Annotated in this window: 43 protein-coding genes and 2 pseudogenes; 26 read left to right on the top strand and 19 right to left on the bottom strand. The window is 59.3% G+C overall.

Going from position 1 to position 51,913, the window contains the following annotated elements:
- Nucleotides 1-77 precede the first annotated feature (77 nt).
- Entirely contained in the window at nt 78-221 is a 144-nt protein-coding gene (locus CWO91_RS43115; protein WP_165405600.1) for a hypothetical protein, read from the top strand.
- 459 nt (nt 222-680) lie between these two features.
- Here CWO91_RS43115 and CWO91_RS21255 read toward each other — a convergent pair whose 3' ends face one another.
- The 7 genes from CWO91_RS21255 to CWO91_RS21225 form a co-directional block, all read right to left on the bottom strand.
- Nucleotides 681-1,013, bottom strand: a complete 333-nt coding sequence (locus tag CWO91_RS21255) for a hypothetical protein (RefSeq protein ID WP_130215982.1) — start codon at nt 1,011-1,013, stop codon at nt 681-683.
- Between the two features lie 444 nt (nt 1,014-1,457).
- On the bottom strand, nt 1,458-1,832 hold the full coding sequence (locus CWO91_RS21250) for a phospholipid-binding protein (protein ID WP_165405599.1): 375 nt from the start codon (nt 1,830-1,832) through the stop codon (nt 1,458-1,460).
- A 104-nt stretch (nt 1,833-1,936) separates the two neighbouring features.
- Complete coding sequence (locus tag CWO91_RS21245) at nt 1,937-2,983, bottom strand: hypothetical protein (protein ID WP_130215978.1); 1,047 nt, start codon at nt 2,981-2,983, stop codon at nt 1,937-1,939.
- A 27-nt stretch (nt 2,984-3,010) separates the two neighbouring features.
- Nucleotides 3,011-3,388 carry a hypothetical protein gene (locus CWO91_RS21240; RefSeq protein WP_130215976.1) on the bottom strand — a complete coding sequence of 126 codons (378 nt, stop codon included), beginning with the start codon at nt 3,386-3,388 and terminating at the stop codon, nt 3,011-3,013.
- Between the two features lie 117 nt (nt 3,389-3,505).
- The gene (locus CWO91_RS21235) at nt 3,506-3,934 is read right to left on the bottom strand and encodes a GlcG/HbpS family heme-binding protein (RefSeq protein ID WP_130215973.1); all 429 of its coding nucleotides are present in this window, start codon (nt 3,932-3,934) and stop codon (nt 3,506-3,508) included.
- Nucleotides 3,927-6,902 (bottom strand): FAD-binding and (Fe-S)-binding domain-containing protein, encoded by a 2,976-nt coding sequence (locus CWO91_RS21230; RefSeq protein ID WP_130215971.1) that lies wholly within the window; start codon nt 6,900-6,902, stop codon nt 3,927-3,929. The genes CWO91_RS21235 and CWO91_RS21230 overlap by 8 nt, the downstream gene beginning before the upstream one ends.
- Nucleotides 6,903-7,008: 106 nt before the next feature.
- Nucleotides 7,009-7,746 (bottom strand): GntR family transcriptional regulator, encoded by a 738-nt coding sequence (locus tag CWO91_RS21225; RefSeq protein WP_165405598.1) that lies wholly within the window; start codon nt 7,744-7,746, stop codon nt 7,009-7,011.
- 134 nt (nt 7,747-7,880) lie between these two features.
- Here CWO91_RS21225 and CWO91_RS21220 point away from each other — a divergent pair, with 134 nt between their 5' ends.
- The 7 genes from CWO91_RS21220 to CWO91_RS21190 all read left to right on the top strand — a co-directional run bounded on the left by CWO91_RS21220 (nt 7,881) and on the right by CWO91_RS21190 (nt 15,665).
- Nucleotides 7,881-9,083, top strand: a complete 1,203-nt coding sequence (locus CWO91_RS21220; RefSeq protein ID WP_130215967.1) for a pyridoxal-phosphate-dependent aminotransferase family protein — start codon at nt 7,881-7,883, stop codon at nt 9,081-9,083.
- A 143-nt stretch (nt 9,084-9,226) separates the two neighbouring features.
- Nucleotides 9,227-10,426, top strand: coding sequence for a pyridoxal-phosphate-dependent aminotransferase family protein (locus CWO91_RS21215; protein ID WP_130215965.1), 1,200 nt, complete (start codon nt 9,227-9,229; stop codon nt 10,424-10,426).
- A gap of 28 nt (nt 10,427-10,454) precedes the next feature.
- The gene (locus CWO91_RS21210) at nt 10,455-11,249 is read left to right on the top strand and encodes an enoyl-CoA hydratase/isomerase family protein (protein ID WP_128945008.1); all 795 of its coding nucleotides are present in this window, start codon (nt 10,455-10,457) and stop codon (nt 11,247-11,249) included.
- Nucleotides 11,250-11,393: 144 nt separating this feature from the next.
- Nucleotides 11,394-12,380, top strand: a complete 987-nt coding sequence (locus CWO91_RS21205; RefSeq protein WP_433995568.1) for a Bug family tripartite tricarboxylate transporter substrate binding protein — start codon at nt 11,394-11,396, stop codon at nt 12,378-12,380.
- Nucleotides 12,381-12,561: 181 nt separating this feature from the next.
- The gene (locus CWO91_RS21200) at nt 12,562-13,104 is read left to right on the top strand and encodes a tripartite tricarboxylate transporter TctB family protein (protein WP_130215961.1); all 543 of its coding nucleotides are present in this window, start codon (nt 12,562-12,564) and stop codon (nt 13,102-13,104) included.
- An 11-nt stretch (nt 13,105-13,115) separates the two neighbouring features.
- Nucleotides 13,116-14,633 (top strand): tripartite tricarboxylate transporter permease, encoded by a 1,518-nt coding sequence (locus CWO91_RS21195; protein ID WP_130215959.1) that lies wholly within the window; start codon nt 13,116-13,118, stop codon nt 14,631-14,633.
- A gap of 159 nt (nt 14,634-14,792) precedes the next feature.
- Entirely contained in the window at nt 14,793-15,665 is an 873-nt protein-coding gene (locus tag CWO91_RS21190) for an outer membrane protein (RefSeq protein WP_130215957.1), read from the top strand.
- Between the two features lie 61 nt (nt 15,666-15,726).
- Here CWO91_RS21190 and CWO91_RS21185 read toward each other — a convergent pair.
- Nucleotides 15,727-16,391: pseudogene (locus CWO91_RS21185) on the bottom strand (CoA transferase).
- Between the two features lie 572 nt (nt 16,392-16,963).
- A pseudogene (locus tag CWO91_RS21180) lies at nt 16,964-17,475 on the bottom strand (NAD-dependent epimerase/dehydratase family protein); the annotation flags it as partial.
- A gap of 1,877 nt (nt 17,476-19,352) precedes the next feature.
- Between CWO91_RS21180 and CWO91_RS21170 the strand changes: the two are divergent.
- Nucleotides 19,353-20,366 carry an acyltransferase family protein gene (locus tag CWO91_RS21170; RefSeq protein ID WP_165405597.1) on the top strand — a complete coding sequence of 338 codons (1,014 nt, stop codon included), beginning with the start codon at nt 19,353-19,355 and terminating at the stop codon, nt 20,364-20,366.
- A 1,180-nt stretch (nt 20,367-21,546) separates the two neighbouring features.
- Here the strand turns inward: CWO91_RS21170 and CWO91_RS21165 are convergent.
- From CWO91_RS21165 to CWO91_RS21150, 4 genes are all read right to left on the bottom strand, one after another.
- Nucleotides 21,547-21,981: a hypothetical protein gene (locus tag CWO91_RS21165; RefSeq protein WP_130215953.1), complete on the bottom strand. Its 435-nt coding sequence runs from the start codon at nt 21,979-21,981 to the stop codon at nt 21,547-21,549.
- Between the two features lie 717 nt (nt 21,982-22,698).
- A complete protein-coding gene (locus CWO91_RS21160) occupies nt 22,699-22,986 on the bottom strand; it encodes a hypothetical protein (RefSeq protein WP_130215952.1) in 288 nt (95 codons plus the stop codon).
- A 1,531-nt stretch (nt 22,987-24,517) separates the two neighbouring features.
- The gene (locus tag CWO91_RS21155; RefSeq protein WP_130215950.1) at nt 24,518-25,711 is read right to left on the bottom strand and encodes a CaiB/BaiF CoA transferase family protein; all 1,194 of its coding nucleotides are present in this window, start codon (nt 25,709-25,711) and stop codon (nt 24,518-24,520) included.
- 129 nt (nt 25,712-25,840) lie between these two features.
- Nucleotides 25,841-26,053, bottom strand: coding sequence for a hypothetical protein (locus CWO91_RS21150; protein ID WP_433995567.1), 213 nt, complete (start codon nt 26,051-26,053; stop codon nt 25,841-25,843).
- Between the two features lie 293 nt (nt 26,054-26,346).
- Between CWO91_RS21150 and CWO91_RS21145 the strand changes: the two genes are divergently transcribed.
- On the top strand, nt 26,347-28,968 hold the full coding sequence (locus CWO91_RS21145; protein WP_130215948.1) for a M10 family metallopeptidase C-terminal domain-containing protein: 2,622 nt from the start codon (nt 26,347-26,349) through the stop codon (nt 28,966-28,968).
- Here CWO91_RS21145 and CWO91_RS21140 read toward each other — a convergent pair.
- Nucleotides 28,950-30,122 (bottom strand): acyltransferase family protein, encoded by a 1,173-nt coding sequence (locus CWO91_RS21140; protein WP_130215946.1) that lies wholly within the window; start codon nt 30,120-30,122, stop codon nt 28,950-28,952. The two genes, CWO91_RS21145 and CWO91_RS21140, sit on opposite strands and share 19 nt — an antisense overlap.
- Nucleotides 30,123-32,040: 1,918 nt before the next feature.
- On the opposite strand from CWO91_RS21140, the gene CWO91_RS43110 reads away from it, so the two are divergent.
- The 14 genes from CWO91_RS43110 to CWO91_RS21075 all read left to right on the top strand — a co-directional run bounded on the left by CWO91_RS43110 (nt 32,041) and on the right by CWO91_RS21075 (nt 45,394).
- A complete protein-coding gene (locus tag CWO91_RS43110; RefSeq protein WP_165405596.1) occupies nt 32,041-32,364 on the top strand; it encodes a hypothetical protein in 324 nt (107 codons plus the stop codon).
- Nucleotides 32,318-33,775, top strand: coding sequence for an oligosaccharide flippase family protein (locus CWO91_RS21135; protein ID WP_165405595.1), 1,458 nt, complete (start codon nt 32,318-32,320; stop codon nt 33,773-33,775). Before CWO91_RS43110 ends, CWO91_RS21135 begins: the two co-directional genes overlap by 47 nt.
- On the top strand, nt 33,772-34,389 hold the full coding sequence (hisH, locus tag CWO91_RS21130) for an imidazole glycerol phosphate synthase subunit HisH (RefSeq protein ID WP_130215942.1): 618 nt from the start codon (nt 33,772-33,774) through the stop codon (nt 34,387-34,389). Before CWO91_RS21135 ends, hisH begins: the two co-directional genes overlap by 4 nt.
- Entirely contained in the window at nt 34,386-35,156 is a 771-nt protein-coding gene (locus CWO91_RS21125) for a HisA/HisF-related TIM barrel protein (RefSeq protein WP_130215940.1), read from the top strand. The genes hisH and CWO91_RS21125 overlap by 4 nt, the downstream gene beginning before the upstream one ends.
- Nucleotides 35,156-36,286, top strand: coding sequence for an N-acetyl sugar amidotransferase (locus CWO91_RS21120; protein WP_130215938.1), 1,131 nt, complete (start codon nt 35,156-35,158; stop codon nt 36,284-36,286). The genes CWO91_RS21125 and CWO91_RS21120 overlap by 1 nt, the downstream gene beginning before the upstream one ends.
- Complete coding sequence (locus CWO91_RS21115) at nt 36,283-37,656, top strand: hypothetical protein (RefSeq protein ID WP_130215936.1); 1,374 nt, start codon at nt 36,283-36,285, stop codon at nt 37,654-37,656. The genes CWO91_RS21120 and CWO91_RS21115 overlap by 4 nt, the downstream gene beginning before the upstream one ends.
- The gene (locus CWO91_RS45045; RefSeq protein ID WP_130215934.1) at nt 37,656-38,249 is read left to right on the top strand and encodes an acyltransferase; all 594 of its coding nucleotides are present in this window, start codon (nt 37,656-37,658) and stop codon (nt 38,247-38,249) included. Before CWO91_RS21115 ends, CWO91_RS45045 begins: the two co-directional genes overlap by 1 nt.
- Nucleotides 38,246-39,313 carry a glycosyltransferase gene (locus CWO91_RS21105; protein ID WP_130215932.1) on the top strand — a complete coding sequence of 356 codons (1,068 nt, stop codon included), beginning with the start codon at nt 38,246-38,248 and terminating at the stop codon, nt 39,311-39,313. The genes CWO91_RS45045 and CWO91_RS21105 overlap by 4 nt, the downstream gene beginning before the upstream one ends.
- Nucleotides 39,314-39,338: 25 nt before the next feature.
- Nucleotides 39,339-40,181 (top strand): class I SAM-dependent methyltransferase, encoded by an 843-nt coding sequence (locus CWO91_RS21100; RefSeq protein WP_130215930.1) that lies wholly within the window; start codon nt 39,339-39,341, stop codon nt 40,179-40,181.
- Between the two features lie 429 nt (nt 40,182-40,610).
- The gene (locus CWO91_RS21095; RefSeq protein ID WP_130215928.1) at nt 40,611-41,672 is read left to right on the top strand and encodes a Gfo/Idh/MocA family protein; all 1,062 of its coding nucleotides are present in this window, start codon (nt 40,611-40,613) and stop codon (nt 41,670-41,672) included.
- Nucleotides 41,669-42,139, top strand: a complete 471-nt coding sequence (locus CWO91_RS21090) for an acyltransferase (protein WP_130215926.1) — start codon at nt 41,669-41,671, stop codon at nt 42,137-42,139. Before CWO91_RS21095 ends, CWO91_RS21090 begins: the two co-directional genes overlap by 4 nt.
- 12 nt (nt 42,140-42,151) lie before the next feature.
- Nucleotides 42,152-43,249 (top strand): DegT/DnrJ/EryC1/StrS family aminotransferase, encoded by a 1,098-nt coding sequence (locus CWO91_RS21085; RefSeq protein ID WP_130215924.1) that lies wholly within the window; start codon nt 42,152-42,154, stop codon nt 43,247-43,249.
- Between the two features lie 25 nt (nt 43,250-43,274).
- Entirely contained in the window at nt 43,275-44,204 is a 930-nt protein-coding gene (locus CWO91_RS21080) for an NAD-dependent epimerase/dehydratase family protein (RefSeq protein WP_130215922.1), read from the top strand.
- A gap of 170 nt (nt 44,205-44,374) precedes the next feature.
- Nucleotides 44,375-45,394, top strand: a complete 1,020-nt coding sequence (locus tag CWO91_RS21075) for a glycosyltransferase family 4 protein (protein ID WP_245471323.1) — start codon at nt 44,375-44,377, stop codon at nt 45,392-45,394.
- Nucleotides 45,395-45,498: 104 nt separating this feature from the next.
- Here CWO91_RS21075 and CWO91_RS21070 read toward each other — a convergent pair whose 3' ends face one another.
- Genes CWO91_RS21070 through gmd form a run of 3 tightly spaced genes read right to left on the bottom strand, consistent with a single transcriptional unit; the run spans nt 45,499 to nt 48,747 of the window.
- Nucleotides 45,499-46,692 carry a glycosyltransferase family 4 protein gene (locus tag CWO91_RS21070; RefSeq protein WP_130215919.1) on the bottom strand — a complete coding sequence of 398 codons (1,194 nt, stop codon included), beginning with the start codon at nt 46,690-46,692 and terminating at the stop codon, nt 45,499-45,501.
- Nucleotides 46,693-46,712: 20 nt separating this feature from the next.
- Nucleotides 46,713-47,681 (bottom strand): GDP-L-fucose synthase, encoded by a 969-nt coding sequence (gene fcl, locus CWO91_RS21065; protein WP_130215917.1) that lies wholly within the window; start codon nt 47,679-47,681, stop codon nt 46,713-46,715.
- Nucleotides 47,662-48,747 (bottom strand): GDP-mannose 4,6-dehydratase, encoded by a 1,086-nt coding sequence (gene gmd / locus CWO91_RS21060; RefSeq protein WP_130215915.1) that lies wholly within the window; start codon nt 48,745-48,747, stop codon nt 47,662-47,664. Before gmd ends, fcl begins: the two co-directional genes overlap by 20 nt.
- A gap of 469 nt (nt 48,748-49,216) precedes the next feature.
- On the opposite strand from gmd, the gene CWO91_RS43105 reads away from it, so the two are divergent.
- On the top strand, nt 49,217-49,369 hold the full coding sequence (locus CWO91_RS43105) for a hypothetical protein (RefSeq protein WP_165405594.1): 153 nt from the start codon (nt 49,217-49,219) through the stop codon (nt 49,367-49,369).
- A gap of 700 nt (nt 49,370-50,069) precedes the next feature.
- The gene (locus tag CWO91_RS21055; protein ID WP_130215913.1) at nt 50,070-51,167 is read left to right on the top strand and encodes an acyltransferase family protein; all 1,098 of its coding nucleotides are present in this window, start codon (nt 50,070-50,072) and stop codon (nt 51,165-51,167) included.
- Between the two features lie 360 nt (nt 51,168-51,527).
- On the opposite strand, the gene CWO91_RS21050 is transcribed toward CWO91_RS21055, so the two are convergent.
- Together CWO91_RS21050 and CWO91_RS21045 are read right to left on the bottom strand one after the other, a co-directional pair.
- Nucleotides 51,528-51,779, bottom strand: a complete 252-nt coding sequence (locus CWO91_RS21050; RefSeq protein ID WP_130215911.1) for a hypothetical protein — start codon at nt 51,777-51,779, stop codon at nt 51,528-51,530.
- On the bottom strand, nt 51,776-51,913 hold a 138-nt coding region (locus tag CWO91_RS21045), incomplete at its 5' end, for a transposase domain-containing protein (protein ID WP_130215909.1). The genes CWO91_RS21045 and CWO91_RS21050, both read right to left, overlap by 4 nt.

Raw genomic sequence — 51,913 nt, 5'->3', positions numbered from 1 at the left:
CGGCGACATGCGGAAGAAGCGCCGGCGCATGATGGACGAATGGGCGAGCTATTGCGCAGGCGGCGGTCGTCGACAACATGCACATCTTCGCCGGTGTCAACGCGGACTCCATTGGAGCGACCGGCCGGCTGTTGGAAAACACGCATTTCAGCGACACGGGACAGGCGACGTTGGCGACGCTCGTCTACAACGCCATGCACGCGAGCGGATCGCCGTTCTAGCGATTCGGGAGTGCCTCGGCAGTGTGCTGCGACGTTGCAGACCAGCGCCTGATACTAGCGTCCGCAAGCCATGACCGCTGCTGGCCGGGACATGCAGCGTTCATACATGTACCCGCCCCCGTAAGAACGGGCACATTCGTGCTGCCACATCTCGCAACTGTCGCCGCCGTATCGGTTATAGGAGCCGTAATAGCGGTCGCGGTCGTAGTAGTAGCCCCGATGCCGGTGTGGTCCGACGTAAACGCCGCCTGGACCGATATCAAAGTCGAGGGCGTTCGCAGTGGTTATCTCGCCCGCGCTCAGGGCCACCACAGCGGCGAACACCAAGAAACATCGCTTCACGGCCGTTCCTCCTGCAGCAATCACGCTAGAAAACGATCGTAGCGGTGAACTGGTTCCACCACGTCATGCCGCAACACGGGACAAGCAGGCTCGCACGGCCGATCTATGCGGGCCGTTCTAGCGATTCGGCGGTAGTGCCACGGCCTCGGTTCTATTTGCAAGTTTGCTGAGATACTCGCTTATTTTCTGTCTTATCTCGGCGTTTGCATCTGCCTGCTCCTGCCGCATTGCTCTTGCGGTAGAGGTCATGAGCGCAGTCTGTTCCTGCCGCATCGCTTCTGCCGCAGACATCGTGAATGCAGTTAGCCCACTAAGAAATTCGCGCTGCTGCTCGGTTTGTTTTTGAGCCTCAATGAGAGAGCCGCCGACCAAAACGACAGTCGCGATGTTCAGAGCGAAGGACGGCAAGATCAGAAAAGCTGCTACGCGGAACCAGTTCTTTACGGTCATTTTTGCGTTCCCCAGTTTGAGCTTTTGTGACGCAACCGGAGGGCGAGCGCAAGGGAAAGCGCTGCAACAAGCGGTGGATTGCCACCCTAGGGTCTTTGACCCGCCGCGACTCAGGCGCGCCCTTCGGCAGCGCAATTCTGCGCTTCGAGGAGGGTGCAATGGGCGCGTTGCTTGGAAAGGCCGCAAGGCGACAGAGCGGCGAGGTCTTGAGAAACCCAATCTTGTCATGAGGCATCTGCGCAGGGGCTTGCCGCTGAAGGATGCGCTGATGCCAGGCGCCTCTTACGAAGGATGCGTTCCATGCGGCCCGAATAATTAACCGGCTAGTGGTGCGTCGCTCGGGTGCTCGTCATCTTCCTGCACGGCCCCAAACCGATTTCGGGACATTCCGCGACCCGAGGGGGACGCAAGGAAGCAGCTGCAAACTCAGGCCTCGCGTTCAAGTCACTTCTTCTCTGGAAATTCGCGTGTGAAGCTCGCTGAGCCGAGATTCGAATTGGCGGCGCCAAATGCCGTGGCAGTAATTTGATAAGAATGGCTGCCGCTCGGCGGGCTTGGGGGCGAATAATTGTTCAATGCGCCACAAGCTATCGTAGACTGCCCTTTGTAAGGTACCGTTCCCCCACCGTGATTGTAGCTGGGGACCTGAAGATCAATCATGTGAAATTGCAGGGTTGTCGTCCCCTTTGGCACGCCGCTCAATGCAAACACTGGAGAACTGAGGCCGCACCATCGAAAACTCATCGAGAATGCCGATGCATTCGCAGTGCTTAAGATCAAGATGGCGGTCGCATAAACACTCAGCCGAACACGCATCATGCCTCCTCCAGAGTTCGCGTTCATCAAAGTAGATTCGGTTCGACGCTGCAACTGAGCTAAGCGGAGGGCGAGGGCAAAGTAGGCCCTCTGGTAAACCGTTTCGGTTAATGCAGCACTCTGGCGGCCTCGGCGAGCCGGACCTTCTCTCGCAGATCCTCGAGCTCTTGAATCATTTTCACGAGATCGTGCAGGGCGTATGCCCGCTTCAAAATTCGGGTCGTTTGTCCCATCACGTTCTGATCCCGCTTCACGAAGGCCGGCGATGATTTGAGACGAGCGCCCTGCTCGGCAGCAATTAGGCCGGGATCGCGCGAGAGCAATCCGGACGTCGGCATCGCAGATGCCTGAAGCGCCGATCCGCCCTCGCCTGGGACCGCGAGAGCCTCTGCGTTTTCGCGGATGTCTTGGGCCAAAGCTTGTGGAGAGCCTGTCGCAGTTGACTGAAACCTCGCCGCGGCTCGGTCTACGTCGGCGTTGCTGTATGGTGCCTTAGTGGTCGGATTGAGCGGGATCGGCGCCGGCGCGGATGCAAATGTCTTGGATGCGAGGTTACGGATCATGCCAGCGAGGCCTTCGACGCCGGCCTGCAATGTGTTGGCGCCGGAAGCACCGACCAGTGGAGCGATTAGATTCGCGGCGTCCTTTAGGCCATGTCCGACGTAGCGGCCGAAGACGCTTGCGTCGTCAGGAACGTAGTTGTCCGACGCATTGACTGCGACGCCGGCGCCCGCTCCACCGATCGTATCGCCAACGAGAGTACGGGCGGGGGCTTCGGTGTATGGCCGCGCCATGTGGTCCAAGACTCGCTCTGGGACCGTCTCAGACCGGCTTGCCGCGGCTGCGACGCTTGGCGCGCGCTGCGCCAGCATGGCGCCGGTGCCGATGGCGTGCGTGCCGAACCGGTTGACGTCGTAGGCGAGCTTCTCGCTGCGCGACATCGTGGCGGGGTCGATGACCGGGATGCCGGTGGCGTCGACCGCCTTCTCAACCAGCTTGGACGCCGGCGTGGCCATCGGGATGTTCGTGCCGAGCAGCTTGTTGATGCCGCCGACGGCGGCGTTCTGGGCGCCGGCCACAAGGTCGAACGGGCCGGTGACGATGTCAGTGAGCCCCTTGCCGACGCCTTGGGCACCGACCTGGAAGTCGCGCACCGCGCCGCCGACGCTGCTCGGCAGGACCTAAACAGGGCGCTCGATCGGTTTCGGCGCTTCAGGGGTGACGTAAAGACGCCCTTCCCGTGCGGCGTTCTGCGCGCCCAAGCCGGGGGTGGCCGGCGCGACGGGCGGTGCAAACGGGTCGTGATCCACCGGCACGAGCTTCGGCTGCGCCGGCGCGGCGGCTGCCTGCGGCAATTCTGGCGCGGCCACCGGGACGTCCAACTTGAAGGCCGTCGGTAGTCGCGGGACCGCAGCGGGCGGATCCAGTTTGTAGCCGGGCGGAAGCGGCGGCAATGGTGGTTGCGCAGGCACTCCGTAATGCTTTCGAAGCGCCGTTGTCATCTCCTCGTGCGAGGTGCCGGCCGGAAATTCGACGATCGCGCCATCGGGCCCTTGCACTTGAATTGGTCCGTCCACGCCTGATACGCGAGGCATTGACCTCAACGCGCGCTGGATTTCCGCTTGCGTGAAATCGTCCGGAAACTCATGGCGCTTCCCTCCGAACTCGGACGAATCCTACCCCGCATTGGCCTTTAATCCCGCAGCCTGGATGCCCCCGACCGCGCAGGCCTCGTCATTGTCGGAGGTGTCACCGGAGACGCCGACGGCGCCGAGCAGCGTCGTGCCATCCATGATCAGCACGCCGCCGGGGACCGGCACCAGCGCGCCCTTGGCGATGGTGTTCACGGCGTCGATGAAGAAGGCCTGCTCCTGCGCGCGCTGGAATAGAGCGCGCGAGCCCATGCCCATCGCGAGCGCGCCATAGGCCTTGCCGTGCGCGATCTCGGCGCGCATCAGGCTGGTGCCGTCCTGCGCGGCGGCGAGCTTGAGCACGCCGCGCGTGTCCAGGATGGTGACGACCAGCGGCTTCAGCTTGAGCTCGCCGGCCTTCGCGAAGGCGGCGTCGAGGATCTTGCGAGCGGTGTCGAGCGAGAGGTCAGCCATGGCTGGTTTCCTTTGCAGCTGGAGAAGCGGAATTTGTTTCGGCGCGATCGAGGCTCATCGCCAACACGCGCGCGACGTGAAGGGCCTCGCGTTGGGTACCGTCGTGGATCTGGTGCCGGCAGGAGGTGCCGTCGGCGACGACCAGCGTCGTCTGGTCTGCGCGCCGCACGGCCGGAAGCAGTGACAGCTCGGCCATTTCGATCGAGGCATCATAGGTGTCGGCGCCATAGCCGAAGGCGCCGGCCATGCCACAGCAGCTCGATTCGATGGTCTCGACCTCAAGGCCAGGGACGAGCCGCAGCACCTGCTCGACCGGCTTGAAGGCGCCGAAGGATTTTTGGTGGCAATGGCCGTGCACAATGGCTTTGTCGGCGACGGTACCGAGCGGCAATTGCAGCCGGCCGGCCTCGGCCTCGCGCACCAGGAATTCCTCGAAGGTCAGCGCGTGGGCGCCGACCGCCTTGGCATCGTTGTCCTTGCGCAGCGAGGCCAGCTCGTCGCGCAGCGTCAAGAGGCAGCTCGGCTCGAGACCTATGATCGGCACGCCGCGCGCGGCAAAGGGCGCGAAGGTGGCCACGAGACGATCGAGCTCGGCCTTGGCTTCGTCGACAAGGCCGGCTGATAGGAATGTGCGACCGCAGCAGAGCGGGCGGCTGCCGCTCGACGGCTTCGGCAGATGGACGCGGTAGCCGCCGGCCGCGAGCACGCGCAGCGCGGCCTCGAGATTTTCGCGCTCATAGATGCGATTGAAAGTGTCGGCGAACAGAACCACCTCGCGGCCGGCCTCGGGTCCCACGCTGTCAGCTGGCGGCACGAACACATCGTTGCGGAAGGCGGGCAGGGCACGACGCGCGCTGATGCCGGCAAAGCGCTCGAACAGCTTTCGCAAGAGCGGGCTGCTGTTGCGCAAATTCGCCAGCGGCGCGAAGCGCGAGGCAAGGCCGGCGTAGCGCGGGAGATAGCCGACCAGGCGGTCGCGCAACGTGAGGCCATGAGACTCTGCGCGCGCGGCCAGCACTTCGATCTTCATCTTGGCCATGTCGACGCCGGTCGGGCACTCGTGGCGGCAGGCCTTGCAAGAGACGCAGAGCTTCAGCGTTTCCATCATCTCGTCGGAGGAGAGCGCATCGGGGCCGAGCTGGCCGGAGATCGCGAGCCGCAGAGTGTTGGCACGGCCTCGCGTGACATCCTTCTCGTTGCGCGTCGCACGATAGGACGGGCACATCACGCCGCCCTCGAGCTTGCGGCAAGCACCGTTGTTGTTGCACATCTCGACCGCGCCCTGGAAGCCGCCGCCGGCGCCGGGATAAGCAGACCAGTCGAGCCTGGTCTTCAGCTCGGTGACGCGATAGTCGGGCCGGTAGCGGAACAGCGAGCGGTCGTCCATCCTGGGCGGATCGACGATCTTGCCGGGATTGAGCACGCCGTCGGGATCGAAGCGCTGCTTCACTTGCTTGAAGTCGGCGACGAGGCGTTCACCGAACATGGTTTCGTGGAATTCGGAGCGCACCAGGCCATCGCCATGCTCGCCGGAGTGCGAGCCCTTGTACTCGCGCACCAGGGCGAACGCCTCCTCGGCGATGGCGCGCATCGCCTTGACGTCCTTCTCCAGCTTGAGGTTCAGCACGGGCCGCACATGCAGGCAGCCTTCGGATGCATGCGCATACATGGTGCCGCTGGTGCCGTGCCTGGCAAACACCTCATTCAGCCGTGCGGTGTAGTCGGCGAGGTGCGGCAGCGGCACGGCGCAGTCCTCGACGAAGGAGACCGGCTTGCCTTCCTGCTTCATCGACATCATGACGTTGAGGCCGGCGGCGCGGAAATCGGCGATGCCGCTCTGGAGCGCCGGCTCAGTGATCTCGATCACGCCACCCCATTTGCGCTTGTCGTTGGTCCAGCCGAAGCCGAGATCGCCCATCAGCTCGCCGAGCTGCTTGAGCCGAGCCAGATTATCGGCCTGGTCTTCCTCGGCGAACTCGACCACCAGCACGGCGTCTGGATCGCCCTTGATCGCGGCAGAGATGATCGGCTTGAACATCGCGATGTCGCGGCCGAGCGCGATCATGGTGCGGTCGACCAGCTCGACGGCGATCGGCTTGAGCTTGACCAGATGCTGGGCCGCGTCCATCGCCTCGTAGAAGCTGCCGAAATGGCAGACGCCGAGTGCCTTGTTGCGGATGACAGGCCACAGCTTCAGCTCGACCTTGGTGGTGAAGGCCAGCGTTCCCTCGGAGCCGACCAGGAGATGCGCCATATTGTTCGGCGCATTGCGCGGCACCAGCGCATCCAGATTGTAGCCGCCGACGCGGCGCTGCACTTTTGGAAAGCGCGCGGCGATCTCGTCGGCCTCGCGCGAGCCAAGATCGAGCATGTCGCGGAAGAGGGCGCGGGTGCTGTCGCCGGCTTCGAGATCGGAGAGATCGCGGGAGACCTCGCCGAAGCGGCTCAGCGTGCCGTCGGCGAGCGCGGCCTCCATCGACAGCGTGTTGTCGCGCATGGTGCCGTAGCGCAAGCTACGGCCGCCGCAGGAATTGTTGCCGGCCATGCCGCCGATGGTGGCGCGCGAGGCCGTGGAGACGTCGACCGGAAACCACAGGCCGTGCTTGTTGAGCTGGCGGTTGAGGTCGTCCAGCACGATGCCAGGCTCGACCACGCAGGTCCGGCCCTCGACGTCGAGCGACAGGATCCGGTTCAGATGCTTGGAGAGATCGACCACGAGCCCGTCATTGACGGTCTGGCCGCATTGCGAGGTGCCGCCGCCGCGTGGGGTCACCTTGCGTCCCTCGTCGCGGGCAATCGCGAGCGACAGCAAGGCCTCGTCCATGGTCTTGGGCACGACCACGCCGGCCGGCATGATCTGATAGAACGAGGCGTCGGTGGCGTAGCGACCGCGGCTAAAACCGTCGAACAGGACGTCGCCGGTTATTTCCGCGCGCAGGCGCCGTTCGAGCGAGGAGGCGTTTGTCATCCCTGATCCCGGACCGATCCAGCGAGGTGGCCCAGCCTTGCTGAGTTATTCACTATGTTTCGCGTTCGATTATATTGTGAATTCAAAATGAGCAAGCCGGCCGCCCTCAGGACGAGGCTGGCGCGTCCTCTTGGGGCTCGGTCAAGTGCTCGATCGCGGCCGTCCGCTTGTTGCGCAGGTGCTGGAACAGGATGTCGCTGAGCTCGCTTGCGGCCCGGCGGCGCAGCGCATCGAGGATGGCCTCGTGCTCGCGCATGGCCTCAGCCCAGCGCTGCCGCTTGCGGGCGAAATTGGCGGAGTAGCGGACGCGGCGGATCCGGCCGGCGAAGTTGGCGTAAGCCGTCTTCAGCGTCTCGTTGCGCGCGGCCGCGACGATGCTTTCATGGATGCGCTGGTTGGCCTGGAAATAGCCGTGCATGTCGCGATGCAGGTAGTGGCCGTACATCTCATAATGCAGCTGCTCGATCGCGGTGATTTCCGCGTCGGTAATGGCTTCGCAGGCGAGGCGCCCGGCCAAACTCTCCAGTCCCGCCATCACGTCGAACAGCTCCTCGAGGTCGCGTTGGCTGAGCTGGCGCACCCGCGCGCCGCGGTTCGGCAAAAGTTCGATCAGCCCCTCGGCAGCGAGCACCTTCAAGGCTTCGCGCAGGGGCGTGCGCGAGATTCCGAGCATCTCGCAGAGCTGCCGCTCGGGAACGCGCCCGCCTTCCGGAATGTTGCCCTCGACCACGTAGTCGCGCAGCCGCAGCAGGATCTCGCCATGAAGCGAGGCCTCCTGGCGGTCGCCGCCATTTGCGGCGGGCGGGGTAATCGGAACCCCGGTGTCGGGAATCGTGGATTTCATTTGCAGCACAGTAATTTGCCCATTCGGTCGCGTCGACGTCCACAATCGAATACCAAATTTAGATTGAAAGGACAAAAAATGAATGCAAAATAGCCGAAAGAGCCGGCCAGAATCCCACCGGCAGGGAGGTTTTTATGCATCAGGGACGCCATTTCCTCCAGATTCCGGGCCCGAGCCCAGTCCCCGAGCGCGTCCTGCGCGCCATGGACATGCCGGTCATCGACCATCGGAGCGCGGAATTCGCCGAGCTTGGCCGGGCTGTGCTCGAGGGCAGCCAGAAGATTTTCCAGACCAAAGGTCCGGTCGTGATCTTCCCCTCGTCGGGGACCGGCGCCTGGGAGGCCGCGATCGTCAACACGCTGTCGCCGGGCGACAAGGTGCTGATGGTCGAGACCGGCCATTTCGCCACGCTGTGGCGGCAGATGGCCGGGCGCTTCGGCATCGAAGTCGATTTCGTTCCGGGCGACTGGCGCCGCGGCGCCGATCCGGCCGTGATCGAGGCCAGGCTCACCGATGACGTCTCGCACGCGATCAAGGCTGTCATGGTCGTGCACAACGAGACCTCGACCGGTGCGACCAGCCGCATCGCCGAGATCCGCGCCGCGATCGATCGTGCCTCGCATCCGGCCCTCTTGATGGTCGACACCATCTCCTCGCTCGGTTCGGTCGATTACCGCCATGACGAATGGAAGGTCGACGTCAGCGTCAGCTGCTCGCAGAAGGGGTTCATGCTGCCGCCCGGTCTCGGCTTCAACGCAATCTCGGACAAGGCCCGCGCCGCATCGAAAACCAACAGGATGCCGCGCTCCTATTTCGACTGGGAGGAGATGCTCAAGCCCAACGCAAAAGGCTTCTTCCCCTATACGCCGGCGACCAATCTGCTCTACGGCCTGCGCGAGGCGATCGCGATGCTGCTCGAAGAGGGCCTCGATAACGTGTTCGCTCGCCACCAGCGGCTCGCGGCCGCGACGCGCGCCGCCGTCAACCATTGGGGCCTCGAGATCCTCTGCCAGGAGCCGGCCGAGTTCTCGCCGGTGCTCACGGCGGTGCTGATGCCGCCGGGGCATGACGCCGACCAGTTCCGGAAAGTGGTGCTCGACAATTACAACATGTCGCTCGGCTCGGGCCTGTCGAAGGTCGCCGGAAAGGTCTTCCGCATCGGCCATCTCGGCGAATGCAACGCGCTGACGCTGCTCGGCGCGCTCACCGGCGTCGAGATGGGCCTGTCGGTTGCGGGCGTGCCGCATCGCGCCGGCGGCGTCGATGTCGCGATGAAGCTGTTGGAGCAGCGCCTGCCGGGCAATGCATCGCCGCATCTAAAGGTCGTCGGCACGTGAGGGCGGGCGCGATGGAGGGGGACGGCAGCCGAGGGCAGGCCGGCCCGTTATGCACGGACGGGCCCCCTTGGAGGAGGGGACAAGCCGGTCAAATGGTGCTATTCGGCGCCCACCAAACCAAGGCTAGACCGGGAAGGACGCCGATGACCGTGCATACTGGAAGGCATTTCTTACAGATTCCAGGACCGACCAATGTGCCCGACCGGGTGCTGCGGGCGATGGACATGCCGACGCTGGACCATCGCGGTCCGGAGTTCGCCGAGCTCGGTTTTGCCGTCCTTGCCTCGATGCAGCGGGTGTTCCGCACCAAGCAACCCGTGATCATCTTCCCCTCGTCCGGCACCGGCGCCTGGGAAGCGGCGATGGTCAACGTGTTCGCACCTGGCGACAAGGTCTTGATGTGCGAGACCGGCCAGTTCGCCGTGCTGTGGCGCGGCATCGCCGACAAGTTCAAGCTCGACGTCGACTTCATCCCGAGCGACTGGCGCCATGGCGCCGACCTTGCCGAGATCGAGAAGCGCCTTGCCGCCGACAAGCAGCACGCGATCAAGGCGGTCTGCGTCGTTCACAACGAGACCTCGACCGGCTGCGTGACGCCGCCCCTCGACGTACGCAAGCTGCTCGACCGCGTCAAGCATCCGGCGCTGCTGATGGTCGACACCATCTCCGGCCTCGGCTCGATGGAATACGAGCACGATGCCTGGGGCATCGACGTCTCGGTCGCGGGCTCGCAGAAGGGTCTGATGCTGCCGCCGGGGCTCGGCTTCAACGCCGTCTCGGAGAAGGCGCTCAGCGTTGCCAAGGCCAACCCCGGCATGCGCTCCTACTGGGACTGGCAGGAGGTCATCAGCTTCAACAAGCTCGGCACCTTCCCCTATACGCCTGCGACCAACCTACTCTACGGCCTGCGCGAAGCGGTCAAGATGCTGGAAGAGGAGGGGCTGGAGAACGTCTGGTCCCGCCACAAGCGCCACAGCGCGGCGACACGCGCTGCGGTCAAGGTCTGGGGCCTAGAGACGCAGTGCACCGACCCTGCCGCGCATTCGCCGGCGCTGACCGGCGTGCGCGTGCCTGATGGACACGAGGCCGACGCCTTCCGCAAGGTGGTGCTGGAAAACTTCGACATGTCGCTCGGCACCGGCTTGAACAAGGTCAAGGGCAAGGTGTTCCGCATCGGCCATATCGGCCATTTCAACGATCTGATGCTGATGGGCACGCTCGCCGGCGTCGAGATGGGCCTCGATCTTGCAAAGATTCCGCACCGGAGCGGCGGCGTGTTGGCGGCCATGGACGTCCTGAAGGGACGCGACATGATGCCGATGGCGAAGGCCCAGGTGGCTTGAACTAACTCTAAGAAGAAGTGAGCGCGCGATGAACGCACCGACCGCCAACGAAGACCTGCTCTACTCCGTCCAGGACGGCATCGCGCGGATCACCTTCAACCGCCCGCAGGCGCGCAATGCAATGACCTTCGCCATGTATGACCGCATGGCGGAGATCTGCCAGGAGATCAACGCCGATCGCTCGATCAAGGCGCTGATCCTGACCGGCGCCGGCGACAAGGCGTTCGCCTCCGGCACCGACATCTCGCAGTTCCGCGCCTTCAAGTCCGCGCAGGACGCGCTCGATTACGAGGCCCGCATCGACCGCGTGCTCGGCACGCTCGAGCAGTGCCGCGTGCCCGTGATCGCGGCCATCGCCGGCGCCTGCACCGGCGGCGGCGCCGGCATCGCGGCCTGCTGCGACCTCCGCATCGGCACCGAGACGACGCGGATGGGCTTTCCGATCGCGCGCACGCTCGGCAACTGCCTGTCGATGTCGAACATCAGCCGCGTCGTCGCGCTGGTTGGTCCCGCCCGCACCAAGGATTTGATCTTCAGAGCGCGCCTGGTCGAGGCGCCGGAAGCCCTCGCGCTCGGCCTCCTCAACGAGGTCGTGCCCGACGTCGAGACCTTGCAGCGCCGCGCCGACGAGACCGCAAAGCTCGTCGCCAGCCACGCCCCGCTGACGCTGGAAGCGACCAAGGAAGCGGTGCGCCGTATCCGCCGCACGCTGTCGCGCGAAGAGGGCGAGGACCTGATCCTGAAGGCCTATATGAGCGAGGATTTCCGCGAGGGCATGGACGCCTTCCTCAATAAGCGCACGCCGAACTGGAAGGGCAGGTAAAGCCTGGTGAGCTTTCGGCTTCGTCAGTCGAAAGTCATATGCGCTGAATTGCCCGTCTGCTTGAACTCGTCAGTATTAGTCCGCACAATGCAGGGATAGAATTTTCCGCACTACAACTCAAAAAAACATCAGGGGATGAAACTCGTGCGAATTCCAGTAAAAGTCGTCGGCGCTGCGACGGCGCTGTTGTTGAGCACGCCGGCCTTCGCCGGCTGGGAACCGGCAAAGCCCGTCGAGATCGTGGTGGCGGCGGGCGCGGGTGGCGCCTCCGACCAGATGGCGCGGATGATGCAGGCCGCGATCCAGAAGAACAATCTGATGAAGCAGCCGATGGTCGTCTCGCTCAAGGGCGGCGCTTCGGGCGCGGAAGCGCTGATGTACATGAAATCCAGCGAGGGCGATCCGAACAAGGTGCTGATCGCCTATTCGCTGATCTACATGCTGCCACTGTCGGCGAAGATCCCGTTCAACTGGCGCGAGCTGACCCCGGTCTCGGTGATCGCGCTCGACCAGTTTGTGCTGTGGGACAACAGCGCAGGGCCCAAGACGGTGAAGGAGTTCGTCGCAGCCGCGAAGGCGGCAAGCTCGCCGTTCAAGATGGGTGGCACCGGCTCCAAGCGTGAGGATCACGTGCTGACCGTCTTCCTGGAGCAGAAGACCGGCGCGAAATTCTCCTATCTGCCCTACAAGTCCGGCGGCGAGGCTGCGACCCAGCTGGTCGGCAACCACACCGAAGCCAACGTCAACAACCCATCCGAAAATCTCGAAGTCTGGCGCGCGGGCCAGGTGCGCCCGCTCTGCGTGTTCGACAAGGAGCGTATCGCCTACACCAGCAAGGTGACGGAGACGCAGTCCTGGGCCGACATCCCGACCTGCAAGGAGGAGGGCGTCGACGTCCAGTACCTGATGCTGCGCGCGATGTTCCTGCCCGGCAAGGTCACGCCGGAGCAGCAGGCGTTCTATGTCGATCTCTTCCACAAGGTCACGCAGACCGCCGAGTACAAGGACTACATGGAGAAGCAGGCGTTGAAGCCGATCTTCCTCACCGGCAAGGACATGGTGCAGTTCCTCGAGGAGGACGACGCCATCAACAAGTCGCTGATGACCGAAGCCGGATTCGTCGCGAAGTAGCTGCTCGTCACCTCGCCCCGCCCGCGGGGAGAGGTCGCATCGCATCGTCAGATGCGATGCGGGTGAGGGGGACACTCCGCGAGTCCAACTCTCACCGGCCCCGCGGAGACTCCCCCTCACCCGACCCTCTCCCCACAAGCGGGGAGAGGGGGAATTGAACGCACTCCGTCCCTGACAGCTGATGTCTCAAACCGATCTTGAAATTGTCGTCGACGATCCGACCGCGCCCGAGGACGACTCCCCCTCCGTCGTGTCCTCCGGCACGATCGAGATCGTCGTCTGCCTCCTGCTGCTGGCCCTTGCCGTCACGCTCGGCTACGACAATTGGCGCACCGGCGCGTCCTGGGATGCGACCGGGCCCGAGCCCGGCTATTTCCCGTTCTATCTCTGCGTCATCCTCGGCGGTGGCAGCCTCTACGGCCTGATCGTGGCGCTCCTCGCGCACCGCGCGGCGCGCGAGGTCTTCGTGACGCGGGCGCAAGCGCGCCGCGTGATGGCGGTGTTCGTGCCGACGCTGCTGTTCTGCGTGGTGACCCAGTTCCTCGGCCTCTATGTCGCGAGCTTCCTCCTGATCTCGGGCTTCATGCGCCTCGTCGGCAAGATCGCGCTGTGGAAGTCGCTGCTCACCGCCTTCGTGTTCACGGCGATCATGTTCGTCACCTTCGACATCGCCTTCGACGTCATCATGCCGAAAGGGCCGCTCGAAGCGGCCCTCGGGCGCTAGGACGGATCGCGATGGAAGCGTTTGGTCTCCTGATTCACGGCTTCGCGGTCCTGCTGACGTGGAAGACGCTCGTGCTGATGATGGTCGGGCTGGTGCTCGGCATCTTCGTCGGCGTGCTGCCGGGGCTCGGCGGCCCCAACGGCGTCGCGATCCTGTTGCCGCTCACCTTCACGATGGACCCGACCTCGGCGATCGTGATGCTGTCCTGCATCTATTGGGGCGCGCTGTTCGGCGGCGCGATCACCTCGATCCTGTTCAACATTCCCGGCGAGGCCTGGTCGGTCGCGACCACCTTCGACGGCTATCCGATGGCGCAGCAAGGCAGGGCGGCGGAGGCGCTGACCGCGGCGTTCACGTCCTCCTTCATCGGCTCGCTGGTCGCGGTGATGCTGATCACCTTCCTCGCGCCGATGATCTCGTCCTTCGCGCTGAAGTTCGGCCCGCCCGAGTTCTTCGCGGTGTATCTGCTCACCTTCTGCTCCTTCGTCGGATTGGGGCGCGAGGCCAAGCACAAGACCGTCATCTCGATGTCGCTGGGGCTGCTCCTAGCCGGCATCGGCATGGATACCGTCTCGGGCAATCTCCGCATGACCTTCGGGTCGCCGGAGCTGCTGCGCGGCATCAACTTCCTGGTCGCGGTGATCGGCCTGTTCGGCATCAGCGAGATATTGCTGACGATGGAGGAGCGACTGGCGCTGCGCGGACATGCGGCGAGCATTTCGCTGCGCGTCGTGCTCAGCGTCTGGAAGGACCTGCCGAAATATTGGGTGACGCTGCTGCGCTCGTCCTTCATCGGCTGCTGGCTCGGCATCACCCCGGGCGGCGCGATCGCGGCGTCCTTCATGGGCTACAATCTGGCCAAGCGCTTCGCCAAGGAGCCCGAGAGCTTCGGCAAGGGCCGCATCGAGGGCGTGTTCGCGCCCGAGACGGCGGCGCATGCGTCCGGCACCTCGGCATTGCTGCCGATGCTGGCGCTCGGCATTCCCGGCTCCGGCACCGCGGCGATCCTGCTCGGCGGCCTGATGGTGTGGGGGCTCAATCCGGGGCCGCTGCTGTTCGTCGAGCACAAGGATTTCGTCTGGGGCCTGATCGCCTCGATGTATCTCGGCAACGTCGTCGGTCTCGCGCTGGTGCTGACGACGGTGCCGATCTTCGCCTCGATCCTGCGCGTGCCGTTTGCGGCGGTGGCGCCGATGATCGTGGTGTCCTGCGCCATCGGTGCCTATGCGATCCAGAACGCGATGTTCGACATCTGGCTGATGCTCGGCTTCGGAATCGTCGGCTACGTCTTCAAGAAGATCGGCATTCCCCTGGCGCCGTTCACGCTCGCGCTCGTGCTCGGCAACCGCGCCGAGGATGCCTTCCGCCTGTCCATGATCGGCTCCGGCGGGACCTTGAAGGTGTTCTGGTCGAACGGGCTGGTCGGCTCGATCACGACGCTGGCGATCGTGCTGCTGTTTTGGCCCTTGATCGATGGTTTGCTCGGCCGTGTCGGTTGGAGGCAGCGGGGCAAAACGGAGACACCATGAGAAATGAATTAGATCAGTGCCTTAGTTCTATGATGTCGCGATAGTCCTACCCGGGCGCCTAGTCATTGTTTCCAAATGTTGCCGTTGCGCGACAGCCTCGGCAGGGCCTCGGCGCGTATGTTCCTCGTGGAACTATTTATTTTTCACGAGGGAATTGCAATGAAGCGGGTTGTGATGGGAATTGTGGCAGCGTCGCTGGTTGCGGGCAACGCACTGGCCGCTGATCTGGCGTCCAAGCCCTACGTGAAGGCGCCGGTCATCGTCGATCCGGTCTGGAGTTGGACAGGCTTTTATGCCGGATTGAACGCTGGGTACAGCTGGGGCCGGGCGAACACGACCGTGGCGCCGATCGCGCTGCCATTCCCGGTCGTACAATTCGGTTCGTTTGGTCAGAATGTCGATGGTTGGCTGGCCGGCGGTCAGCTGGGCTACAACTGGCAGGTCGATCCCAAATGGGTCGTTGGCCTCGAGGGCGACATTCAGGCGACCGGCGAGCGGTCGTCGCGGACGGTGACCACGACGAGCGCGCGTTACGGTTCGAATATCATCGGCCTCCCAATCGGCAATGACTTCAACTCCATTGCGACGCTCACTGCAAATCTGTCCTACGACCTGCAGTGGTTCGCGACGTTCCGCGGACGCGTCGGCGTCCTGTCGGATCCGCAGACTCTCTGGTATGCGACCGGTGGTCTGGCTGTTGGCGAGTTCAAGTATTCGTCCGCGACCGCTCTTGGAATCCAAGTCTTTGGGCCGGGTCTCGGCGGCACGACTCCACTCGGCGCGTTCAGCTTTCCGATCGGTGCGGGGGCGAGCAGCACCGATACCCGAGTCGGCTGGACGGTGGGCGCGGGCGTCGAACGCAAGTTCACCCGGAATTGGTCGGCGAAGCTCGAATACCTCTACATGGATTTCGGAAGTAAGACTTACTTCGTCGGAACCGCTAACCAGGCGGACGTTAGCTTCCACGATCATATTCTGCGTGCCGGCTTCAACTATGCGTTCACTTCCACGCCGGTCGTTGCAAAATACTGAACTGCGCGAACTCCCTTCGATGCCCGGCAATCTTGCCGGGCATCGTCGTTTCTGACCTGGCTCACACCACCTTGGCGTCCCTGAGCTTGGCAATCTCGTCGGCGCCGAAGCCGAACGCATTCAGCACCTCGTCGGTCTGCTCGCCGAATTCCGGCGGCCGCGCCACCATCTTGCTCGGCGTGCGCGACAGCGTTACGGGCTGGCCGACCAGGCGGATGTGGCGGTCCTCGTCGTTCGGCACGTCCTGCGCGATGCCGAGATGCTTGACCTGCGCGTCCTCGAACATCTGGTCGAGGGCATAGATCGGCCCGTAGGGCACGCCGGCCTCTAAGCTCACGGACCCAGGTCGCGTAGTCGGGATGGCCAAAGAGCTCGGGCGCGCCGATCGCCTGGGCGCATCGCTCCCAGATTCGCCCGTCCGTGGTGGCGATATTGATGTCGCCGTCCGAGATCTTGAACATGCCGGTCGGGATGCTGGTCGGGTGGTTGTTGCCGGCCTGCTTGGCGACCTCCCTCTCCATCAGCCTGCGAGCTTGGTCTTCAAGTCGGGGCGGAAATTCTCGACCACGACATCGGCCGTGGCCGCGAGGTGCTTGAACACTGCGAGCCGCGCTCGTCCTTCAGGTTCAGCGTCATGGCCCGCTTGCTGCGGTGCAAATTCTGAAAGTCGGACCCCCGCCGACGTCCGCCCGGCTGCTCGACGCCGACATCCTGGCGCAGGCGCATCTGGAAGTTACGAAGCCCCGAATGATCGGAACGTACCTATTCGTTCTATCCCGGCAAGAATCTCTCGGCACCATGGGCGGCCGCGCGCCGCCGTTGTTATCAAGGAAACGGCGCCTGCCCAATTGCGGTGCTCGCCAGTCGCGACCGGATTGTGAAGCACGAGCATCAGATCGAGGGAATCGACAGCCGGATTAAATGCAGGCTGCGATCCTGTCGGCCAAGTTACCACATCTGGCAGACTGGAGGGGGGCGCGAGACGTCGCGAATATCTATCAAGCCGCGCTAAATCACATAATGGCATGCAGGTGCCTCACCTAACGCCACGAGCGAAACCACGTCTATCACTCTATACGATAGGCATTCTAAGCGAGTCAGGGCGAGCGCGACCAACGCTGCGACCCTCGCCCACGCTTCGCTGTAGAGAAGGTAGGATAGTTGGCGACCTTGGATTAGCGACAATCAGGCGACCACACGGCGAAGGAGCACGAGCATTGCGCCTTGATTCAAGTCGCGATCGCAGATCGAGATGATGTTGGAAAGGGAAGCCATCATAAGGGGCGTCGTGCGTCCAATCAGGCGAGTTCGAGCGTACGCTTGAAATCGGTGATCGTCTCCTTCAGCCCATCCTCGAGCGCGACCTTCGGCTCCCACTTCAGTGCCGCCTTCGCCTTGGCGAGGTCGGGCTGGCGCTGCCGCGGGTCGTCTTGCTGCAGCGGCTTGAACACCAGCTTGGAACGCGAGCCCGTGAGCTTGATGACCCTTTCGGCGAGCTCGCGGATCGTGAACTCAGAGTTGTTTCCGAGGTTGATCGGGCCGTTGACGTCTTCCGGCGTCACCATCAGCAGCGTAATGGCCCCGACGAGGTCGTCGACATAACAGAAGGATCCGGTCTGCCAGCCGTCGCCGAACACCGTGATCGGCTCGCCCTTGAGGGCCTGAACGATGAAGGACACGCCACACGTCCATGGTTGGGCTGCAGGCGCGGGCCGTAGGTTGTTAAGATGCGCACGACTTTGATCGGAAGGCCGTGCTGGCGCCAATAATCGAAGAACAGCGTCTCGGCGCAGCGCTTGCCCTCTTCAAAACTCCGATTGGCCACCATCCGGGCCGACATGTTCATTTCCGGCTGTTGCAGCTGGCGACGCGGCGCTTGCGCGCCGAGGTGCGGGCTTCACTAGAATTCCCGCCGCTTGAGTCAGGCCCGCACCCCAATGGGCAAAACACCAGGCCGACCTGATTAGCGAGAGGTGTTCGACATTGCGGTCGATCTGCCAGACCAGTGGAAGGCTATGCGCCTGTGTGTCCAAGCTGCTTTGAGCAGGCCTCTGAACGGACTTTTGCGCGGGGACGCTGGTTCAACGCGACAAGCTCCATTGCGACGCCTGCGATACCGAAGTGCGCGGGTTCGGCGTGCGCTGTTGGCCGTCCGGCCAAAATGTTCATTTTGCTCTATCGGGCGAACGGCGGCGGGCGGAAGGCGCCTCAGGGGCGAATGACGCTTGGCGAGCTTTCGAGCGCGGCTGGCGCCCGCCGTTGAGGCATTAGCCTATTGTCGGGGAGAGCTGGGCAGGACAGCCGTAGACCTCCATACGGACGGGCCACGCTTCGGCCTCAGCCCGGTCGCCCTCTCGAACGACATCCTTGGTATTTCTGCGCGTGGACCTTCGCGCCTAGCGGCATTGCGATCGTTGGGATCTTGCCCCTAACTATAAGCGGCTCGGAGTCATCGCGGACCTAGATCTCGATGCGGTGGCGACGTGCTAAAGCGTGACGGCATGCCGCACCCGGCCCAGGTCGAGGCATCAAAGCACCGAAAAGTATTTGTCGAGGCGCCGTTCCAAAATCGGATTTCAAGAAAACGTCCACTAACGTCCTTGCTGATCTGAGCAGAAGGTCGCGCGCAGATTCGATCGCACCAGCGCTATGAAGCACGAGTTGCGTGACAATCTGCTTTAGCAAGATCGCGATCTCGACCCGCGTCGCGAATGCTGCTCCTGTTTATTTAAGAGATCGGCGAGTTTGTCCACGAGCGCGTGTGCGTGCATTCTCATTCGGTTGCGTGCATCTCTTCGCCTGATGCAAAGACGATAGAAATCGAACAGATCGCGGCAATTCGGTGGGGCGATGAGAGCTACGTAAGCTTCCGTCGCAGCGGATCGTAAACCGAGTGCTCTTCGCGATTCCTGAGCGCCGCCGCAACGATCCGGGAAAGCGGCCTGGTTAGTCATGTCCTTTCCGGATGATCAGCGGGACGTCCTTTCCCGCTACGCTCAACTCGGAGGCGGTATTATCGTGCTTGACCTCATGGCACTAATTAAGACCGACCTGCACGGCCTTGGGGCGTGGGTTTCGCAGAACTCAGGGTATGCGATAGATAAGATTAAGGCGCACCAACCTGGCTTTTAGGCCGTTGCCCGCGACTTCGGGGCATGTACAACTCGACGCCGCTCGACCGTGGGGCGGCTATACACGAATGACGCTGTTTGGAGGCGTCGCTATCAGCGCCCGCAGGCTTCGACCGCTGCGCGCCGTTGCATGCAAATTTCGTAAAGACGGCTTCCCCTCCCGTAAGAGCGCGCACATTCGTGAAGCCACATGTCGCAGCTGTCCCCACCATATCGGTTATAGGAACCGTAATAGCGGTCACGGTCGTAGCCACGATGCCGGTGCTGGTCTACGTAAACTCCACCCGGACCGACCTCAAAGTCCAGGGCCTTCGCTGTAGTTATCTCGTCCGCGCTCAGCGCAACCAACGCGACGAGTGCCAAAATATATCGCTTCACGGCCTTACCTCCTCTCAAATTTAAATTCTTAAACGGTAATCCAGGTGAGCTTGTTCCCGCCGCAAAGCCGCAAAGAAGTCTCTGTGGGTGTGTGTTCCCGGCGGTTGATCAGGACGTCCAGTGCTTGCTCGAGCCTAAGTGGATGCGGTATGCCTTTTGCTCGCCAAGGGGCGGGGGAATGGAGCAGCGCGTCGAATATCTGGACTGGTTGAGGGCCGTCGCTGTCATGGTCGTGATGGTGGGCCACGCGAGTCCATCGACGGCTCCGGGAGGGGCTATCGGGGTTAGCGTCTTCTTCGTCATTAGCGGCTATTTGATCTGTAGCATTCTCCTCCGCGACGGGATGCTAACAATCCCAAACGTAGTGAGGTTTTGGGTGCGTCGAGTTGCGCGCATCTACCCAATGTATGTCTCACAGATCGCGATCTTGTGGCTCTGGCTCTATCGTGACGATGCAGACGAACTTATTCTGCAGATGCCGGGCCTCCTCACGTTCACGTCAGACTTTGGGGTGTGGTTTGGATACAGCGTCGGCGTTTTATGGAGCCTCGCAGTCGAGTTCTGGTTCTACATCACATTTCCGGCGCTTCTCTACGTCGCCCGAAAGACTGGCTACCCCTTAGCGTTCTTCCTGATTCTGGCGGTCGTGAGCATCGCAACCCGGCTAAATCAAACGGAGTCGCTGACCCTGGCCTACTACCATCAGTTCCTCATTGGCGTGATCATTGCTCTTCTGGCCGATGATCAGAAAGTGCCGAAGTTTCTTGCAAGTAATATCGCGTTCAATTCGGCTGTTGCGGGTCTCGCAATTTGCGTGGCGATCCCAATCACGGCTCGCAACCTCGGTGGGTACTTCCAGGGGACGTATGCAGCGCTCGCGACAGGGGCGTTGATTTGTTGTTGGCTGCAACGGCCGCCGCGCGCTTCGTTGCCGATCGTGCAAGGTATCGGGGCAATCTCTTATTCGGCGTATCTCCTGCATCCGATCATTATCGATTACGTCTGGAAGACGAAGCAGCATCTTCCGAGCCACATCCCGACCTTCGTGGCGATTACTTTGGGTGCGTCGCTTGTGACTTACTTCGTGATCGAGCGGCCGTTCATTGCGCTAGCTCACAAGTGCACGCCGTTCAGCAAGCCGAGGGAACAGGCGGTCATCATGCAAGGCGCGAACACGCCGGCGGCTCGGTGAGTCAATTTTTGGAATAACAGCAGCGCTGAAGCTATGTGTGAAAGGGAAAGAACCTATCTCGCGATCTACTGCGAGATGGCGGGACGGGCTGCGAGACCAATTCCGACAAGCCGTTAGTGCTCTCCGACGTCAGCGGGCGTTTGTGTAGGCGCAGCCGTATGGCTTCCCCCGTCCAATGTCGCCGCGGTAGCAGCCGCTGCATTGCCTTCTTCTGTGGCTTCTCAGCAGGAAATATCATGCAAGTTTTAAAAAGCGAGCGGCGGAGCATAGTATAGCGGTCGCACGTCGAGTAGCCCACCATCGAAACGGCACTGCTTGAGCTGCTTCTGCCGGTCCACGCTTAATCTTGAATTCCAAGGTCCTTAAGGCCGCACCTACGACGCCGGACACGTCCATGAATGCACGTTTTGAAGTTGAACGAGAAGGCCCCCGGAGAAGCCACAATCTGGGGGCCGTAGATTCCGCCAGTGTCGCACCCCAGGCCGCCGCAAGGCGTCCGGAGATGAAACCTGTAAGAATCTGCATTGCGGCGGCATCGAGCGATTTAGCTCCACTCTCAACCGCGGAAAACGCCCTGTGGACGAAGGCGCAGATTTTCGGGAGGCACAGCTTGCTGCGTGGGACAGGTTTGGCCCATTTCAAACTGTGATTGATTCGGGTACTCGGAGGTTCAAACCCTCTCGCTCTCCGAGCTATACATAGCCGGATTTATGATGATCCGCCCTTTTACCGACTATCGAGCGTCGGCACGAGTGCTGCTATCGCCCTGACATGCTTTTGGTTCGTCCAGGTGCATAAGCGAGCAGCTGTCAATTTGCGCAAAGCTCAAGCAGCTAGGCACCCTTAGGCCCTTGAGCGACGTCAATGACATGGCAATCCGACCCCACAGTGATCACGATCGTGTAGCTTTTTTGAGCCCGCCCTGGTCGGTCGGAGGCGCAAGGTGCAGTTGGCCTCCATACCAGTCGCTGGGCAGCAGTGTGTTGTCTTAGATCAACCGCTTGCTCAAGGACCGCCATGTTGCGCTGGCCAAGTCCGACCCGCCGACGTTTTGGACAGCCTCCACTTGTCCGACTCGAAACTCGAAAGGCTGGAGATTATTGGTGCCCACCCCGAACACGAGCCGGCCCTTCGCTTGTAGCTGACGAGATGTCGGTCGAACGAGCACCAAAGAACTCTTCTATCGAGAGACAAAGGCATCCGCTCCCTTGGTCAGTTCCAATGCTAACTCGACAGGCTTCACGAGGGTGATCCGTCCGACGAAAACGAAGATGTTCGAAAGATCGAGCTCGGCCAAAGACGACATCGTCCCAAAGCTTGCGTTCTCAGCGGCATTGCGGACAGTGCCTCTTTTCAGAAGGACGGATAAGTTTTCCGGTGTCATGAGCTTGATCGCGAGATCATCGGCGATCGCGTTGATCGCCATCCGCTCGAATGGTCGTACCGGCCGACTTTGGCCCACTCGATCAAGGTACGCCAACATAAGCTGATCGAGAGGGAATGGCGTACGCGCGGCATGTCGGTCCGTGCCATGACCTGCGAAGCGTCCCCGTTGCGAACCGCCGAAATAAGACCCAGCACGGATACGAAGCCGACCCCGCCGTTCGACGATCATCCGCCACGACCTCCCCGGACCGAGCCGCAAGGTTGGGGGCGGTCATTTTCGAAAGCGGGCAGGCAAACGACATAGGAAATTTCCCAGGGCACGGGCTAATGAGCCGGTCGCTGTTGGGTTAACGGCGACACAAGCCCAAAGGCCGGTCTGCTGCAGCTCGGTCCTGTGAAAAGGATCCAGACCTCGAACAGCGTGATGCATGCCGAAATCGGTAGGCAACGCTCTGTCCATGTGTCGAACCGCGCATTGTCGCCACTCGACTCTGGGCGGATGCAAACGTTCCTGTGCCGGAACACCCGGGGAAGGATATAGACAACATTCTCCAAATTATGGTGGGATGATTGCGCAAACCTCAAAATTCGATCCCTTGCGACTATGAGATCTTGGCTCAATACTCTGCTTATCGTCTCCGGGATCTTCTTCGGATGGCTGGCGCTCAGCGTTCTTACATTTGATGACATCCCGAACGGCTCTGCTTATCTGGGCCTCAACCGCTAAAGGGGGCCTGGTGGTTCACGCTGGCGTCCTAATGCTGGAGGAGTACCGCTGAGGAGACTGCCTCAACAGTCTCGAGAGACAAGGACGCTGCCGGCTCGAAATAAAGGTCCTGGCAACGTTTCATTCTCAAACTGAGGCCTAAAATCCCAGTTGGCTTCGATTAGCAAGGGGCATGCCACGGGACTATGACGAGCCGCGATCATTCATGCGCGCCCGCGGTCAACGAATCGGCCGTGCCTCAGCCTCAGTTCTCTTTGCAAGTCTCTCCAGATATTCACTTATCGCTTGTCTCAATTCAGCGTTTGAGTCTGCCTGTTCCTGCCGCATCTTCCTCGCTGTGGAAATCATGAGGTCGGAAACCTGAGTATCAAAGCGTTGCGGATCCAGATCGTCTCGCTTCTTGAGATCAATGAGCAGGCCACCGACTACAACCAGCGTAGCCATGTTCATGGCGAGTGACGGGATCGTCAAAAGGATGGTGACTCGAAACCAGTGCTTCTCAGTCAAGGTTTCAACTCCCCTGGGCGAAAAGGTTGCTCGAGTCTTCGCGCACCCGCAAGGCGAGCGCAAGGGGAACCGGGAAGGATAGGCAAGAGTCCGGCCTACTGTTGCGCTTCGGCCTCGGTTTAAGGAACACCCGCCGATGACCATCATCGACTCGGGATTGCCGGCACTAGGCTATGGCGTGTTCACTCTGGCGGGCGTCGCTCGATTGATGCCCCATCATCGCCCGGCGGCGTCCTCTTTCGGAGTCGAGAAGTTTCGGCAAAGGCGGCATCTGCGGGTGCGGAGTATCTTCGGCTGGTCGGGAGAGGGAGCAACTTCCTCTGTTTTCCTCCCGGTGGCGACAACTCCAATGGAGCCGGTGACTACTAGCAAGGCCCCCTGCGATGATCAGCCAGTGTGGCAATGTTGCGACGATTGATAGCCACACAGTCTCCGCCAAGTGTTCCCCCTTGGCACGCTGGTTGAGCGTGGTCCTGTAACTTCGGCGTTCTTGAGCCACGATCAACTCAGTATTCCCGCTGTTAACCATTCGTGAATTGCCGCCGTGATGACCGTGGGAATACTGATCAGGGTATGTTGGTAGGACTAATTGATTACTGGCTGTATCGGCGTCTTCGCAGTCGGGGCCACTTTCGCGGCGATCATCTACTACGATGCTTGGTCTGAGCGTAGGCGTCAGTAGAATACCGCCGTACTAGAGCAGGAGAGCGAAAGCACCTATGTGACGCTTCACAGGTGCTCTACCGATCGAATGAAGACTTCGCCGGCCCCCAGCTCCATTTGTCCGGCAAGTAACGATCAATAGCACCGTCCGCAGACTTTGCTGCTTCCATGAAGTTCAGGCCGGACGGATGAGGATGAGCTTGAGGATCGAACTTCCGGTGGTCTTCGTCCCGTTTGGTCTCTGAGCGATATCGGTTGACATGCTGGGCCTCCGTTGTCCACGAATGGCTTAGCAACGCTTGTCGGTTGTCGAGGGGCCGCGCGCGTATGTCCAAGGCCCACGCCCAAAGGTGCGCGGGACCGTCTGATGTCGGTCATTTCGCCCCTGGACTCCGCATCTTGCTCGAAAGCCAAAACATCATGCGCTCATCCCTTGCTCTGCGTTGCGACGTTGCTCCCTGCGAAACCGATATTGGCCGCGCGCTCGCTCGCCCGAAAACGGACCTCATCCTGATCATCGAGGAAGGCCGCTCTCATTCATGCTTGCCACTCTCAAGGGCAAGGCCGCCAGCCAATTCCGCGCCCTTACGGGCCAACCTGGTCGAGGTCGACCCCGCGGTTAGATTGCCGATGGCAAACCGAATGCTTAACGCGAAATCCTGGAAGCTTGCTTGCAGCTGCACTGATCGTGGCACGAAGGCGCGCAGGGCGTCTCGAGGTCGCCCGCCGTGCTTCCGATGTGCTTCCGGCGCACTTCTGCGGCGGAGCACGAATTAGGTAAGTGACTGTGCTGCCGGACAGGATTGAACTGTCGACCTCTCCCTGCCAAACGGATCTTACCCAAAGCGAGATTGCCCTACCGTAGCATTCAGACGACGCCAGCTTCCCTTAGTCGGCCGATTTCCCCGGCGCCGAAGCCGAATTCCTTCAGCACCTCGTCGGTCTGCTCGCCGAATTCCGGCGGCCGCGCCACCATCTTGCTCGGCGTGCGCGACAGCGTCACGGGCTGGCCGACCAGGCGGATGTGACGGTCCTGGTCGTTCGGCACGTCCTGCGCGATGCCGAGATGCTTGACCTGCGCGTCCTCGAACATCTGGTCGATGGCATAGATCGGCCCGCAGGGCACGCCGGCCTCGTTGAGCTCACGGACCCAGGTCTCGGTCGACTTCGTCACGGTGCGCTTCTCGATCTCGGCGTTGAGCGCCTCGCGGTTCTTGGAGCGGGCAGGGGCCGTCGCGTAGTCGGGGTGGCCAAAGAGCTCGGGCGCGCCGATCGCCTGGGCGCAGCGCTCCCAAATCCGCCCGCCCGTGGTGGCAATGTTGATATAGCCGTCCGAGGTCCTGAACACGCCGGTCGGGATGCTGGTCGGGTGGTTGTTGCCGGCCTGCTTGGCCACCTCCTTCTCCATCAGCCAGCGCGCGGCCTGGAAGTCGAGCATGAAGATCTGGGCCTGGAGCAGCGAGGTCTGCACCCATTGGCCCTTGCCGGAGACCTCGCGCTCGAGCAGCGCGGTGAGAATGCCCATGGCGCAGAACAGGCCCGCCGTGAGGTCGGCGACGGGAATGCCGACCCGCATCGGTCCTCCGCCCGGCGCGCCGGTGATCGACATCAGCCCGCCCATGCCCTGCGCGATCTGATCGAAGCCCGGGCGCTTATGATAGGGGCCGTCCTGGCCGAAGCCGGAGATGCTGCCATAGACGATGCGTGGGTTAATCGCGGCGAGGCTCTCATAGTCGATGCCGAGCTTCTTCTTCACGTCGGGGCGGAAATTCTCGACCACGACGTCGGCCCTGGCGGCAAGGCGCTTGAACACGGCGAGCCCGCGCTCGTCTTTCAGGTTGAGCGTCATCGCCCGCTTGTTGCGGTGCAAATTCTGGAAGTCGGAACCCCGCCTCGGTCCGCCCGGCTGCTCGCCACCGGCATCCTCGGTCAGCGCGTCGATCTTGATGACATTGGCGCCCCAATCCGCGAGCTGCCGCACGCAGGTCGGCCCGGAGCGGACCCGGGTCAGATCGAGCACGGTGAAGCGCGACAGGGCTTCCGAGGCATGCGGAAAGGGCATCGTGAAAGGCTCCGGGACAGATTGCGGCCCACCATAGTGCCGAAAGGCCCTGCGACAAGTCTGGGCCGGCGCGGATGCCGCCTGTCGAAATGCAATGGCTGGCGCGGTTTGCCGCGCTGCGTGAAGGAATCAGCGCGACAGGCGCTTCAGTTCCGCGCGCGCCTTCTCGGCCAGCGGGTCATCGCCGTGACGCGCGATGAAGAGCTCAAAGGCCTCCCGCGTTCCCTTCCGGCGAGCGGCTTCGTATTCTTCGGCCACCGCAACGGCAGGATCGCGGGCCATTGGCATGGTGGGCGAGCGGCCCGCCTTGCCGCTGTCATCCGCATTGGCCTTCTCCACCATGACGGGCAGTCCTCCGAAGGGCGCATCATCGAATCCGCCGAGCGCCGCAAGGACGCTAAACAGGCCAGCTGCGAGTGAACATCGTTTCATGAAATCCTGCAAATTACGGGCGGGCGGGAACCGAGACCTCTTGCCTTTGTTTCCCGTATCACTACGGGATTTCATAGCTAACAGCGCATTATGGCAGAGGTCCGGGCACTCTCGCCCCATTTAAACCAAACGCTTAACTCTCTAGCTAGACTAATCTGTTAACGCCTCGAATTGGATGGGGCCTCCTGCTTCGGAGATTCGCTTTGGCAACCGCGGTTACGGTCACCAAGACCAACAACGCCGATATCGATGGTCTGCTGTCGGGCTACAAATGGTCCGGCGCGATCTCCTATAGTTTCCCGGATTCGTCCAGCGACTACGCCAATCCGTACACCGGCGGCAGCAGCGAGCCGACCACGTCGGGCTTCGCCTCGGCGCCGACCCAGATGCAGGTCGCGATCAACTACGCCATCGGATTGATCAACAGCTATACCAACGCCAACATCCAATACGCGGGCACGAACGGCGCCGACATCATGATCGCGCAGTCGCCTGCGGCCAACCCGACCTCCTACGCTTACTACCCCGGCAATTATGCGTCCGGCGGCGACATCTGGTTCGGGACCCAATACAATTACTCGCTTGCCAAGCTTGGCAACTATTATTTCACGACCGCGCTCCACGAGCTTGGTCACGCCCTAGGCCTGAAGCACAGCCAGGAGACGGGTGGCGTTGCCAACGTCGCGGTGCCGAGCGCGCACGACGACAGCGAATATACCGTCATGAGCTATCGCAGCTATATCGGCGCTTCGACCACGAGCGGATACACCAATGAGGCCTACGGATATCCGCAGACCTACATGGCCAACGACATCCTCGCGCTGCAGACGATGTACGGTGCGAACTTCACGACCCAGAGCAGCAACACTGTCTACACCTGGAATCCGACCACGGGACAGGAGTTCATCAACGGCGTCGGGCAGCCCGCGCCGGGCGGCGGCGTCGGCGGCTCGGCCAACCGAATCTACGAGACGGTCTGGGACGGCGGCGGCGTCGATACTTACGACCTGTCGAACTACACGACGAACCTAAGCATCAGCCTCAACCCCGGCGCGTCGTCGGTGTTCTCCTCCGTGCAACTGGCATATCTCGGCGACGGCCATTACGCATCGGGCAACGTCTACAACGCCTACCTCTACAACGGTGACGCGCGCTCTTACATCGACAATGCGATCGGCGGCTCCGGCAACGACACGATCATCGGCAACGCTATCGCCAACACGCTGAACGGCGGCTCCGGCAATGATACGATCACCGGCGGTAGCGGCAACGACACCATCATCGGTGGAGCGGACGTCGATACGGCGGTGTATTCGGGCAATGAGGCCAACTACAACATAGCGTACAACTCGAGTACGCAGACCTTCACCATAACCGATCTGCGCTCAGGCTCACCTGACGGTACCGATACCGTGTTGGGGGTCGAGTATTTCCAATTCACCGACGGTTCGGTTGCGAGCTCCATGTTGGGCGAAATCACAGTCGAGTCGTTCGGTTCGACCAGTCTCCTTCTGGTCGGCAGCGATTATTTCTTCGAGCCGATTGGGGGAGGAACGAGGACAGAATTCAGCTACGGAGGATCCCACGTCGCGCAAGGGCAGTTTGGCACTTGGTTTCCGATCGGGGTGGAAGCGATTTCAGGCGGCTATGAGGTGGCTTGGAAAAGTGGATCACAGTTTACGGTGTGGTATACAGATAGTAGCGGCAACTACACCTCAAATGCGGGATTGTTTGCCGCGAACAGTAGCAATGTGGATTCCTTCGAGACGAGCTTTCATCAAGATCTGAATGGAGATGGCACGATCGGGATTCCCCCGGTGGCAGGAACGATAATTGAGTCACTGGGTTCGACCAGCCTCGTGCAGGTGGGGGGCAATTATTTCTTCAACCTGGTAGCGGGAGGGACGGGCGTAGAATTCGGTTACGGTGGCAATCCTGTTACCCAAGGTCAGTTTGGCGGGTGGTCTCCGATCGGGGTAGAAGCAATTTCGAACGGCTATGAGGTGGCGTGGAAGAGCGGCTCGCAATATACCGTCTGGTATACGGATAATAGTGGCAATTACACCTCAAACGCCGGACTGCTTGCGGTCAATAGCACGACCTTGGAGTCTTTTGAGACGAGCTTTCATCAAGACTTGAATGGAGATGGCACGATCGGGATTCCCGCGGTGGCAGGAACGATAATAGAGTCACTAGGTTCGACCAGCCTCGTGCAGGTGAGCGGCAATTATTTCTTCAACCCGGTAGCGGGAGGGACGGGCGTAGGATTCGGTTACGGTGGAAGTCCTGTTACCCAAGGTCAGTTTAGCGGCTGGTCTCCGATCGGGGTAGAAGCGATTTCGAACGGGTATGAGGTGGCGTGGAAGAGCGGCTCGCAATATACCGTCTGGTATACTGATAATCGCGGCAATTATACCTCGAATGCGGGGGTACTGGCCTCCAACAGTTCCAGCTTGGAGCGTTTTGAGACGAGCTTTCATCAGGACCTGAATGGCGATGGCACGATAGGGGCCACCACTCAGGCTCCCTTGCAGTCAAATTCGCCAGTTGAAGAGCACCACGTTTCTTATTGGTCGTTCGCCACCGCGAAGGAACAATTTCTTTTCGTTGATGCCCAAGAGATTCTCCCGGGGCGGCCTAGCTTGCTAGATTTCGCTCAGTTCGATTGGAACCCGGCTGCTAATCCGCATTTAACGCAAGCGAACCCGCCTCCAGCTGGCTTTTCGTTATTTGGAGAAATGATGCAGAGACACGACAGCGTCAACGCTCTGCATGAGAACGCGCTCAGTCTAGCTGGTCACCATGACTACTTAATTTCTATGTAGCCTAAATGACCGCCCTTTTTGTGATGGGAGCCGTAGTCATGTTGACGCGCCCACTTCAGAATAGGCTTTTCCAATATATTGTAGGATATCCAGCAGAAGACCGTGGTGCTCACAAATGCGCAAATGAGCAAAAACAGGTCCTCTGGAGTCTGCAGGCGTTCTCCTCGTCCCCTTGCGAGGAAGAACAGCCCAATCACCATCGGATGGAATAGGTATACAGAATAAGAGATCGTCCCAAAAAACTGGAGTGGCGCGCAGTGAAGCACTCGAAGCCTGCGGTGATCTCTGTTCAAGACAATGACTAAAATTGCAATCCCATAGAGCAGCCCAAGATACAAATGGCCCCAATAATACATCGTATCTGCGGGTTGCTTAGAATACAGGACGAGGAACAAGGGAATCGCCCCCACACATAGAGCCAGAACAAATGTGATCAGGGAGCTGCGCCTTTTCAGCCACGCGACACTTTGTTCTTGCCTAAATGCCAAGGCGATCAATCCTCCCAGGCAAAGCTCATCAAGTCGTAGCAATGTGTTCACATAGGGAGCAAAATGATACTCGGGATATTTGAGATGAAAATATGCACGCGCTGCAGCTGAGATCGCGCCGGTCGCGCAAAGAATGATCCTCAGACGGGGCGCTGGTGTTAGATAGACGACAAGAGGGAAAACCAGGTAAAATTGCTCTTCGATGGCAACTGACCAAGTGACGCTAGAGGCGCTCGGCCCCCATTCATTTTGGAAGGACATATACCAATTTTGCAGGAACAGAAGGTAAGTGACGGGACCTATATCTGCATTGAAATAAGTGTTCGGGGGAAGGCACAATGTGACCCCCCAGAAGAACGCGAGCAGTAAGAGATAGGGGGGCAATATCCTCGCTGCCCGACGCAGGTAAAACGTCGCGAAGTAGTTCCGTTTCTCCCGTTTATCGACAAGAATTCCGATGATTAAAAAGCCGGAGAGCACAAAAAACAGATCTACTCCCGTGCGACCGAAGACCAGTATGCTAGAGAGCCACGTGGATGCGATGCCTAGGCTGGGTGAGATGATAGCTCCAATGAAGTGCCAGAGAAGGACCATCAGCACTGCGACGCCTCTGATACCAGTTAGCTCGACGATGTGCTGTTCGGAGGAAAGAATTGCGTTCCTCATAATCTTTCCCCCAAAAAGTTAGGCGGCTTTTAGCTCCATTTCGATCGGTGATATATCCAATCCGGAATGGAGCCGGGTTCGGTTTCAAAAACCCCTCGACGAAAGCGAAGATCTCGCGTTGGGCCTCGGTGCGGGTCTTGTAGCGTTTTGAAGATGAACGAGCTCGATAGGTTATGAAGAAGCCTTCATGGGGGATTGTCGAATCGAACAATCCTAGCACAGCACTGATCGCTGCACCGGATTAGGCGTCGCGGTGGTCCTCGATGGAGCGGGCGGTCATGTCGGGGGTTGGCACCGAGCGCCGCAGCACTTGAGCCGCGCAGACCGAGCTGTCTTTGGCCGCCGACGTGATCGAGTGGCGCCTCGACAGCGCTAGTTCAAATGGCCTTGCGCTTGTACTCTTCGGTGAACGACGACGATTGAGGTTCTTTGCATTCGACTCCTCTGGCTCTTTGAGCCTATTGCAGGTCTCCACTCATTCGAGGGAGGTTCACCATGGGACACTCCAGATCTCATAATCTAATAAAGGATATCTGTTTCTTGGGAAGGATTGAGCTTTGGATTTCTGTGATTGTTCAATTGGGCGGTGGCGCGCTGTTCGGTTGTAGTCGCTAGAGAGGTTTCTGGCACTATCAGGATCGCCTTCTAGCGGTTGCGCTGCGCCAGGAGGAAGCGCCACGTCCGACTGAAAGGGCTTTCACCCGTCCAATCGGTTGGTAGTGCTAGCGTCCACACATCATTGAGGAAGTCATAATTAGAACCCGCCACAACCCAGAGTTTATCAGAGAATACAAGGGCTGAATGCGCCATCCGCGGTGTCCACGCCTTGTTTGCAAGGTAGGGGTACCAGGCTGCTCCATCCTTGGAGTACCAGATCTCATTTGATCCCGCCCGGTTCGATGGAAGCAGTCCTCCCATCGTCCACAGAGCGCCGCGAAACGATGTGCTGGCTGACCAGATCCGGCCAGGCCATTCTGCCATCGCTGTTTTCCTAGTCCAGGAATAACCATCGGGGCTACGCCACACGTCTCGATAAGCGACGGCTTGCTTGCCCCAATATCCTCCGCCCAAGATCCAAATCTGTCCTTCGTGAACAACCGCGTTGTGGAACGCACGAGGTTGCCAAGGTGCATTTTGAAGCGCCTGCGTCCAGGTTGTCCCATTGTCAGTGACCCAGACGTCGTTGAAGTTTGGCTCCGTGCCTTCGTTTCTCGGATGGCGAGTGCCGCCGAGCAGCCAAAGCCTTCCAGAAAAAGATACGAGTGCGCCGCCTCCGCGTGGGGACCAATCTGCCTCTCCCACTCGGGACCAGCTTCGCCCGTCCTTAGATGACCAAATTTCAGCGACTGGCGTAAAGGTGTTGCCATCTTGATAGAAGCCGCCCATTCGCCAAAGTCGTCCTGCGTATGCAACGACCATCGACTGAATGGTCGGTCTCCATGGAGCTTGATCCAGCTCCTTAGTCCAGGTCAGACCGTCTGCTGAGCTCCAGCAATCCCTGAGCCCCTGTGGTATGTTCGCCGGAGTGCCCCCGATCAGCCAAATTCGGTTTTCATGAACGACCAAAGCTGCGTTGTCCCTGGAGGGCCAGGGAGCAGCCGCGCTTACTTCTGCCCAAGACGGGTCCGGCGAGGGACGATAGGAGGCGAGCCCGACGGCCCCGCTTATGAGCCCTCCGACGACTATGAGTCGTCGGGTAGGTGGTCGAGGATTCATTACGCTCACACCATTGCCCTATCCGCTGTCTAGATCAACAAATTCGTAGCATTTTCAAGTGAGTGGATTATTTCGATAGATGGAAAAACAGACACTTCACTTGCCTAGCACAAGTGGATGCTGTTAGAGGAGAGGCTATCTTTCATGCTGCCTTTTGTTGTGGCGGAACCATGTCTTCTGTAGGGCTGAGGTAAGAGCGGGCATGATCAGGTTTGGCCTACTTGGCCGTGGACGCATAGCGAACCATCATGATTTGCTGGGCGACGGAAGCGTCAAGGGAGCTGTCCGCGCCACCATTCGTAACAACGTACCTGAGCGCACCGATACCGGGCCCAATCAACTAGTCGCGCTGACTTCTCTCGCGACCGAGGAAGGCAGCGTCTACGATGTGCGCCCAGGCCTGCGGCCGGAGCAGTTTCCGAACGCACATAGCTATCAAAGTTGCGTTCTCTCGCTGTCAATGTCCGCCGAGATCGCCATTGCTCAGCAAACTGCTGTCATTGATCTGGTTCGCACGTTTGACTAATCCTCGACCGTCGAATCGACTGGCGCAGTCCCTCATCGCCTCGGGATTTGGTCCACTCGCGTCGCAGGCTTTTTCAATCGCGCTTGTTCCTGTTTTGTTTCGGCTCTATTCGCCGTCTGATTTCGGTGTCTGGGCGGCTATCCAGGCCGTGGCGATAATCGTGGGCTCGCTGCTCTCGTTTCGCTTTGACCTGGCTCTGGTGATCGAGCGTGATTCCGTGCCCGCGAGTCTTCTCTTCCTGGCCACGATAGGGGTCGTTTGTGTTATGTCGCTCGTGCTGGGCGCCGTGACCGCCATATTCATGAAGTCCATTCAACAGCTCGGAATCGGGCCGATGCCTGTAGCCTTGGGTTGGGGCTGGTTGTCGCTCGTGGGACTCGCGGTCGTACTCCAGGCCTGGTTGATGCGGGAGGGGGCGTTTGCTCGAATCTCGACAGGCGTTGTGCTGAATGCGATCACAGCTAATCTCGTTCAGCTTGGAGGAGGCTTTAGCGGCGACGGCGTGTGGCTGGTCGTTGGCAGTGTTGTTGGGCAGGCAGCCGCTACGCTTTTCTATGTTCGTAGCATTCAACAGTCCGCTGAGCGGCCGGTCTGTTCGATGGATGTCAGTGGGATGATGACTGTCTTGATGCGCAATAGGCGCTTCCCGCAGTTCTCGCTGCCCTTCACGGTCCTTTCCTTGCTACGCGAGCGAGCGCCTATCTTCATAGTCGGTGCATTCAGCACGGCTTCGCTGGTTGGACTCTACAGCCAAGCTTGGAGATTAACCCATCTTCCGTCCGCATTCACCAGTGCCTCTCTGAGACCCGTGTTCTTTCACCGCGCAGCGACGGAAGGACTTGCCTCTCAAGGTGACAAGGTCGATCGGATCATGCGATGGCTCCTGATCGTGAGTAGCCCATGGATTGCTCTTCTCGTGTTTGGGGGAGACGAGCTCTTCATGCTCGTGCTCGGATCTCGATGGCAGGGCGCAGGGTGGCTCTCCGCAATGCTCGTGATGCCTGCGTCTCTCTTCATGATGACGAATTGGATGGATCGACTGCTCGATTCCATTGGCCGTCAGGATCTCAATCTGAGGCTCGAGGCCGTTGCAGCAATCAGCTCTGTCGGTTCTCTTTGGGCGATGCTCGCTTCGGGGCGATCGTTGACCGAAGCCGTCGCCCTGCAAAGCGTGATGCTTACCTTGAGCTACCTCGCGTTTCTCTGGATTTGCTATGGTGCCGCCGGTTGGTCCCGCTCAGGATTGCTGAGATCGATTGCTATTGCCGGGGTTCTTGGCGCGGTCGTCTATGTCATGCTTACCATACTCGGACAGCTGCTTGCACCAGCGGCAGTGATTGCGTCGGGCGCCGTGTTGGGGGGCGCCATCACAACCACCGCCTTATTGAGAGCCAGGAGGGATTTGCGATGATCACCATCATTGACTACGGCGTCGGAAATCCTGGTGCTCTCGTCAATATGTTCGAGTTTATCGGCTACGAGGCACGAATTGCTAATCAGGCGTCGGCTATCCTTGAAGCTAGTCACTTGCTGTTGCCTGGAGTCGGTGCGTTCGATGCGGCCATGCAGAGGCTGCGCAATTCAAACCTCATCCCGGCACTCGAGAAAGCTGCTTTTGGCCAAAGAACCCCATTGCTGGGGGTTTGTCTCGGCATGCAGCTGCTCGGCCGCGGCAGCGAAGAGGGAGCTACCAAGGGACTCGGCTGGATCCCTGCCGACACTGTGCGAATGCGCCCCGACCCTGCACTCAAGCTCAAGGTGCCGTTCATGGGATGGGCTGACATCGAAGCTGCGCCGAGCGCGAGGTTACTCGATGATGGCGGCGAGCTTCGCTTTTACTTTACCCACAGCTATCGCATGGAATGTGACTATGCCGCCGATGTCGCTGCGACCTACCAATTTGACCGGCCTGTTGTTTGCTCTGTGCAGCGCAGCAATATTTATGGAGTGCAGTTCCATCCCGAGAAGAGCCACCGTTTTGGCATGAAGCTTCTTAGCAATTTCGTCGAGAGATCCGCAGTATGAGACCCCGTGTCATTCCGGTTCTACTGCTTGATAGCCGCCGGCGCCTTGTGAAGACGCGCCGTTTTGGTGAACCGGTCTATGTCGGCGATCCCTTCAATGTCATTCGCATCTTCAATGAAAAGGAGGTGGATGAGATCTGCTTGCTCGATATCAACGCAACGGTTGAGAAAAGGCGGCCGGACGTTGGTTTCATTCGCGAGCTCGCGGCTGAGTGCTTCATGCCGTTAAGTTACGGTGGCGGTGTGACGTCTGTCGCGGACGCGACGCCTATATTCGCGGCGGGTGTTGAAAAGGTGGTCCTTGGTCGTGCGGGAGCGGACACGCGCGCGATCCGGGCGCTTGCCAACGATTTCGGATCCCAAGCTGTGACGGTCTGTATCGACTGCACGCGTGCGAACGGCACGTGGCGGGTCGCACTGGACCGTTGTCGTATCGTTACCGATCTTGATCCTGCCAGCTTTGCAAAGGCAGCTGAAGCGTCTGGTGCTGGTGAAATCTTGCTGCAGAATGTGGATCGCGACGGAGAGCGCGGCGGCTACGACCTGCCCCTAATCTCCCAAGTCTCTCGCGCCATCGAGGTGCCGTGTGTTGCGCTCGGAGGCGCGGGTGAGCTGCAGCATCTGACGGAAGGTCTGGCGGCAGGCGCCAGCGCTGTCGCTTCTGGAAGCGCCTTCGTTTTTGTTGGTCGCCTTCGAGCCGTCCTTATCACCTATCCTTCAGGCAGCGAGATACAGCGTCTGCATGCAGGTCTGCAGAGGGGCGTTTGATGCTGCAGAACAACCGAAGCTATCAAGTGTGTTCATACTGCGTGATGGACAACACTAATCCGGGAATCACCTTCGACAGTAACGGGCTGTGCAACTGCTGTCGTGACGCCGTTACACGCAAGCCTCACGAATGGTGGCCGAACGACGAGGGTCGAGCACGCTTAAACGCGATCGTCGTTAACGTTCGAAACGAGATGAACAGTAGGCCGTATGATGCCATCATAGGGTTGAGCGGCGGGGTGGACAGTGCTTATGTGGCGCATCTGCTGGCAAGGGAGTATGGTCTTCGCCTTTTAGCTGTGCATGTAGATGGCGGCTGGAACACACAAGCTGCCGTTCGAAACATCGAGTTGCTGGTGAGGAACTTAAACCTTGATTTGCATACCGAGGTGATCGAGTGGGAGGAAATGCGTGACCTCCAGCTGGCGTATCTCCGTGCCTCGGTGCTCAATCAAGATGCGCCCCAAGATCATGCATTCTTTTCGACCCTCTACAAGTTGGCGAAAAAGTACAATCAAAAGTATTTCTTCAGCGGAGTTAACTTCAGCAGTGAGAGCATTCACATCCCTGCAGGTGGTTATCCAGCGATGGATGCACGCAATCTGAGGGCGATCCATCGCGCACACGGCGCAACTCCGCTGCGAACCTTTCCAGTCATGAGTTCGCTGCAATATCTTTGGCTGGTGAAATTCCGAAAGCAGGTGCAAATAGTGAAGCCACTCAACTATCTGCCCTACGACAAAGAGGCTGCCAAGCGCTTGTTGGTGCAGACTTACGGCTTCGTGGATTACGGCAGCAAGCATCAAGAAAGTCGATTTACGAAATTCTACCAAGAGATCTATCTGCCGGCTCGCTACTCTTTCGATAAGCGCAGGCTGCATTATTCAGCCCTAATAGTTGCGGGGCAAATCACCCGAGATCGCGCCATGCAAGAGCTAAATATTCCTTTGATATCCGAACAGCAGGCGATGAGAGATAAGCGTTTTGTCGCAAAAAAGCTTGGAATTGAATTCTTGGAGCTGGAAGGCCTGATGGCTTTGCCAGCGATTCCACACGAGCACTATGCAAACAACGCCGCCCTCTACAGGTTGAACCACGCTTTGCGAAGACTGGTCCCGAGGTTCTCATGATCATCTCATTAGCCTACGTCGTGGCCGCTTTAGCAATTTATGGTGCAGCGCTCTATCTGGTGTACCGATTGGAGCCTCGCATAACTGCGTCTTCGATTTTGATCTGCTTCCTATTTTTGATATACGGTCCGCCTTATATTGCCTACATGCTGTTCCGCAGGCCGATCTCGGCGGTCGATTACCTGATTTCCAATTCGGTTGATTTCGACCGGGTGGTCATTGGTCTGAATCTTTCCATTGCACTGATGTTTATCTCTGTAATTGCAGGCATAGAGATTTTAAATGTGTTGATGGCTAGCTCGATCTCGAAGATGCAGGTAAATCTTGAGGCATGGAACGAGCAGTCGCTAACGTCATCATCACAGAGGTCGTTGGTGCTATTCAGCATAGTCCTCGCGCTCGCGATTTTCATGGGATGGACATCGTACCGAGAGGGCCACCTTCAAATCCTGCTCGGATATCTCTCCGTGCCGGGGGACGAATTTGCTAAGATCGCCTACCGCCAGCAGCACGGTGGAAGCCAAAGCTATCTTTACAATTGTATCGCGGCTTCCGTCGCGCCGATGATGATAATCTGGGGTGCTCTAGCAGGATGGACGCAGCGATGGTGGCCCCTGCTAGTTGCGACCGCTTTGCTCGTTATGACGACTCTCTTGGCAAAGCTCGAGACGCTCAATAAGGCACCTACCGCCTTGTTTCTGCTTCAGCTCGGATTCGTAGGTTATCTATTGTTTCGAAATAATCTGAACTGGCGCATGGCAGTCGGGGGCCTTGCGGTAACAGTATTGATTTTCGTTCCGATATTTCAGTTGGCAATTCCGGGTATGAATGCGACGGACGCGCTTGGGTTCTTCTATTATCGAGCGTTCGATTACTCAAACGCGGCGCTGCTGGAGTACTTTGGAGCGTTCCCTTGGAGGCTTCATCACATGTGGGGAGCCAACATTCGATGGGTGGCCACCCTGTTGAACTGGGATTGGACCCCATCTTACGACGTGGTGGCGAGGCTATGGCGGTCGGCCGAAGGGACGCATACGACCGCTATGTTTATTGCAGATGCATGGGTCGACTTTTCCTATGCGGGCGTGGTCATATACAGCATAGCCGCGGGCGCGATCTGCCGAGCTATAGATACGTTGTTTCTCAGGGAGGGAAAGACCGCGGTAGCGGTGGCGGCTCTGGCCGCTGCGTTCATTGGGATCTACAACTTAATGATCTCGGCGCTTCCAACTTCGGTTCTATCCGGCGGATTGGGACTGCCGTTGATTGTCGCGCTCCTTCTTGGAATCGGCAAGCGCTTGAGGCGCGAGGAAGGTGGCGAGGTAGCCGAGGCTGCGCCTATCGTCTTCGACAGTGGGACGGGCAGCTAATGCCGACTGCATTGCCGATACGCGTTCTTGATGTCTTGATGGGCTGGAAGGCATGGAGGTCAGGCGCGGTTTCCGTCGGAAACGGAACCTCGTTGGCTTGGCGCCGGCTTCGTCGTGTTCACGGCAACCGATTGGGAATCGGCGAAGGCTCTATTGTCCACGCGAACATCATTTTTGAAAACCGGGGGGGCAAGGTTCTCATCGGCGATCGGACGTATATTGGCCTATCCACCGTCATTTGCTTTCAGCAGATTTCCATTGGAAATGACGTCCTCGTTTCTTGGGGCGCAACGATCGTTGACCACGATTCGCACAGCCTTGAGTGGGATCTGCGTCGGAACGACGTGCGCGAATGGTCGCGCAATCGAAAAGATTGGTCTTACGTACCCAACGCGCCAGTGGTAATCGCCGATAAGGCGTGGGTAGGATTCAATGTAACAATATTGAAGGGAGTGACGATCGGGGAAGGTGCTGTTGTTGCCGCGTGTTCCGTTGTTACGCGAGATGTTCCGCCTTATGCTCTCGTTGCGGGAAATCCGGCTCGGGTGATTCGAATGCTGAGTAACGGTGATAAGGCCGAACTGTCGCAATGAGGATTTTCCAGAACAACGGTCTCTCGCGCGGATTCCGAAGCTACCGTTGCAGGCCGAGTCGCAACACATTCCGCCAGCAGATTCTAGAGTTCCTGGGCACTCGGTTCGCCGCCTTGCATATTCTGTCTCCGATACTGGAGGGCGACACACGTGCGTTTTATACAAACGGCGATGATGAGCGATTGCAGACAACCTGGGCGCGAGAGCAGGGTCTCCAAACGAGCGATTTGACGAAGATACTTCTTGCTCAGATCGAGCACCACAATGCCGAGGTCTTCTACAATCTCGATCCCATGCTATATGGGTCTGATTTCGTAAAAAAAATGCCGGGGTGTGTCAGACAAACCGTATGCTGGCGTGCGGCACCTTCGGGCATTGTAGACTTGAGCGAATACGATCTTGTCGTGTGCAATTTTCCCTCGATCCTGAAGGATTGGGAGCGGAGGGGATGTCGAGTGGCGTATTTCGCGCCTGCATACGATCCTTCAATGAGCGAATATGCGGGTGAGACGACCAAACCGCTGGATTTGATATTCGCTGGAGGTTTTTCGCGCCATCACATCGGGAGGTCGGCGATATTGAATGTGGCGGCTAACCTCCAGGGCGTAAATTCGCGCTTCCATCTCGAGCAGGGGCGACTGACGCGTATTGCCAATGCGTTTCCGTTAGTTCCCTTCCTGAATAAGTTCGCGTACCCGCGTCAAGTCGCAGAGCGGGCTATGAGACCTCTCTACGGGCGAGAAATGTACTCGGCATTCGCGAGCGCGAGGATCGTTCTGAACGGGGCGGTTGATATGGCTGGAGCCGACCGGGGAAATATGCGTTGCTTTGAAGCAACTGGTTGCGGTTCGGTCCTGCTGACGGACGCCGGCAACTACCCGGAAGGGTTCGTGGATGGAAAAACGATGGTGACCTATTCTGTCCCCGATGAGATTCCAGCGCTGGTTCATCGACTGCTGTCCGATCCATCTTGGGCATTGTCGATCGCGGAGGCCGGCCACGGCATGGTGAAGAGTCTGTACAGCAAGACAAGACAATGGGATCGCTTCCAGAAACTAGTCTAGTGAAATTGATTATGGTCTCGTACTCATGAATGCTGCGGTAAAAGGTACCTGGGAAGACGCCGTGTGCTGGCTCCGTAAACAACCGGAGCAACAGCAGCTCGTCTTGGACGCCTTCTATGACGATCCGCTCATCGGAGCAGCCGAGCGGTACTTCCATTCTTCCGAATGGCAAGAGATATCACGCCTCTTGTCCGGTAGGTCGGGCAGGGCGCTAGATGTTGGTGCGGGTCGGGGGATAGCGAGCTATGCCTTAGCTCGCGATGGATTCGAAGTCACTGCGCTCGAGCCTGACCCGAGTGCAATTGTTGGGGCTGACGCGATCCGCAGTCTCGCGGCGGAAAGCCGCCTCGGCATTGAAGTCGTCGAACAATTTTCGGAGCAGCTACCCTTCACCGAAGCAACCTTTGATGTGGTCTTCGCGCGCGCCGTACTTCACCACACTCGTGACCTTGAGAACGCATGCAGCGAGATGTATCGAGTGCTCAAGCCAGATGGCTTGCTGATAGCTGCAAGAGAACACGTGATCACCAAGGATGCGGATCTACCTAGGTTTCTTGCGCTGCATCCACTTCACCGTCTATATGGGGGAGAACATGCGTTTCGGTTGGATCGATATCTGGCCGCGCTAAGACAAGCAAAATTCCGTTCTATCGAGGTTCTTTTGCCGCTCAAGAATCCCATCAATCTCTACCCCTATACGATTGATCGGATTCGCGAAGAGGTCATCAAAAAATGTTCACGCAAGCTTCCTATTGCTTCACTTTTGCGGGCCGTGACTCCACGAATGCTGATTGAGGCGACTTTATCGGTTGCTAGCTGTTTCGACAATCGACCGGGTCGACTGTATACATTTGTCGCCTATAAGTAGGCGCTCAATCTTGTTTGTCCTCCTTGGAGGACGCTGGGCGCTGTCGACGGTCTGTGAGGCTTGCAGCGTGGCGCTGTTGAGCCAATCCCTACTTGAGAATGTATGGAAAGGCAGGTCCAGCGCTATCTGCGGTCAAGCGAGCTGTTGAGGTCGGGAAAATAGTTCATGAAGCCATTGATCCCAAGTGCGGTGCAATTGCTGACGGCCTGCGTAGACGTATAGAAATGATGTGGCCCGCAATCTGATCTAGCGATCCTGAGATGGCCGTCCGGCAAACTAAGTTTGAGCTCCGATTCAGTTGGTCGGGTTGACGGAATGCGCGGAGCGAGGTGGATCAGCTTTTCATGCCTAGGACTTGATCTAAAAGGGGTATCTCGAATATAGACGACCCTAGATTTTACCACCGGGCGCAAAGGAAAGGATCGCTCAATGATCAGGTTTGGCCTGCTCGGATGCGGGCGTATCGCCAAGCGTCACTCGGAGCTGTTGGGGAGTGGTCAAATCGAGGGCGCGCGCCTGGTCGCGGTCTGCGATTCCATCAAAGCTCGCGCCGACGCCGTCGCGACGAAGTTTGCAGTTCCGGCCTACGACGATTTGAACGAGTTTCTCGCGCGCACCGACATGGATGCCGTCGCGGTCCTGACGCCGAGCGGCATGCATCCCGAGCACGCCATCGCCTGTGCGCGCGCCGGCAAGCACGTCATCGTCGAGAAGCCGATGGCGCTTCGGTTGCAGGACGCTGACGACATGATCCGCGCCTGCGACGAGGCCGGCGTCAAGCTGTTTGTCGTGAAGCAGAACCGATTCAACGTCCCGGTCGTGAAAGCGCGCGAGGCGCTGGACGCCGGCAGGTTCGGCCGGCTCGTCCTCGGCACGGTGCGTGTGCGATGGTGTCGGGACCAGGCTTATTACGATCAGGACGCGTGGCGTGGCACCTGGGCTTATGACGGCGGCGTGCTCACAAATCAGGCCAGCCATCATATCGATATGCTGGAGTGGTTTTTCGGTGACGTGGTGAGCGTTCACGCCCGGTCAGCGACGGCTCTGGTGAAGGTCGAAACCGAAGACACTGCCGTGGCGACCCTCAAATTTCGCAACGGTGCACTGGGGATTATCGAGGCGACAACAGCGGTTCGTCCCAAGGACCTTGAGGGATCCCTTTCCATCCTCGGGGAGAAAGGCACTGTGGAGATCGCGGGCTTCGCGGTTAATCAGATCAGGCACTGGAATTTCGTTGATGCGCTGCCGAGCGATAAGGTTGTCGTCGAGAAGTTCTCAGTCAATCCGCCCAACGTCTACGGATTTGGCCATCAGGCCTATTACCAGCATGTCGTGGATTGCCTATTGCATCAGAGCGCCGCGCTGGTCGACGGCCTGCAAGGCCGCAAGAGCCTCGAACTGATTTCGGCCCTCTACGAGTCGATCGAGACCGGGCAAGAGGTTGCGCTTCGCTTCGAGCCCCGACGGAGCCGGCTCGGAGTGCTCTCGTGAGCAGCAAGCCGCAAGTGCACCAGGTCGGCGTGCGCGACGTCAAATTCGGTGAGCGCATCAAATTGGTCGAGCCCTGCAATCTCTACGGCTGCGAGATCGCGGATGACTGCTTCGTCGGGCCCTTCACCGAGATTCAGACTGGCGCCGTGATCGGCGCGCGGACCCGTGTGCAGTCGCATGCTTTTGTTTGCGAGCTCGTGTCGATCGGGGAGGATTGCTTCATCGGCCATGGCGTGATGTTCATCAACGATACCTTCTCGACTGGGGGGCCGGCGCGCGGGCGCCGGGAATTGTGGCGTGCGACGAAGATCGGAAATCGGGTATCGATCGGTTCAAACGCCACCATCATGCCCGTAACCATCGCCGATGACGTGGTGATCGGGGCGGGTTCGGTCGTCACGAAAGATATCACCATGGCCGGGAGCTATGCGGGAAATCCCGCGCGTCTCCTTAAGGGCAAGAACTAGAGGTTAGCTCCAATGCCGGTACCTTACGCGGATCTCGAGCTCCAGTACCAGTCGATCAAGGCTGAGATCGATGGCGCCATCGCTGCGGTCATACGCGATAGCGCCTTTATCCGGGGACCCTATGTCGATGCCTTCGAGCGGGAGTTTGCGGCCGCGGCAAGTGTCAAGCACTGCGTATCCTGTGCGAACGGCACTGATGCACTATACCTCGCGATGGCGGGGCTCAGGGTCAAGCCGGGTGATGAGGTCATCACGACCGCGCATTCCTGGATATCGACATCGGCGATGATTACGCATGCTGGCGCGCAAGTCGTGTTCTGCGACACCGACGGCGAGACCTTCACGATCGACCCGGCGGCAATCGAAGCCGCGATCACGCCGCGGACCGTCGGAATCATTCCGGTGCATCTCTACGGCCAGTCCGCGGACATGGACGCGATCATGGCGATTGCGCGCAAGCATGGCCTGTGGGTCGTCGAGGACTGCGCCCAGGCGCACCTAGCGTGCTACAAGGACCGGATGGTCGGAACCTTCGGCGCGGCCGCGACTTACTCGTTCTATCCCGGCAAGAATCTCGGCGCTATGGGCGATGCTGGCGCCGTCGTCACCAACGATGCTGAACTTGCAGAGCGCATGACCATGTTAGCGCGCCATGGTGGCCGCGTGAAACATCAGCACAATATCGAGGGCATCAACAGTCGGCTCGATGGGATGCAGGCAGCGATCCTTTCCGCGAAGCTGCCGCATCTCGCTGCTTGGACCAAGGCGAGGCAACATGCGGCCGCGATCTACGATGCCTGCCTCAATCAGATAGAAGATGTAGAGGTGCCGCAGGTCGCACTCGGCCGCAGTCACGTCTATCACCTCTACACCATCCGTCATCCGCGACGCGACGCGCTAGCCGCTCATCTCAATTCCAAGGGGGTGCAGACCGCGATCAACTATCCGACCGCGCTGCCATTTCTTCAGGCCTACAAGCGGTTCGGGCATAGCGCGAGTCAGTTTCCGAATGCGTACCGTGATCAAAGCAGTATTCTCTCACTTCCAATGTATGCCGAGATGACGAGGAAACAGCAAGAAATTGTTATCGATTGCATTCGCTCTTTCTAGTTGGACAAGAGGGGGTGAGATTGCCATGACCATTTGGATCACCGGTGCCAATGGCTTTATTGGAAGATATCTGACGCGCGAGCTGGCCCAGCGAGGACTCGCTGTACATGGCGTTGGCCATGGGGCGATCGAAGAGCCTGAGAAGCACTATCTCGGAATGCGCAATTGGTTGAACGGTGAAATCGAGTCTGCCAATCTTAACGCGTTGGCAGTGCGAGCGGGGTTACCAAGCATTGTGTTCCATCTGGCCGGCGGATCTTCCGTTGGAGTATCCATCGCGCAGCCCTACGAAGATTTTTCGCGCACGGTAACAACCGCAGCTCGTCTTCTGGAGTGGCTGCGTACAACTGCGCCGGAGTGTCATCTTGTGGTCGTCTCTAGTGCGGCGGTCTACGGCGCCGCGCATGTGGGGCGCATTTCTGAAAGCGCAACGACCGAGCCCGTATCTCCCTATGGACAGCATAAACTCATAATCGAGCAGCTCAGTCGTAGCTACGCAACCACGTTCGGCTTGCAAAGCACAATCGTGCGGCTCTTTTCGGTCTACGGTGCCAATTTGCGCAAGCAGTTGCTTTGGGATATTTGTATGCGCTTGCGCGAGGGGGGTGGAACTCTGACACTCGGGGGTACCGGGAGAGAGCTGCGCGATTGGACAGAGGTCCGTGATGTGGCGAGATTGTTAGCGCACGTTGGGTGCAATCCGCCGGATCAAGCAGTTGAAATCATCAATGGAGGCTCGGGCATTGCAACGTCCGTTGCAGATATCGCTCGACACGTCATGCATGGCTGGGGCTTGAATATTCCGGTGGAGTTTTCAGGTGTAGCGCGACCGGGCGATCCTCTATGCCTGGTCGCTGATCCCAGCCGGCTGAACGCATTATCCTTTGAGTGGGAAATAGCCGTTCGGACGGGCATTGCCGACTACGTCACCTGGTTCAAGGAGCAATTTCTTTGACTCGGCCGCCCCTCCGTGTCGGCTTCACATTCATTCCCCGCAGGTTGCATGCAGGCGGATTTAACTATCTCCAAAACCTTTTCGCGGCTCTTCATAGATACCGTCCCGGCGAGCTCGAGCCTGTAATATTTGCAGGCCTTTCGGACGATGACCAGGATCTGGCTAGTTTTGTGCGGATTCCAAACGTCGAAGTCGTAAAGCATAAGGCGTTTGAACGCGACCATTCCGGGTTGATCAGTGCGCTCGTTGCCGGAATAGACCATACCGCCGCTGCTGCTTTCGATGCGGAGAGAGTTGACGTCGTGTTCGAGCATGCTCGGTTTTTCGGTTGGCGCCTTTCATTGCCGACCGTCGCCTGGTTTCCGGATTTGCAGCACAAGAGCCTGCCTCACCTGTTTTCCACGACGGCCCGTTGGCGCCGTGAGCTCGGGTTTCGTGCACAGCTTGCCGCAGGACGAGCGATCGTTCTGAGCAGCGAAAGTGCATTAAAGGACTGCAGGCGCTTTTATCCGCGCGCGACAAATCACATCTCGGTCGTCAGGTTCGCCAGTTACCCGACTAATGACCTTCTTGCAGCCAATCCTCGCGAGATTATCAGCCTTTATGACTTGCCTGAGCGATACTTCTATTTGCCGAACCAGTTCTGGCGGCACAAGAACCACCAATTGGTGCTCGATGCACTGGCGATTTTGGCTGAGCGAGGTATAAAGATTGTGGTTGCGGTATCAGGTGGGCCCGACGACCCCCCAACATCCTTCAACAGCATCATGCGACAGGTTGAGGAGCGCGGACTTAAGGACAACTTTCGCTACCTGGGGATGATTCCTCTCGCGCATGTCTACGCATTGCTCCGGGCATGCCGGGCACTGATCAACCCGTCACGGTTTGAAGGCTGGAGTACGACCGTGGAAGAAGCGAAGTCGTTTAATGTACCCATGATCGTATCGGACTTGGACGTACACCGCGAACAGATTGGTGGCTCGGCTGTCTACTTCAGCGTTGACGATGCTGGGGCTCTCGCCGGATGCCTTGCCGAAGCTGTATCGAGAGACGAGCCCTTCCATGTAAGGCAGTTGGGATCCTCTGTCGAAGGGCGTGTTGCCAAATTCGCCGAAGATTTTGCGGATGCCATCAAGCGCGCCGCGGCAGCCAGCTCTTTACCATTGCGGCGTGTCAAGAAGGATTGGTAAGGAGTTTTTCGCGCTGACCGGCTGATGGACGACGCTCGCTTTGTCGGGCAGGATCTGAGAGCCGCATTGCGGTCTTGCGACGCGCGACGTCGATCAGTTCAATCTTACCTGATGCTGCTGACGACCGAGCGATAGCGGGCGAGCGCGACATCTTCGTAATATTTCTCGGCAACAGCGGCTGCCCGAATTCCCTTGTCTATCGTGGCCTGGCGGTCTCTAGCGGCTTCGCGGATGACACGGGCAAGCTCGGCCGGATTTTCCGGCGGAACGACCCATCCGATTGCCTCTTCGTTGAGCACTAGAGCTCCCTCGGAACTTCCCTCAGAGGCTACAATGACCGGCCGGCCAACGGCGAGGATGTTGTAGAGGCGGCTCGGTATGGAAACGCCAGCCACGTTGCGACGATAAGGGATGATCCAGAGATCGGCGGCGGACAGGAACTCGACGAGCTCATCCTCGGCGACAGGCTTCAGGATCGTGACGTTCTCGAGTCTGTCCTTCGCGAACAGATCGTTAAGGTCCTTCCAGCCAACGCCCCATCCCGAGAGGATGAAGTGGATATCCTTATCGTCCCGCAGCAGCCGGGCCGCCTCGAAGACTGTCGCAGGATCGTGGGTGAAGCCGAGATTGCCCGAAAGGCCAACGATGAACCGTGACGCATCAGGCGCGCGGAATCGACTGGCGCGAGCGATCTCCCGGTATCCGATCGGAACTAGCGCCCAGTTGGGAATGTAGTGAAGCTTGCCGGCATCGACACCTCGATACTTCTGGATGAGAGGAGGGACATCCCGTCCAATGACGACAATGGCGTCCAGGCGCTTAAACATAAGGGTGTTGGCGAAGCGAATCAGACGGACCGCAAGCGAGTTGGGCTGTACCATGCCGGCCGCCTCAAGCGCCTCAGGATAGAGGTCGTAGACAAGGAGCATCGTGGCCGCACCTCTCAGTTTCGCTGCCAAGAGCACAGTATAGGGCAGAGTGAAGGGTGTCGTGACGCAGAAGACGAGATCTTCCCGCCTTGCGCGCCTAAGAACGGAAAAGAACATCCGGACCGCGAGCAGACAGATGGCTACGGCGCGTCGCACTAGCGCGGACTTGGGCGGATTCCAGGTGCCGACTTCGATGACGGCCGGTTTGCCGGGAGGATTCGCGCCGCTTGAACCGGGCGTTGCGGAAATGACGACCACCTGGTGATCCGCCGCAAGGGCGTCAGCGATCCTGCCGACATAGACTGCTGTCGTGCTCCTATCTGGCGGATAGAATTGTGCTGCGATGATCAGCGTTGCGGGCTTGTCCATGGTAGATTGATCTTCGCCACTCAATTCTGGGGCTCTGAAAGCGTGTCGGCGTGCTCCGTCAGGTACGCACGGTAGGCGCGCCGAATTCCATCCTCCAGCGAGGTGGTTGCGCGCCAACCGAGCTTTTCAAGACGACTGACGTCGAGCAGCTTGCGCGGTGTGCCATCGGGACGCGAGGTGTCGAAACGGATCTCGCCGCCGTAACCGACGACTTCAGCCACGACACGCGCAAATTCGCCGATGGTGATGTCTGCGCCGGTGCCGATGTTGATCAGCTCCGCACCGGAATAGGTCTTCATCAGATGCACGCAGGCATCCGCCATGTCGTCGACATAAAGGAACTCGCGCCGCGGCGTCCCGGTGCCCCAGACCAAGACGCTCTGCGCGCCCGCGACCTTCGCCTCATGAAAGCGCCGGATCAGGGCAGGCACCACGTGGCTCAGTTCGGGATGATAATTGTCGCTGGGGCCGTAGAGGTTGGTTGGCATTACGCTGATGAAGTCGCTGCCGTACTGGCTGCGATAGGCCTCCACCATCTTGATGCCGGCGATCTTAGCAATCGCATAGGGCTCGTTGGTCGGCTCCAGCGGGCCGGTTAGCATGGAATTCTCGCGGAGCGGCTGAGGCGCCAGCTTCGGATAGATGCAGGAGGAGCCCAGAAACATCAGCTTCTCGGCACCGCTCTGATGCGCAGCATGGATCACGTTGGCCGCAATCGCGATGTTGTCGTAGATGAACTCGGCGCGCAGCGAGTTGTTGGCGACGATGCCGCCGACTTTTGCCGCGGCGAGAAACACGACCTGCGGCCGGACCTTCGCAAACCAGTCGAACACGGCCGCCTGGTTGCAGAGATCGACCTCGCGCCGGTCCACGGTGACGAGCTTGATGTCTTCCTGCGCCAGCCGGCGTACTAGCGCGCTACCGACCATGCCGCGATGGCCGGCGACGTAAACGCTCTTGCCCTTCAGCTCAAACGACGTGCTTGCCATGGGCCGCGTCCCGTTTTGCTTCCGCCAGATCGCTCGCCATCATCTCCTCGACGAGTTGGGCAAAGGTTCGCTTCGGCTTCCAGCCGAGGACCTGACGCGCCTTGCTGGCATCGCCAATCAGGAGGTCGACCTCGGTCGGCCGGAAGTAAGTCGGGTCGATCTTCACGACGGTCGTGCCACTCTTTGCATCAATGCCGGTCTCGTCGACGCCCTTGCCTCGCCATTCGATGTGCCGGCCGACATGCGCGAACGACAGCTCGACCATCTCGCGCACCGAGCGCGTCTCGCCGGTGGCGAGCACGAAATCGTCGGGCTTGTTGGCCTGCAGGATCATATGCATGCCCTCGACGTAGTCCTTCGCATGGCCCCAGTCGCGCTTGGCTTCGAGATTGCCGAGATAGAGTGTGCTGTCTAAACCGACTTCGATGCGGGCGACGCCGCGGGTGATCTTGCGGGTGACAAACGTCTCGCCGCGGATCGGGCTCTCATGGTTGAACAGGATGCCGTTGCTTGCGAACATGCTGTAGGCTTCGCGGTAGTTCACCGTGATCCAGTAACCGTAGAGCTTTGCCACGCCGTAAGGCGAGCGCGGATAGAACGGGGTGGTTTCCTTCTGTGGAATCTCCTGCACCAAGCCATAGAGCTCGGACGTCGAGGCTTGGTAGAACCGCGTCTCCTTTTCCATGCCGAGGATGCGGATCGCTTCCAAGAGCCGCAGCACGCCGATCGCGTCGGCATTGGCGGTGTATTCCGGGCTCTCGAAACTGACCGCAACGTGGCTCTGGGCGGCGAGATTGTAGATCTCGGTCGGCTGGATCTGCTGCACCAGGCGGATCAGATTGGTCGAATCCGTCATGTCGCCGTAATGCATTTGGAACGGCACGTTTCCGACATGCGGGTCCTGATATAGATGGTCAACGCGCGCGGTGTTGAACGAGGACGAACGCCGTTTGATACCATGGACGGTGTAGCCGAGCGACAGCAGGTACTCGGCCAAATAGGCGCCGTCCTGCCCCGTAATTCCGGTGATCAGAGCGACCCGCCTCTCTCTCTCATTCCTTGTCATACTATATGTCTCCGCCCGGACCGGTAGGTGCAGGTCACTAACCCCACTCGGGATAGCCCAGCGGCTTGCAAAAATCCACTGAGCAGCGCGACAATGTTCATACGCTACAGAATGGAGCAGGCTAGGAATGCGATTCTGGGTCCAATGGTATAGCTATGTCTTGCCCATCTTCAAAAGTAGCTTAACAAGCCTTTCGAGATTGCGTCCGGGAAACAAATAGCTACCTAACCCGGCGGCCTGAGAGGCCTCACGTCGCTTTGGGCGTCGCCGACCACGATACTTCGGGGCGGATCCACCGGGAAGCGTTTCAACAGGTCGATGATCATGCCCCGCTGGGTTGCGACTATCAGGCGGCGATAGCGCTCGACGGTGGCATTAAGAGTGAGCTCCAAAAGTGGCAACTGTTCTGCCATTCAGCCGTGAAGGGTCTGAACATGATGTTCCTCGTAATAGCCTCGGGCAAGTGGCAATGACCAAGGCGAAGGATCCTGTATCTTACAGCCTTTACGACCCAACAGCGCCTTGGAATCCATTCGAACTTGTCTGCTTCGAACATATAGCCAAGTTCGCGGTTTCACCCCGCGCGATCGGCGGCCGGGCGTCGGTCGAGTTTGCTGATTGACATAGCAAAATTTCCCGCGGTGTCGTTCGAGTCCATAACGACGTATTTGCGTCTTGGCAAGCGCTGCTCGCCTGGGCCTGCTGAAAAGCCCAGTGATTGCGGTAGCTTAGCGCGTTAGAGCTTGCTGATGCCCCCTCGCTCCGCAACCTGCTAAGGACCGGTATGCGATCTCGACCGTTCGCCGAGAACTAAAGCTATTTGCCATGATCAGCGGAATTAACAATAGCTGGTATTAGTGGGACATCCCACCCGGGCTTAGTGGTTGGGATGACCATAGCATGCTTGCGGCAATGCATGCGAAGAGCGTTATTTAGAATTGTCGCGGCGAGAGATCGCAAAGTGGTAGGCAATCTGACACTCTCATAGATAAGAGTGTCATGAGCGCTCCCCCTATCGATATCGCCGCTCCCGTAGCGCTGATCGAGAAGCATGAAGGCTGTAGCCACGGCCGTTGCTCGCCGATCATCATTTACCGATATGGAGATCTAAAGCAAAAAACCTCCTGGAGCGGTCAGGAGACGCACCCGTGCGTCCTCGTCCGTCTGGACTCGATCGGGGGCATTGTGCCATCGTCGTGTGAAAAATTCGGGTAGTTCAACGGTCGCTCAGACTCAGAACTGCATACAATACCCGCCAGGGCTCGTATGCTTCCATTAGGTTACTCGGCGACCTAGACCCATGACGATGATCGCGTGAATAGATGGGGCTCTTGAGATTACTTCTAGCACTGGCCGTTGTCGGCGACCACGTGAGGCCGCCATTCCCTTGGCTTCACCTCACGGCGGGGACCATCGCTGTTGAAGTTTTTTTTGTTGTTTCCGGATTCTACATGCAGATGGTCCTATCGCAACGGTATGCGTCCGTAGGAGCATTCTACCTTAGCCGAGCATTTCGGATTTACCCGACATACTGGATAGTGGCTGCGCTTGCTTTCGCGTTCTGGCCCGTGAACGGTTTCCATCACATTGCTAGCCTGGGGTGGCAACCAGCCAGTCTGGTGTTCGCGTCCAACGCCTTGATCTTTCTTCAGGACACATTGCTGTGCCTCGGAGCGGATCACGGCAAGCTATTCTTCACCGCAGATTTTCAGTCCACAGCCCCTCAACTGTCCGCGTACCTGGTGGTGCGCCCATCGTGGACACTGGCGCTAGAGCTGTATTTTTACTTATTAGCGCCCTATTTGACTCGGCTTAGTAGCTTCCGCTTGGGTGCGGTCGCTCTAATACTCACTGGAGCGAGACTTGCAACGTATCACGCCGGATTAGATCACGATCCGTGGTTCTATCGCTTCTTCCCGTTCGAGCTTCCTCTATTTGTACTCGGAATGCTCAGTTTCCGATTATTCAGCCGGATCGAAATGCTTCCGTTTTCGAAATCTAAGGCCGCAGCGCTCGTCGCAATCTGTGGGCTGATTGTGGTGGGACGGTATTTTGTTTTGAATGTGCCAGCTCAGTACAGCTTCGCGGCAGCTGCAGCGGCCGCGGCGGTAGCTCCGGTTGCCTTTTCAGCCTTCAAGGACGTCAGCATCGATCGATTTGTCGGAGATCTTTCCTATCCAATCTATCTAGTGCATTTCCCGATCATTCAGTTTCTGAGTAACAATTATACCGTCGTGGTCGCGGTAAGCCTGTTGGTGTCTTGTCTCATTGTAGTTGGCCTTGAGCGGCCGTTGGATCGACTTCGCCATCGGCTCGCCTGCAAATTGGAACCCGATCCAGGCCATGCCCCCGACCACGGCCAAAGCCGTTCAAATTGGCCAACACTGCAGACGGGCAATCCTAATTCATCCGCCAGCTAGCCCCGCATTGCGCTTGCTCATCGGTTGCGGGACATGCTCTCAATGAAAGCGGGACCGCGCCATGAAGACGTACATCAACTGGGACGCTGTGCTTGGTGCCGAGCTCGCAGCCGCCTTGTGGTTAATCTCGGCTTCGCCTTGGATGAATGATGAATGTCTCTACGGCGACGATCAGAGGGGCCCACGCTCGGGCCGATGGTCCTTAGCAAGGACGGGCATCAAATCGATCTAGTTGGGGCGACCGAGAGGCAATCTAGATGGAACTGCTATGCCGCCGCCGTAACCGGCTTGGCGGTTGATCCTCCAGGCTCTTGGTGTGGCTCTGCGTACGCCTCCGGCGTAGGCCGCAACCTGATTGGATTATTCTGACGGCCATCGCTTAAGTAACTGCGGATTTTCTTTATAAATTTGGATGAGCTCGATGAGGCGCTCGATGCCGAAGTCAGTGAACGCTTGAACGCCGTCTTCGCCAACGCCAAAGACCCAAATGGCGCCGTCCTCGATCTCCATTTCGTTGGCGACGTCTCGTAGCCAATCTTCATCTTCGCCGAGGTCTTTTGCGACCTGGGTGATGGTGGTGACGTGATGGACCTTGTTGACGTGGGTGGTCATGCCGCTCGAGCGGAGATCGCTGACGCCGGCGTCCAATTCCAGGGCAGAAGCTCGTCCAGCCGATGAGCCGGATGAGCGGCAATGCGGGCAAGGATATCGGTCAACCACGCCTGCGGATCGACGCCGTTCATCTT

It is taken from the genome of Bradyrhizobium genosp. SA-3 (assembly GCF_004212635.1).
Classification (GTDB): Bacteria; Pseudomonadota; Alphaproteobacteria; order Rhizobiales; family Xanthobacteraceae; genus Bradyrhizobium.
Note: the sequence above shows the minus strand (reverse complement) of the source record. Positions and strands in the feature narration are given on the sequence as shown.

Excerpts from the sequence above, each read along its gene's own strand:
- CWO91_RS21195 (WP_130215959.1), top strand. The coding sequence starts at position 13,116 with ATGGAAGCGTTTGGTCTCCTGATTCACGGCTTCGCGGTCCTGCTGACG.
- CWO91_RS21170 (WP_165405597.1), top strand. The coding sequence starts at position 19,353 with ATGGAGCAGCGCGTCGAATATCTGGACTGGTTGAGGGCCGTCGCTGTC.
- CWO91_RS21080 (WP_130215922.1), top strand. The coding sequence starts at position 43,275 with ATGACCATTTGGATCACCGGTGCCAATGGCTTTATTGGAAGATATCTG.
- CWO91_RS21210 (WP_128945008.1), top strand. The coding sequence starts at position 10,455 with ATGAACGCACCGACCGCCAACGAAGACCTGCTCTACTCCGTCCAGGAC.
- CWO91_RS21085 (WP_130215924.1), top strand. The coding sequence starts at position 42,152 with ATGCCGGTACCTTACGCGGATCTCGAGCTCCAGTACCAGTCGATCAAG.
- CWO91_RS21230 (WP_130215971.1), bottom strand. The coding sequence starts at position 6,902 with ATGACAAACGCCTCCTCGCTCGAACGGCGCCTGCGCGCGGAAATAACC.
- CWO91_RS43110 (WP_165405596.1), top strand. The coding sequence starts at position 32,041 with ATGATCAGGTTTGGCCTACTTGGCCGTGGACGCATAGCGAACCATCAT.
- CWO91_RS21215 (WP_130215965.1), top strand. The coding sequence starts at position 9,227 with ATGACCGTGCATACTGGAAGGCATTTCTTACAGATTCCAGGACCGACC.
- CWO91_RS21055 (WP_130215913.1), top strand. The coding sequence starts at position 50,070 with ATGGGGCTCTTGAGATTACTTCTAGCACTGGCCGTTGTCGGCGACCAC.
- fcl (WP_130215917.1), bottom strand. The coding sequence starts at position 47,681 with ATGGCAAGCACGTCGTTTGAGCTGAAGGGCAAGAGCGTTTACGTCGCC.
- CWO91_RS21220 (WP_130215967.1), top strand. The coding sequence starts at position 7,881 with ATGCATCAGGGACGCCATTTCCTCCAGATTCCGGGCCCGAGCCCAGTC.
- CWO91_RS21155 (WP_130215950.1), bottom strand. The coding sequence starts at position 25,711 with ATGCCCTTTCCGCATGCCTCGGAAGCCCTGTCGCGCTTCACCGTGCTC.
- CWO91_RS21095 (WP_130215928.1), top strand. The coding sequence starts at position 40,611 with ATGATCAGGTTTGGCCTGCTCGGATGCGGGCGTATCGCCAAGCGTCAC.
- CWO91_RS21125 (WP_130215940.1), top strand. The coding sequence starts at position 34,386 with ATGAGACCCCGTGTCATTCCGGTTCTACTGCTTGATAGCCGCCGGCGC.
- CWO91_RS21050 (WP_130215911.1), bottom strand. The coding sequence starts at position 51,779 with ATGACCACCCACGTCAACAAGGTCCATCACGTCACCACCATCACCCAG.
- CWO91_RS21235 (WP_130215973.1), bottom strand. The coding sequence starts at position 3,934 with ATGGCTGACCTCTCGCTCGACACCGCTCGCAAGATCCTCGACGCCGCC.
- CWO91_RS21120 (WP_130215938.1), top strand. The coding sequence starts at position 35,156 with ATGCTGCAGAACAACCGAAGCTATCAAGTGTGTTCATACTGCGTGATG.
- CWO91_RS21100 (WP_130215930.1), top strand. The coding sequence starts at position 39,339 with ATGAATGCTGCGGTAAAAGGTACCTGGGAAGACGCCGTGTGCTGGCTC.
- CWO91_RS21200 (WP_130215961.1), top strand. The coding sequence starts at position 12,562 with ATGTCTCAAACCGATCTTGAAATTGTCGTCGACGATCCGACCGCGCCC.
- CWO91_RS43105 (WP_165405594.1), top strand. The coding sequence starts at position 49,217 with ATGACCAAGGCGAAGGATCCTGTATCTTACAGCCTTTACGACCCAACA.
- CWO91_RS21115 (WP_130215936.1), top strand. The coding sequence starts at position 36,283 with ATGATCATCTCATTAGCCTACGTCGTGGCCGCTTTAGCAATTTATGGT.
- CWO91_RS21255 (WP_130215982.1), bottom strand. The coding sequence starts at position 1,013 with ATGACCGTAAAGAACTGGTTCCGCGTAGCAGCTTTTCTGATCTTGCCG.
- CWO91_RS21250 (WP_165405599.1), bottom strand. The coding sequence starts at position 1,832 with ATGATGCGTGTTCGGCTGAGTGTTTATGCGACCGCCATCTTGATCTTA.
- CWO91_RS21150 (WP_433995567.1), bottom strand. The coding sequence starts at position 26,053 with ATGGTGGAGAAGGCCAATGCGGATGACAGCGGCAAGGCGGGCCGCTCG.
- gmd (WP_130215915.1), bottom strand. The coding sequence starts at position 48,747 with ATGACAAGGAATGAGAGAGAGAGGCGGGTCGCTCTGATCACCGGAATT.
- CWO91_RS45045 (WP_130215934.1), top strand. The coding sequence starts at position 37,656 with ATGCCGACTGCATTGCCGATACGCGTTCTTGATGTCTTGATGGGCTGG.
- CWO91_RS21225 (WP_165405598.1), bottom strand. The coding sequence starts at position 7,746 with ATGAAATCCACGATTCCCGACACCGGGGTTCCGATTACCCCGCCCGCC.
- CWO91_RS43115 (WP_165405600.1), top strand. The coding sequence starts at position 78 with ATGCACATCTTCGCCGGTGTCAACGCGGACTCCATTGGAGCGACCGGC.
- CWO91_RS21140 (WP_130215946.1), bottom strand. The coding sequence starts at position 30,122 with ATGAGGAACGCAATTCTTTCCTCCGAACAGCACATCGTCGAGCTAACT.
- CWO91_RS21165 (WP_130215953.1), bottom strand. The coding sequence starts at position 21,981 with ATGATCGTCGAACGGCGGGGTCGGCTTCGTATCCGTGCTGGGTCTTAT.
- hisH (WP_130215942.1), top strand. The coding sequence starts at position 33,772 with ATGATCACCATCATTGACTACGGCGTCGGAAATCCTGGTGCTCTCGTC.
- CWO91_RS21070 (WP_130215919.1), bottom strand. The coding sequence starts at position 46,692 with ATGGACAAGCCCGCAACGCTGATCATCGCAGCACAATTCTATCCGCCA.
- CWO91_RS21190 (WP_130215957.1), top strand. The coding sequence starts at position 14,793 with ATGAAGCGGGTTGTGATGGGAATTGTGGCAGCGTCGCTGGTTGCGGGC.
- CWO91_RS21105 (WP_130215932.1), top strand. The coding sequence starts at position 38,246 with ATGAGGATTTTCCAGAACAACGGTCTCTCGCGCGGATTCCGAAGCTAC.